49 protein-coding genes and 3 pseudogenes (2 of these 52 cut by a window edge) are annotated in these 57,671 nt (G+C 69.2%); 22 read left to right on the top strand and 30 right to left on the bottom strand.

What is annotated here, in order from left to right; translation table 11 throughout:
- Positions 1–456: the 3' portion of a hypothetical protein gene (locus tag J2X34_RS03440; protein WP_254622651.1), read on the top strand. It extends 162 nt beyond the left edge of the window; only the last 456 of its 618 coding nucleotides appear in the window; its start codon lies beyond the left edge, outside the window; its stop codon occupies positions 454–456.
- Positions 457–489: 33 nt separating this feature from the next.
- On the opposite strand, the gene J2X34_RS03435 is transcribed toward J2X34_RS03440, so the two are convergent.
- From J2X34_RS03435 to J2X34_RS03425, 3 genes are all read right to left on the bottom strand, one after another.
- A complete protein-coding gene (locus J2X34_RS03435; RefSeq protein ID WP_114723317.1) occupies positions 490–2,517 on the bottom strand; it encodes an APC family permease in 2,028 nt (675 codons plus the stop codon).
- An 85-nt stretch (positions 2,518–2,602) separates the two neighbouring features.
- The gene (locus tag J2X34_RS03430; protein WP_429516124.1) at positions 2,603–3,562 is read right to left on the bottom strand and encodes a cation diffusion facilitator family transporter; all 960 of its coding nucleotides are present in this window, start codon (positions 3,560–3,562) and stop codon (positions 2,603–2,605) included.
- A gap of 33 nt (positions 3,563–3,595) precedes the next feature.
- Positions 3,596–4,288, bottom strand: coding sequence for an IclR family transcriptional regulator (locus J2X34_RS03425; RefSeq protein WP_114723319.1), 693 nt, complete (start codon positions 4,286–4,288; stop codon positions 3,596–3,598).
- Between the two features lie 100 nt (positions 4,289–4,388).
- On the opposite strand from J2X34_RS03425, the gene J2X34_RS03420 reads away from it, so the two are divergent.
- The 6 genes from J2X34_RS03420 (at position 4,389) to J2X34_RS03395 (ending at position 10,431) form a co-directional block, all read left to right on the top strand.
- Positions 4,389–5,633 (top strand): styrene monooxygenase/indole monooxygenase family protein, encoded by a 1,245-nt coding sequence (locus J2X34_RS03420; RefSeq protein WP_429516123.1) that lies wholly within the window; start codon positions 4,389–4,391, stop codon positions 5,631–5,633.
- 65 nt (positions 5,634–5,698) lie between these two features.
- Positions 5,699–6,613 carry a helix-turn-helix domain-containing protein gene (locus J2X34_RS03415; RefSeq protein WP_258558071.1) on the top strand — a complete coding sequence of 305 codons (915 nt, stop codon included), beginning with the start codon at positions 5,699–5,701 and terminating at the stop codon, positions 6,611–6,613.
- A gap of 161 nt (positions 6,614–6,774) precedes the next feature.
- Positions 6,775–8,013, top strand: coding sequence for a styrene monooxygenase/indole monooxygenase family protein (locus tag J2X34_RS03410; protein WP_429516122.1), 1,239 nt, complete (start codon positions 6,775–6,777; stop codon positions 8,011–8,013).
- A gap of 26 nt (positions 8,014–8,039) precedes the next feature.
- Positions 8,040–8,336, top strand: a complete 297-nt coding sequence (locus tag J2X34_RS03405; protein WP_309473104.1) for an EthD family reductase — start codon at positions 8,040–8,042, stop codon at positions 8,334–8,336.
- A gap of 13 nt (positions 8,337–8,349) precedes the next feature.
- Positions 8,350–8,871, top strand: a complete 522-nt coding sequence (locus J2X34_RS03400; RefSeq protein ID WP_258558072.1) for a flavin reductase family protein — start codon at positions 8,350–8,352, stop codon at positions 8,869–8,871.
- Positions 8,872–8,982: 111 nt separating this feature from the next.
- On the top strand, positions 8,983–10,431 hold the full coding sequence (locus tag J2X34_RS03395; RefSeq protein ID WP_429516121.1) for an aldehyde dehydrogenase family protein: 1,449 nt from the start codon (positions 8,983–8,985) through the stop codon (positions 10,429–10,431).
- Between the two features lie 73 nt (positions 10,432–10,504).
- Here J2X34_RS03395 and J2X34_RS03390 read toward each other — a convergent pair whose 3' ends face one another.
- The 3 genes from J2X34_RS03390 to J2X34_RS03380 all read right to left on the bottom strand — a co-directional run bounded on the left by J2X34_RS03390 (position 10,505) and on the right by J2X34_RS03380 (position 13,772).
- Positions 10,505–11,953: an aldehyde dehydrogenase gene (locus J2X34_RS03390; protein ID WP_114723325.1), complete on the bottom strand. Its 1,449-nt coding sequence runs from the start codon at positions 11,951–11,953 to the stop codon at positions 10,505–10,507.
- Between the two features lie 86 nt (positions 11,954–12,039).
- Positions 12,040–12,927, bottom strand: coding sequence for an ROK family protein (locus tag J2X34_RS03385; RefSeq protein ID WP_114723326.1), 888 nt, complete (start codon positions 12,925–12,927; stop codon positions 12,040–12,042).
- 89 nt (positions 12,928–13,016) lie between these two features.
- Complete coding sequence (locus J2X34_RS03380; protein ID WP_429516184.1) at positions 13,017–13,772, bottom strand: methyltransferase domain-containing protein; 756 nt, start codon at positions 13,770–13,772, stop codon at positions 13,017–13,019.
- Positions 13,773–13,952: 180 nt separating this feature from the next.
- On the opposite strand from J2X34_RS03380, the gene J2X34_RS03375 reads away from it, so the two are divergent.
- Positions 13,953–15,206 carry a glycosyltransferase family 4 protein gene (locus J2X34_RS03375; RefSeq protein ID WP_429516120.1) on the top strand — a complete coding sequence of 418 codons (1,254 nt, stop codon included), beginning with the start codon at positions 13,953–13,955 and terminating at the stop codon, positions 15,204–15,206.
- Here the strand turns inward: J2X34_RS03375 and J2X34_RS03370 are convergent.
- The gene (locus J2X34_RS03370; protein WP_429516119.1) at positions 15,108–16,877 is read right to left on the bottom strand and encodes a hypothetical protein; all 1,770 of its coding nucleotides are present in this window, start codon (positions 16,875–16,877) and stop codon (positions 15,108–15,110) included. The genes J2X34_RS03375 and J2X34_RS03370 overlap by 99 nt on opposite strands.
- A 32-nt stretch (positions 16,878–16,909) precedes the next feature.
- On the opposite strand from J2X34_RS03370, the gene J2X34_RS03365 reads away from it, so the two are divergent.
- Together J2X34_RS03365 and J2X34_RS03360 are read left to right on the top strand one after the other, a co-directional pair.
- Complete coding sequence (locus J2X34_RS03365) at positions 16,910–18,112, top strand: polysaccharide biosynthesis protein (protein WP_429516118.1); 1,203 nt, start codon at positions 16,910–16,912, stop codon at positions 18,110–18,112.
- An 83-nt stretch (positions 18,113–18,195) separates the two neighbouring features.
- Positions 18,196–19,209, top strand: coding sequence for an alcohol dehydrogenase catalytic domain-containing protein (locus J2X34_RS03360; protein WP_114723368.1), 1,014 nt, complete (start codon positions 18,196–18,198; stop codon positions 19,207–19,209).
- 86 nt (positions 19,210–19,295) lie between these two features.
- Here J2X34_RS03360 and J2X34_RS03355 read toward each other — a convergent pair whose 3' ends face one another.
- Positions 19,296–20,444 carry a DUF3068 domain-containing protein gene (locus J2X34_RS03355; RefSeq protein WP_114723331.1) on the bottom strand — a complete coding sequence of 383 codons (1,149 nt, stop codon included), beginning with the start codon at positions 20,442–20,444 and terminating at the stop codon, positions 19,296–19,298.
- Positions 20,445–20,660: 216 nt separating this feature from the next.
- On the opposite strand from J2X34_RS03355, the pseudogene J2X34_RS03350 reads away from it, so the two are divergent.
- A pseudogene (locus J2X34_RS03350) lies at positions 20,661–21,659 on the top strand (acyltransferase family protein); the annotation flags it as partial.
- Between the two features lie 71 nt (positions 21,660–21,730).
- On the opposite strand, the gene J2X34_RS03345 reads toward J2X34_RS03350, so the two are convergent.
- From J2X34_RS03345 to J2X34_RS03330, 4 genes are all read right to left on the bottom strand, one after another.
- A complete protein-coding gene (locus J2X34_RS03345) occupies positions 21,731–26,116 on the bottom strand; it encodes an alpha-(1->3)-arabinofuranosyltransferase domain-containing protein (protein ID WP_429516117.1) in 4,386 nt (1,461 codons plus the stop codon).
- Positions 26,097–26,270: a DUF2613 domain-containing protein gene (locus tag J2X34_RS03340; RefSeq protein WP_114723333.1), complete on the bottom strand. Its 174-nt coding sequence runs from the start codon at positions 26,268–26,270 to the stop codon at positions 26,097–26,099. The genes J2X34_RS03345 and J2X34_RS03340 overlap by 20 nt, the downstream gene beginning before the upstream one ends.
- Positions 26,271–26,412: 142 nt before the next feature.
- Positions 26,413–27,510 (bottom strand): isochorismate synthase, encoded by a 1,098-nt coding sequence (locus J2X34_RS03335; protein ID WP_429516116.1) that lies wholly within the window; start codon positions 27,508–27,510, stop codon positions 26,413–26,415.
- Positions 27,511–27,565: 55 nt separating this feature from the next.
- On the bottom strand, positions 27,566–28,033 hold the full coding sequence (locus J2X34_RS03330) for a universal stress protein (protein ID WP_114723335.1): 468 nt from the start codon (positions 28,031–28,033) through the stop codon (positions 27,566–27,568).
- A gap of 131 nt (positions 28,034–28,164) precedes the next feature.
- Here J2X34_RS03330 and J2X34_RS03325 point away from each other — a divergent pair, with 131 nt between their 5' ends.
- Positions 28,165–29,352: a glycoside hydrolase family 3 N-terminal domain-containing protein gene (locus J2X34_RS03325; protein WP_114723369.1), complete on the top strand. Its 1,188-nt coding sequence runs from the start codon at positions 28,165–28,167 to the stop codon at positions 29,350–29,352.
- 94 nt (positions 29,353–29,446) lie between these two features.
- A complete protein-coding gene (locus J2X34_RS03320) occupies positions 29,447–30,040 on the top strand; it encodes a TetR/AcrR family transcriptional regulator (RefSeq protein WP_114723336.1) in 594 nt (197 codons plus the stop codon).
- Between the two features lie 64 nt (positions 30,041–30,104).
- On the opposite strand, the gene J2X34_RS03315 is transcribed toward J2X34_RS03320, so the two are convergent.
- From J2X34_RS03315 to J2X34_RS03305, 3 genes are all read right to left on the bottom strand, one after another.
- Positions 30,105–30,260 carry a DUF6131 family protein gene (locus J2X34_RS03315; RefSeq protein ID WP_174913263.1) on the bottom strand — a complete coding sequence of 52 codons (156 nt, stop codon included), beginning with the start codon at positions 30,258–30,260 and terminating at the stop codon, positions 30,105–30,107.
- A gap of 62 nt (positions 30,261–30,322) precedes the next feature.
- Positions 30,323–30,622: a WhiB family transcriptional regulator gene (locus tag J2X34_RS03310; protein ID WP_114723337.1), complete on the bottom strand. Its 300-nt coding sequence runs from the start codon at positions 30,620–30,622 to the stop codon at positions 30,323–30,325.
- Between the two features lie 105 nt (positions 30,623–30,727).
- A complete protein-coding gene (locus J2X34_RS03305; protein WP_174913260.1) occupies positions 30,728–30,871 on the bottom strand; it encodes a hypothetical protein in 144 nt (47 codons plus the stop codon).
- 459 nt (positions 30,872–31,330) lie between these two features.
- Here J2X34_RS03305 and J2X34_RS03300 point away from each other — a divergent pair, with 459 nt between their 5' ends.
- Positions 31,331–31,657, top strand: coding sequence for a MerR family transcriptional regulator (locus J2X34_RS03300; protein WP_114723338.1), 327 nt, complete (start codon positions 31,331–31,333; stop codon positions 31,655–31,657).
- Positions 31,658–31,732: 75 nt separating this feature from the next.
- On the opposite strand, the gene J2X34_RS03295 is transcribed toward J2X34_RS03300, so the two are convergent.
- The gene (locus tag J2X34_RS03295) at positions 31,733–32,605 is read right to left on the bottom strand and encodes a MaoC/PaaZ C-terminal domain-containing protein (RefSeq protein WP_429516115.1); all 873 of its coding nucleotides are present in this window, start codon (positions 32,603–32,605) and stop codon (positions 31,733–31,735) included.
- A complete protein-coding gene (locus J2X34_RS03290) occupies positions 32,605–33,951 on the bottom strand; it encodes a 3-oxoacyl-ACP reductase (protein ID WP_429516114.1) in 1,347 nt (448 codons plus the stop codon). The genes J2X34_RS03295 and J2X34_RS03290 overlap by 1 nt, the downstream gene beginning before the upstream one ends.
- A 174-nt stretch (positions 33,952–34,125) precedes the next feature.
- Here J2X34_RS03290 and J2X34_RS03285 point away from each other — a divergent pair, with 174 nt between their 5' ends.
- Positions 34,126–35,463 (top strand): acetyl-CoA C-acetyltransferase, encoded by a 1,338-nt coding sequence (locus J2X34_RS03285; RefSeq protein ID WP_174913256.1) that lies wholly within the window; start codon positions 34,126–34,128, stop codon positions 35,461–35,463.
- Positions 35,464–35,751: 288 nt separating this feature from the next.
- Positions 35,752–37,833, top strand: coding sequence for a VanW family protein (locus tag J2X34_RS03280; RefSeq protein ID WP_429516113.1), 2,082 nt, complete (start codon positions 35,752–35,754; stop codon positions 37,831–37,833).
- Between the two features lie 76 nt (positions 37,834–37,909).
- Here J2X34_RS03280 and J2X34_RS03275 read toward each other — a convergent pair.
- The 6 genes and pseudogenes from J2X34_RS03275 to J2X34_RS03250 all read right to left on the bottom strand — a co-directional run bounded on the left by J2X34_RS03275 (position 37,910) and on the right by J2X34_RS03250 (position 45,003).
- Positions 37,910–39,803: pseudogene (locus J2X34_RS03275) on the bottom strand (YhgE/Pip family protein).
- Between the two features lie 2 nt (positions 39,804–39,805).
- The gene (locus J2X34_RS03270) at positions 39,806–40,522 is read right to left on the bottom strand and encodes a hypothetical protein (RefSeq protein WP_429516183.1); all 717 of its coding nucleotides are present in this window, start codon (positions 40,520–40,522) and stop codon (positions 39,806–39,808) included.
- A gap of 159 nt (positions 40,523–40,681) precedes the next feature.
- Entirely contained in the window at positions 40,682–42,517 is a 1,836-nt protein-coding gene (locus J2X34_RS03265; protein ID WP_174913251.1) for an acyl-CoA dehydrogenase, read from the bottom strand.
- A gap of 107 nt (positions 42,518–42,624) precedes the next feature.
- Positions 42,625–43,230, bottom strand: coding sequence for a class I SAM-dependent methyltransferase (locus J2X34_RS03260; RefSeq protein WP_429516112.1), 606 nt, complete (start codon positions 43,228–43,230; stop codon positions 42,625–42,627).
- Positions 43,231–43,362: 132 nt separating this feature from the next.
- Positions 43,363–43,797 carry a nuclear transport factor 2 family protein gene (locus tag J2X34_RS03255; protein ID WP_114723346.1) on the bottom strand — a complete coding sequence of 145 codons (435 nt, stop codon included), beginning with the start codon at positions 43,795–43,797 and terminating at the stop codon, positions 43,363–43,365.
- Positions 43,798–43,872: 75 nt separating this feature from the next.
- On the bottom strand, positions 43,873–45,003 hold the full coding sequence (locus J2X34_RS03250) for a DUF4185 domain-containing protein (RefSeq protein WP_114723347.1): 1,131 nt from the start codon (positions 45,001–45,003) through the stop codon (positions 43,873–43,875).
- A 414-nt stretch (positions 45,004–45,417) separates the two neighbouring features.
- Here J2X34_RS03250 and J2X34_RS03245 point away from each other — a divergent pair, with 414 nt between their 5' ends.
- Positions 45,418–46,434 carry a beta-ketoacyl-ACP synthase III gene (locus J2X34_RS03245; RefSeq protein WP_114723348.1) on the top strand — a complete coding sequence of 339 codons (1,017 nt, stop codon included), beginning with the start codon at positions 45,418–45,420 and terminating at the stop codon, positions 46,432–46,434.
- A 74-nt stretch (positions 46,435–46,508) separates the two neighbouring features.
- Here the strand turns inward: J2X34_RS03245 and J2X34_RS03240 are convergent, their stop codons facing one another.
- Positions 46,509–47,453 (bottom strand): aldo/keto reductase, encoded by a 945-nt coding sequence (locus J2X34_RS03240; protein ID WP_429516111.1) that lies wholly within the window; start codon positions 47,451–47,453, stop codon positions 46,509–46,511.
- A gap of 239 nt (positions 47,454–47,692) precedes the next feature.
- Between J2X34_RS03240 and J2X34_RS03235 the strand changes: the two genes are divergently transcribed.
- Both J2X34_RS03235 and J2X34_RS03230 read left to right on the top strand, forming a co-directional pair.
- Positions 47,693–48,472: an HNH endonuclease family protein gene (locus tag J2X34_RS03235; RefSeq protein ID WP_254622650.1), complete on the top strand. Its 780-nt coding sequence runs from the start codon at positions 47,693–47,695 to the stop codon at positions 48,470–48,472.
- A 20-nt stretch (positions 48,473–48,492) separates the two neighbouring features.
- A complete protein-coding gene (locus J2X34_RS03230) occupies positions 48,493–48,732 on the top strand; it encodes a hypothetical protein (protein WP_254622649.1) in 240 nt (79 codons plus the stop codon).
- A gap of 19 nt (positions 48,733–48,751) precedes the next feature.
- Here the strand turns inward: J2X34_RS03230 and J2X34_RS03225 are convergent.
- The 4 genes and pseudogenes from J2X34_RS03225 to J2X34_RS03210 all read right to left on the bottom strand — a co-directional run bounded on the left by J2X34_RS03225 (position 48,752) and on the right by J2X34_RS03210 (position 53,715).
- Positions 48,752–50,166: pseudogene (locus J2X34_RS03225) on the bottom strand (WS/DGAT/MGAT family O-acyltransferase).
- A 305-nt stretch (positions 50,167–50,471) separates the two neighbouring features.
- A complete protein-coding gene (locus J2X34_RS03220) occupies positions 50,472–50,648 on the bottom strand; it encodes a hypothetical protein (protein WP_174913240.1) in 177 nt (58 codons plus the stop codon).
- Positions 50,649–50,705: 57 nt separating this feature from the next.
- The gene (locus tag J2X34_RS03215; RefSeq protein WP_114723351.1) at positions 50,706–51,011 is read right to left on the bottom strand and encodes a hypothetical protein; all 306 of its coding nucleotides are present in this window, start codon (positions 51,009–51,011) and stop codon (positions 50,706–50,708) included.
- Between the two features lie 307 nt (positions 51,012–51,318).
- The gene (locus J2X34_RS03210; RefSeq protein WP_429516110.1) at positions 51,319–53,715 is read right to left on the bottom strand and encodes a glycoside hydrolase family 5 protein; all 2,397 of its coding nucleotides are present in this window, start codon (positions 53,713–53,715) and stop codon (positions 51,319–51,321) included.
- Positions 53,716–53,891: 176 nt separating this feature from the next.
- Between J2X34_RS03210 and J2X34_RS03205 the strand changes: the two genes are divergently transcribed.
- Positions 53,892–54,305, top strand: a complete 414-nt coding sequence (locus J2X34_RS03205) for an ankyrin repeat domain-containing protein (RefSeq protein WP_429516109.1) — start codon at positions 53,892–53,894, stop codon at positions 54,303–54,305.
- A gap of 24 nt (positions 54,306–54,329) precedes the next feature.
- Positions 54,330–54,614: a hypothetical protein gene (locus J2X34_RS03200; RefSeq protein WP_429516108.1), complete on the top strand. Its 285-nt coding sequence runs from the start codon at positions 54,330–54,332 to the stop codon at positions 54,612–54,614.
- Positions 54,615–54,633: 19 nt separating this feature from the next.
- Here J2X34_RS03200 and helR read toward each other — a convergent pair whose 3' ends face one another.
- A complete protein-coding gene (gene helR, locus J2X34_RS03195) occupies positions 54,634–56,865 on the bottom strand; it encodes an RNA polymerase recycling motor ATPase HelR (protein ID WP_429516107.1) in 2,232 nt (743 codons plus the stop codon).
- 289 nt (positions 56,866–57,154) lie between these two features.
- Between helR and J2X34_RS03190 the strand changes: the two genes are divergently transcribed.
- The gene (locus J2X34_RS03190) at positions 57,155–57,559 is read left to right on the top strand and encodes a DUF4259 domain-containing protein (RefSeq protein ID WP_174913230.1); all 405 of its coding nucleotides are present in this window, start codon (positions 57,155–57,157) and stop codon (positions 57,557–57,559) included.
- A 110-nt stretch (positions 57,560–57,669) separates the two neighbouring features.
- Here the strand turns inward: J2X34_RS03190 and J2X34_RS03185 are convergent, their stop codons facing one another.
- On the bottom strand, positions 57,670–57,671 hold a 2-nt sliver of the coding sequence (locus J2X34_RS03185) for an MBL fold metallo-hydrolase (protein WP_429516182.1). 739 nt of this gene lie beyond the right edge of the window; only 2 of the gene's 741 nt are visible here; its start codon lies beyond the right edge, outside the window; the stop codon is cut by the window's right edge — 2 of its three bases fall inside, at positions 57,670–57,671.

Here is a 57,671-nt window from a genome sequence, read left to right as displayed (position 1 = left end):
GAACTCACGCTGACCAACCCGAAGAAGGCGGAGGGCGCGTTCAACGAGTCCAGCTGCACCTCGGCGTTGCTCGACGGCCAGCAGGGTCTCGAGGCCTTCGTCGCGTACAACAACAAGGACTTCGGCAAGCTCGTCCAGATCATGGCGTCGCCCGGGCTGCGTCTCGGCCCCGCGGCGAGCAACAACCTCCTCAACCCCGGACCGAATGCGAATACCAAGACCTTGCAGGTCGACAACGGTGTCTACATTTACCTCGGCACCTGCGGCGGGTGGGGTTCGGTCCTGAACCCGACCAACGTCGGTGTCTCCATGGTGCCGGTGATCGTTCCGGACGGCATCGGCAGCCTGTCGCCGGCGCTGTCCTTCGGTAGCACGGCGCTCGAGGCCGGCATCGACATCGCGAGCCTGCTGCCGCTGATCGGCTCGATCGGCGGAGCTGCCGGCGCGGCTAGCTAGGGCTGGTCGTCCGACGAATCCTGAAGGTGCCCGTCATTCGCCGACAGCGGGTGACGGGCCTCTTCCGCTTGTGCGGGTAGGTGGCGGGGGCGGTGCCCGGAGGACTCCGGTGCGGTTGGAGGCGTCGAACGGGACGATGATCGCGACGGCGTGGGGGACGTCGCTGATGGCCTTGGCGATGTGTTCGGCGGTGCGGTCGTGGAGCACTCGGCCGAGGATCGAGCCGTAGATGCGGCGTGGCAGGAGCACGCTGATCTCGGTGCGGGGCGCGGTGGCGCGGGCGATCATCTCGAGGACCCCGTGGTAGAGACGCCGGTCCGGACATTCGATGAGCTCGAGTGGCACCACGAGATCGCTGTGCTCCCACTGCCGTTTGAGGTTCGCGGCGCGGGCGCTGTCGAGGACGAAGTGCACGGCCCGCAGTTCGCTGGGCCGCAGGCTGCGTCCATATCGCAGCGCTTCGATGGTGGCGAGGTCGAGGGCGTCGACCAGCACGATGACGATGTGATGCGAGTACACGGCCTCGGTGTCGGTCTCGGCGTCGCCGAGTTCGCGCAGTTCGGCGGCCTCGTTGCGGTACTCGCGGTTGAGCCGGATCAGCAGCAGCACCATGATCGGGAACACGATCACGACCACCCACGCACCCTCGGTGAACTTTGCGATCGCGAAGATCGCGACCACGATCAGGGACGTGACGCCGGCGGCCAGGTTGATCGCCAGGCCGCGGCGCCAGCCCGGAGCGCGGGTCTTCTGGTGGTGCCGGGCCATGCCGAGACCGGCCATGGTGAATCCGGTGAACACCCCGATCGCGTAGAACGGGACGAGCGCGTTGACCTTGGCGTCGGTCGCGATCAGGAGGACGATCGCGACCGCGGTGAGCACGATGATCGCGTTGGAGAACACCAGGCGGTGGCCGCGGCGCCGCAACTGCCGCGGCAGGAAGGCGTCGTCGGCGACGAAGCTGGCGAGGAACGGGAAGCCGTTGAAGCTGGTGTTCGCACCGGTGAACAGGATCAGCGCGGTCGCGATCTGCACCACCACGAACAGGACGTCGCCGAGCATGCCCGAGCCGAAGACGATCCGTGCCTCCTGGCTGATCACCGACGGATATCCGGCTGCGTACGGCGTGGCGTGGGTGAGATAGGCGAGCAGCGAGACACCCGAGACGAGGAACGCCAGGATGCACGCCATGATCACCAGCGCACGCCGGGCGTTGGGGCCCTCCGGTTTCTGGAAGGCGCTGACGCCGTTGCTGATCGCCTCCAATCCGGTCAGCGACGTGCCGCCGTTCGCGAACGCGCGCAGGATCACCAGGACCGTGGCCCCCATGACCAGGCCGTCGGCGTGGTGCACCTCGACGGCGCCGTCCAGGGTGGTGGGGTCGATCCGGTCGAGGTTGCCGGTCAGGGCCTGGATTACCCCGACCACGATGACGATCCCGATCGACATCGCGAAGAAGTACATCGGGAACGCGAACGCACGCCCCGCCTCCTTGAGGCCGCGTAGGTTGCCGTACGCGAGCAGCAGCACCGCGCCGACGGTGATCTCGAGGCTGTACGGGCCCAGCGCCGGGACCGCCGACACCACCGCCACTGTGCCCGCGGCGGACTGCACCGCGACGGTCACGACGTAGTCGATGAGCAGCGCGACCGCCGCGATCTGGGCCGTCTTGGGGCCGAAATTGTCCCGCGCGACGACGTACGAGCCGCCGGCGCGGGTGTAGAGCATGACCACCTGCCGGTACGACAGCGTCAGCAGGATCAGGATGACGAGGATGACGCCGGTGATCGGCAGCAGGAGCGTGAACGCGGCCAGCGCTGCGTACGGCAGCAACTCGATGAGTACCTGCTCCGGGCCGTACGCGGACGACGAGATGCAGTCCGGCGACAACACACCCAGCGCGGTGGTCTTGGACAGCCGCTCCTGATGCAGTCGGGCGGTGGTCAGCGGCGGACCGAGGAGGCGACACTTGATCCGGTAACCGAGCCTCTCGGGCAAGACGGGCTCGAACGTTCCGCTCGCCCCGGCGTCCCGAGGGGCCGAACTGGCGGGCGGGTCCATGGGTTCTCCAGGGTGCTCCAGGTCCGTATCGGCCGACGCTCCTTCAGTTCTACTCGCCTGGGATCGCGGATGGGGCCGCAGACGATCACACCGACAGGCTCGGCTCCTCCGACGTCGAGAGTGTGAGCACGGCCTTCCGGACAGCGGCGGTCTCGGTCGTGATCCGGTTCTCGAGGTCGCGCAGGGTGTGCGCGACGCGGGACTCGGCGTAGTCGCCGATGAGGTCGACGCTGGCCACCAGGTACACCTGGTGCGGTCCGAGGAACTCCATCCGCAGGTACGTCACGCGCTCCACCTCCGGGTAGCTCAGCAGCTTCGCGACCGCCTGGCCGCGCAGTTCCGGGGTGCCGGGCTCGCCGACGAGGAACCGGCGGTTGCGGTCGAGCAGGACCAGCGCGATGACGCCGAGCAGCACGCCGACCGCGATGGACCCGATCGCGTCCGGGATCGGCGATCCGGTCAACTGGTGCGCGAGGACGCCCGCGAACGCGATGACCAGGCCGATCAGCGCGGCCGCGTCCTCCGCGAACACCGCCCGGACCGTCGGATCCGACGTCAGCAGCGCGTGCTCGAGGATGTCGCGGTGGGCGTCGTGCGCCTCGCCCCGCAACTGCCTGAACGCCTGCCGGAACGAGATGGCCTCGAGCACGAACGCGATCCCCAGCACCGCGTACGCGACGCCGAAGTCCGACGCCGGCGCCGGATTCACCAGTTCCTGGATGCCGTGGGTGATCGAGACTCCCGCGCCGACCGCGAACAGGCCGAGCGCGGCGAACAGCGACCAGATGTATGCCTCCCGGCCGAAGCCCAGGGGGTGTGCGTGGTCGGGGTCCTTGCGGGCGCGGCGGTCGGCGACCAGCAGCAGGATCTCGTTACCGGTGTCGGCCCACGAGTGCGTCGCCTCGGCGACCATCGACGCCGATCCGGTGAGCACCGCTGCCACCGACTTCGCCACTGCGATCAACGCATTCGCCACGAATGCAATGACGACGGTGAGGGTGCTCTCCCCGCCCGAGTCCGCATGCGAGGTCGGTGAGGTCGCCATCGCCTCAGGCTAGGCGCGATCCACGGCCTGCGCTTATCGGTCGCCCTTGATTCCTAGTTGCCCGAGTTGATCGGCGGCCGCGATCAGAGCGGTCAGCGCGGATCCCCGGTCCACCGTTCCCGGGACGAAGACGACGCACAGGCTTCCCACACCGCCCTGCTCGAATTCGACCGGGACCGCGAGCATGCCCACCCCGGGCAGCACTTCTCCGACGGTCCTGGTGTAGCCGGTCTCCCGGGCGAGGCCCACTTCGGGCCGTTCATCCGGTGTCGGCGGGAGGGCCGCGAGGATGGCCAGTCCGGCCGCACCCTGATCCAACGGATGACGCATACCGTCGCGCAGGCTCACCGTGGCCGGGCGGTCTGATGCTGCCGACATCAGCACGAGGGCGTCGGTGTCGCGCCTGACCGCGAGATAGGCACTCGCTGGGACGGCGCGGGTGATCTGTCTCAGCGCCCTCTCCGCCAACGCGGTCAGGCCCCGATTCGACGCGGCACCGATGACGAGCGGGGTCAACCCGAGCTCGTACCGGCCGCTGTCGTCGCGCTGCAGATAGCCCCTGGCCTCGAGCGTCGTCAGCAGCCGGTACGCGATCGAGCGATGCAGCCCCAGCGAGGACGCCACATCACCCGCGGTACACGGCGCATTGTCTGCGACCCACTCCAGGACCGCGAGGCCGCGCTCGAGCGTCTGAGACGTGACACCCGACTTGTCGGTCTTTCCCACTCGGCCCCCTCCGGGCGATGTTGTGCGTCGCGTCACAGGGAGCGTACGATCGCACTCGATATTCGGGTTGGTGACTCGATATTAGAGCATGAGGTGATTGATGGGCATCGGCATCGTGGGTGGCGGTATCGCCGCGCTTCATCTGGCGTTGGCGCTGCAGAAGGAGCAGATCGATGCCGTCGTCTACACCGCTCGGGGCCACGGCGATCTGCCCGACGGGCCCCTGCTCAACACGGTTGTCCATCACAATCCGACCATCGCCAGGGACGAGTTCCTGGGAACGGATCGCTGGCCTGCCGATCGCTATGGCTACCGCCGGCACTTCCATCGCATCGGAGGAAGCGCCCCGGTCGAGTTCACGGGGGTCTTCAGGCGGCCCTCGTCGGCCGTCGACCACCGCCTGTACCTTCCGGCCCTGGCCGAGACTTTCCTTGATCGAGGAGGGCAGATCCGCACCGCCGCCGTCGGCGCACGAGACCTCTCCCGTCTCGCCTCGCAGCACGAACTGGTGGTTATCGCGTCGGGGAGGGGGCCACTGAGCGGGCTGTTCGATCGTCGAGCATCCCTGTCTCCAATTCATGCGCCGCAGCGCCGCATCTGCGCGGGCCTGTACACCGGCATCGATCGACGTATCGAGGACGGAGTCGGGATCAGCCTCGCGCCCGACGTCGGTGAGTTGCTCGAGATCCCGATAATCACCCGACACGGTCGCGTCACCGCGCTGTTGTTCGAGAACCTCCCGGACACCGAGGCCGCCGCGCTCTCGGATATCCGTCCGACAGAGGATGGCGGTTGTCGATTCGCCCGCGCGGTACTGGATCTGCTCCGCGACCAGCACCCGATGACGTTCGAGCGTGTCGACGAATCAGACTTCGGATTGACCGATCCCCGGGACCTCCTGCAGGGCGGGGTCATTCCGGCATTTCGCGAGGACTACTTCGAAATCGAAGACGGCGTCTTCGCCTTGGCGTTGGGTGATGCGCACGTCGTCGTCGATCCGATCATGGGGCTGGGGGCGAACATTGCCGCCTACAGCGCCGGCGTCGTCGCCGACTGCATCATCGACAGCGGCGGCATCTTCGACGAGCTGTTCTGTGACCAGGTGGCCCGTGCGCGTGCAGAGGTGCTGATCGGCGCTTCGCAGTGGACCAATCTTATGTTGCAGCAGCACCCGCGTGTCTCGGATGTGATGCGGGCTGCAGCTCGAAAGCCGATGTTGGCCAACGTCTTCACCGACAACTTCGACCATCCGGAGCGTCAGTGGAGGATCCTGGCAACGGACCGCCGCGCGGAACGCTTCATCGCCGCCGGGCCCGAGCCCGAGCCCGCACCGCCCGCCACCTGAAGGGACGAACCGCATTGTCCGGCTTATCCGCTTCCAATGCAGGATGCACCCTCGGAACCGACGGGGTGGCACCCGAACTGCGGGTCGATTGTTGGCGGGAGCTGGTTTCCCAGCTCTATGTTCCTCTCAGCGCCGACACGACGTCGCCCGACTTCGGCGGCAACGTGCGGATGAGCACGCTCGGCGCGACCGTGGTCTCGCGCGTCACTGCCGGACCGCACACCGTGCACCGCAGCAAGGCGATGATCGCCGCGAGCGAGCGGGGGTACTACAAGCTCGGCCTGCAGCTCGAGGGGGACGCCGTCCTCTCCCAGGGTGATCGGCAGGTGGTCCTGCGTCCCGGCGACTTCGCCCTGTACGACACTGACAAGCCCTACTCGATGGCCTTCACCACGTCGACCGATATGGCGGTCTTCATGTTCCCGCGCGAGCGCCTGAGGGTGTCGCGTGCGGCGATGGATGCGATCCTGGCCCGCGGAGTCCGACGTGACGACGACCTCGGAGCACTCGTCGGTCCGCTGCTGTCCCGGCTGATCCGCCAGACGTTCCGCGACGACAGCGCCCCCTCTGCGCTTCCGATGGCCGACGCGGTGGTGGATCTTCTGTCGGCGTTACTGAACGACCAGTTCGGTGAACGCGAATGCCGCGGAGCCGACGCGCTGCTGATGGAGGCCAAGTGCTTCATCGACCAGAACCTCTCGGATCCGGATCTCTGTACCGATGCCGTCGCGGCGGCAGTTCACGTGTCCACCCGCTACCTCCAGAAGATCTTCTCCGCAGACGGTCAGTCGGTCGCGAAGTGGATTCGAGAACGTCGACTCGAAGAGTGTCGACGCGACCTGATCTCGGACAGGGACGTTTTCTCGGTCAGTGCCGTCGGCGCCCGCTGGGGACTTCCTGACGGTGCGCACTTCAGCCGAGTCTTCAAGGGACACTTCGGTGTCAGCCCCAGCGAACTGTACCGGTCCTCCGGGCGATAGCCGACCCGGCGGTGGTCCGAATGCCGCTCTGACGGTGTGCGCGAATCGTCAAAGACTGTTCCCTGCAAGCCATGACGACTCCCCGCTCTCACTGCGATCGTATGAACAGTAGGAGTTCGAATTCTCCTGCAGGACACCAGCTCGCAGAGGAGCACTCACGTATGCCGAACATCGGAATCATCGGCGCGGGTATCGGAGGCCTCCAATTGGGACTCCAGCTGCGCCAGCACGACATCCCGGTAACGATCTACACCGACAAGACCGCCAAGCAGATTGCGTCCGGACGCCTGCTCAACAGTGTGGCGCACCACGGACCGACGCTCGAGCGTGAACGTATGCTCGGCGTTCACTACTGGCCCGTCGAGATGTACGGGTACTCGTGCCACCACCACTACATCGGCGGTGATCAGCCCCTGTCGTTCAGCGGCGACTTCACCAATTGGTCGAGTGCGATCGACTACCGGCTCTACATTCCCCGACTCACCGAGGAATTCGAGAACCGTGGCGGCAAGATCGAGGTCCGCATGCTGCAGGCCGAGGACGTCGAACCCATCGCCGACCGGCACGACCTGATCGTCGTCGCGGCGGGTCGTGGAGCATTCGCGTCGATGTTCCCGCGGAGGCTGGAATACAGCCCGTACGACACCCCGCAGCGACTACTCAGCGTTGGACTGTATCGAGGCATCGCGCAGTCGGAGCCGCGTGGTGTGACGATCAGCTCCTCGCCCGGCCATGGCGACCTGCTCGAGATCCCGATGTTCACCGAGGAGGGCTTCCTCACCGCGCTGCTGTTCGAGAACGTCCCCGGTGGCGACCTCGAAGTCCTGTCGAAGATGTCGTACGAGGACGATCCGACGACGTTCGACAAGACCGTCCTCGAAGCGCTCGCAAAGCATCACCCGACGACGTTCGAGCGCGTCGACCCGGCACAGTTCGGAGTGAACCGATCGATCGACCTGCTCCAGGGCGCGCTGGTGCCGACGGTCCGCGCCGACTACGCGCGACTCCCCGGCGGCAAGTTCGCGCTCGCGATCGGCGATGTCCACAGCGTCGTCGACCCGCTGCTGGGGCAAGGTGCCAACTCGGCGTCCCACTCCTCCTGGATCGCCGGCGAGGAGATCATCGAGGATCTCGGATTCGACGAGATTTTCTGCCGGCGCGTCGCATCGCGCCGGGCGGACGTCGTCCTCGGTGCCGCGCAGTGGACGAACCTGATGCTGGCGCCGCCGGCCGACCATATCCAGCGGTTGTTCGCGGCGATGAGCGCCGACAAGGCCATCGCAGACGAATTCACGCACAACTTCGACCACCCCGATCGCCAGTGGCAGATCCTCGCCACCGCCGACCGCACGGACCGATTCCTGGCACGGCACGGAATCGCTTCCACGAGAACAGCGTAGAGAGGCCACGAAGCATGCATCGACTAATGGTTCTGTATCCGCAGCCGCAGGATCCGCACCACTTCCGCGCGTACTATGTCGACAACCATCTTCCCCTTGCCGCGGAACTACCGGGCCTGCGCGGCATGCGTTACAGCCTGGACGTCGCCGGAGTCGGGGATCCCAGCCCGTATTTCGCGGTGTGGGAGGGAGAGTTCGACTCACGCGAAGCGATGGAGCGGGCGCTCGGTTCGCCGGTGGGCCGTCGCGTAGCCGAGGACACGGGCAATTATGCCACCGGTGGGGCGCACCTGCTCCATTTCGCGGTCGAGGCGACCCGGTGACTCGGAGCACATCGTGAGATCCTCCGCGAACCTCGGACCGGGCACCACCCCGAACCCGCGTGCATTCCGAGACGCCATGGGGCGCTTCGCTACCGGAGTCACCGTCATCACCGCCAGGACGGAGGGCGGCGTCCACGGCATGACGGCCAACGGCTTCATGTCGGTGTCCCTGACGCCCGCGCTCGTCCTGGTCTCGCTCGGAGATTGCTCGATGGCAAGGCATCTCGAGGCGGGGGACCGTTACGGGGTGACACTGCTCGCCGCGAATCAGGAAGCGACGTCACGACATTTCGGTGGCCGCAATCAGTCGGGCCTCGAAATCGAGTTCGCCGAGTACGGAGCACATGTCTTCGTTCCTGGTGGGCTCGCCGAGATCGGCTGCCGCATCGTCGATCGGCACCGTGCGGGTGACCACACCCTCTTCATCGGGGAAGTGGAACACCTCGAGTACCGCGACGGTGCACCACTGCTGTTCTATACGGGCGGCTACCGGGGGCTGAACGTCGGCCTCAGCGACGACCTGTTCTTCTGCTGACATTGCTCGACGCAGCGGGGTGCTCATGCCGGGGCGGAGGCACCCCGCCCGCGCGCGACCGAGCTCCCGGAGCGAGCCGTTGATCGATTCCCATTGCTATCAAGGAGATTCATGACTACACGTGAACGGCTGCTGATCGGCGGCCGATGGGTCGACGCCGATTCCGGCCGCGAGTTCGAAACGCGCGATCCGGCAACCGGCGAGGTAGTGGGCGTCGTCGCCGACGCAGGGACGAGCGATGTGGATTCGGCGGTGAGCGCGGCCCGCGAGGCGTTCGCCGATCCGGCCTGGCGGAACATGACTCCGGCCGAACGAGGGCGGCTGCTGTGGCGGATCGCGGATCTGATCGAGCGCGACGCCGACGCGCTCGCGGAGCTCGAGACTCGCGATCAGGGGCAGCCACTCGGTGTCGCGAAGACCGTCAGCCTGACCATGGCGGCCGACGTGTTCCGGTACTACGCGGGCTGGTGCACCAAGATCGAGGGCCACACGTCCGCGGTGTCGATTCCGGGCACCATGCACTACACCCGCCGTGAACCGATTGGCGTGTGTGCGCTGATCACCCCGTGGAACTTCCCGCTCATGATCGCCGCGTGGAAGCTCGCGCCGGCCCTCGCATGCGGGAACACCGTAATTCTCAAGCCGGCCGAGCAGACTCCGATGACCACCGTGGCGCTGGCCCGCATCTGCGTCGAGGCCGGTGTCCCACCCGGCGTCGTGAACTGCCTGACGGGTGGTCCCGAGGCCGGTGCAGCCCTCAGTGCGCATTCCGGGGTCGACAAGGTCTCCTTCACAGGGTCGACGGAGGTCGGTCGCAAGATCGTCGTGGCGGCGTCGTCGAACTTCAAGCGCGTGACCCTCGAGCTGGGCGGCAAGGCGCCGAGCGTGATCGCCCGGGATGCAGACATCGACGCGGCGGTCGCCGGCAATCTGCAAGGGGCGCTGCTCAACAGCGGACAGGTCTGCGCCGCCTACACCCGCTTCTTCGTCGACTCCAAGCGGGTCGACGAGTTCGCGGAGAAGATCGGGGCAGCCGCCGCGGCGCTGCCCGTCGGCCCCGGCATGTCACCCGAGACCGTCATCGGGCCACTGACGTCTCCCGAGCACACTGCTCATGTCGATCGGCTGGTCCGGTCGGGTATCGCCGAGGGGGCACAGCTCGTCACCGGTGGGACGCGACTGCAGGGTGATCTCTCCGCCGGAAACTTCTACAGCCCCACCGTGTTCACCGGCGTCACGGACGAGATGACGATCGCGCGCGAAGAAATCTTCGGACCTGTCCTGTCGATCCTGCCGTACGACGATCAGGACGAGCTCGCCGCACGCGCGAACGACACCGACTACGGGCTCGCGGCCTGCATCTGGACGAAGGACCTGACGACCGCCCACAACCTGGCCGCGTCGATCCACGCGGGAAGCGTGTTCGTCAACATGCTGCCGTTCCTCGATCCGGCCGCCCCGTGGGGAGGATTCGGTGCCAGCGGTTGGGGCCGTGAGATGAGCTCCAACGCAATCGACGAGTTCACCGAGACGAAGGGCGTGTGGATCAACCTGGCGTAGCGCCCACACGCGTCAGGCGCGGCCCGAGATGTTCTCGGACCGCGCCTGACGGATGTCGATCGTGCCTCTATGCCTATCCGGTGTAGCCGGGGGGCATCAGGACGGACTTGAGCTCGCAGTAGGCCTCGAGGCCCTCCGGTCCGTTCTCGCGGCCGATGCCGGAGTTCTTGAAGCCGCCGAACGGGCATCCGGGATCGAACGCGTACCAGTTGATGGCGTACGTGCCGGTGCGGATCTGCTTGGCGATCTCGATGCCCTTCTCGATGTCGGTGGTGTACACCGAACCGGCCAGGCCGTACTCCGAGTCGTTGGCGATCTTGACGGCCTCGTCGACCGTGTCGTAGGGGATCACCGACAGAACCGGTCCGAAGATCTCCTCGCGGGCGATCGTCATCGAGTTGTCGACGTCGGCGAAGATCGTCGGCTCCACGAACCAGCCCGTGTCCAGGTGGGCCGGGGCGCCGCCGCCGAGCACGACGCGCGCACCCTCGGCCTTGCCCTTCTCGATGTAGCCGAGGACCTTGTCGCGCTGCTTCTCGGTGATGAGCGGGCCCAGCGTCGCGCCCTCGTCGGCCGGACGACCGACCGGCATGAACCCGGCGGTCTGGACCATGGCCTCGATGATCTCGTCGTAGCGCGAGCGCGGCGCGAGGATGCGCGTCTGGCCGACGCACGCCTGGCCGGAGTTCATGAGGCCGGACATCACCAGCATCGGGACGGTCGCCGCGACGTCCATGTCCTCGAGCAGGATCGCGGCCGACTTGCCACCCAGCTCGAGCGAACAACGCTTGAGCTGCTCGGCGGCGATCGCGCCGATCTTGCGGCCGACGGCGGTGCTGCCGGTGAAGGTGACCTTGTCGACGTCGGGGTGCGAGACCAGGTACTCGCCGGTCTCCGCGCCGCCCGGCACGATCGACAGCACGCCTTCGGGCAGGCCGGCCTCGGTGAAGATGTCGGCGACCATGTTGGCGTTGAGCGGAGTCTCCGGCGCCGGCTTGAGCACCACGGTGCAACCCGCGAGCAGGGCCGGAGCCAGCTTGTTGATCGCGAGGAACAGCGGCACGTTCCATGCGATGACCGCGCCGACGACGCCGACCGGCTCGCGGTAGATCTTGCTCTGGCCGAACGGCCCGGTGCGGACCTCTTCCCAGGGGAACTCGGTGGCGAGCCCGGCGTAGTAGTTGAGGGTCGCGAGCGACATGGTCTTCTGCATCACCTCGACGCCCGATGCCGGCGCGCCCATCTCGTCGGAGATGGTGGAGATCAGCTCCGCACTGCGCTCCTCGATGAGCTTGGCGACCTTGGCGAGGATCTCGCCACGCTGGGCCGGTGTGGTCTCGGCCCACGGGCCCGCTTCGAGGGCCGCGCGTGCTGCGCCGACGGCGGCGTCGATGTCTGCCGGAGCGGCGACGGGGACACTGCCCACGCGCGCTTCGGTAGCGGGGGAAAACACCTCCAACCGCTGGTCGGTGGCCGGCGCGACCCATCGTCCGCCGATGAAGAGTTTGTCGTAGTCGGTCATCAGTCCATTCCTCGCTCTTGTGGAGTGCCCTGGGTCACACTAGAACACGTTACAGCCAACTGGAATAGGCGAGGTCCGATCGCAGGTCAGACGCCGTCCGTTGCAAGCAGCCCGGCGCCGGTGAGGGTGCCGAGTACACCGAGATCGGCGGGCGCCAGCCGAAGGTCGCGCAGGAAGGACAACCGTGCGTGCCGCGCCGCCGCCGCGATCATGGGATCCCACAACGCGGGGCCCGCCTGCGCGAAACCGCCGCCGACGACGACGAGGCCGATGTCGAGCAACGCTGCCGCCGACGCCAACACCTGTCCCAGCGCGGTGCCGGCCCGTTCGAGGGCGTCGGCCGCGGTGGGTTCTCCCAGCGCTGCGTCGACGGCCAGATCGGCAGCCGTGGCGCCGTCCCACCCGTTGGTCCGTGCCCACCGCAGCGCGGCCGGAGCGCTCGCGACGGTCTCGAGGCAGCCGAATGCCCCGCATCCGCACTGTTCGGCGCCGCCCGGCACCACCATGTGTCCGACGTGGCCCGCGTTGCCGGTGCGTCCGCCCACGATCCGGCCGCCGCGGATCACGCCGCCGCCCACCCCGGTCGAGACGACGACGCCCAGCAGATCGGGAGTGCCTCGGCCCGCGCCCAGTCGGTGCTCGGCCAGAGCGGCGGCGGCCCCGTCCAGCGCGAGACGCACGGTTGCGGACCGGAACAGGGTCCGGACGGCGTCGACGATCGGAAAGCCGTCCCGCCACTCGGCGATGTTGACCGGCGCGACCGTGCCCGCGGTGGTGTCGACCGGCCCCGCTGACGCAATGCCGACCGACGTGATCGGTTCGCCGCCGGCCGCTCGCTCGAGCAGCGCGCCGCACGCGTCCCACACCCCGGACTGCGGCGTCGGGACGGTCACCCGATGATCGGGCGAGCCGTCGGGCAGCACCCGCGCCGCCGCCATCTTGGTGCCGCCGACATCGAGCGCGAGTGCGGTCATGATCCCGAGCGTAGTTCCCTGTGCGGCTCGTCCTGCCGATTCCGGTTCTCCCCGTCGGAGCGCCCGCACCTCGTACGGCGACCGGAGGGTCAGCGCTTGCGGACCACGAGAACCAGGTTGCTCACCAGCAGTTCGCGCAGCACCGGGATCTTCACCATCCACCACGCCCAGCGCGGGTGGTAGCGGGGGAACGCGTCCAGGACGTCGCCGCCGGTCTGGTCCTTCGCCCACCTCAACCCGTCCGCGGCACCGATGTCGAACAGCGAGATGCCGTAACGGTTCTTGGGTTCCTTGCCCTGTTTGCGCTTGTAGCGCCGGGCCGCGTATTCGCCGCCGAGGTAGTGCCACGGGCCGGTCTCGTGCCCGCCGAACGGGCCCCACCACAGCGTGTACGACAGCACCATCAGCCCGCCGGGGCGCGTCACCCGCAGCATCTCCTCGGCCATCACCCACGGCTGCGACACGTGTTCGGCGACGTTCGACGAGAAGCACACGTCCACCGATCCGGTGCGGATCGGCAGCGCCAGCCCCGAGCCGCGGATCGAGTCGCCGACCGTCAGGCCCGCCGCGTGCATCTCCGACGGATCGGGCTCCACCGGAATGTAGCGGGCACCGGCCTGCCCGAACGCGTCCGCGAAGTAGCCGGGGCCGCCGCCCACGTCGAGCACCGTCGTGCCGGTCAGGTCCGCGTCGGTGAGGCCGCGATAGAGATCGCCGATCAGTTCGACGGAGTCGCGGGCGAGGGCGCCGTAGAACAGGTCCGGGTCGGTCTGCTCGTACCGGAAGTCGCTGAGCAGCCCGACCGACCGCTTCAGGGTTGCGCGGCGGGCGAAATGCCGGGTCACTCGAGGTGCGCGGGTGGGGACGAGACGGCGTGCGCGGGCGGGAGTCACGGGAGGAACCTTATCGATCGGACATACCGCGCTCCCGTTCGCCGGATTCCACTGCTTGACGGTAGGGCGGGCCGCGTCCAGCCGATAAGGTGTGTCGCAGGCAACGGTCCGAGCCAGTAAGGGGGCACGCACGTGCGAGAGGTTCTCCTGCTGTGCTGGCGCGACACCGGGCATCCCCAGGGCGGTGGCAGCGAGCGGTACCTCGAGGAGGTCGGCGCGGGCCTCGCTCGACGCGGCATCAAGGTCACGTTGCGGACCGCGGGCTACCCGGGTGCCCCGCGCGAGGAGATCGTCGACGGTGTCCGGATCAGTCGTGGCGGCGAGCGGCTGACGGTGTACCCCCGGGCGCTCGGCGCGATCGTCGCCGGCCGTCTCGGTCTCGGACCGCTCGCCGGACTGCGCCCCGACGCGGTGCTCGACACCCAGAACGGCATCCCCTTCTTCTCGAAGGCCGTGTCCGGCGCGCCGGTGACCGTGCTGGTGCACCACTGCCACCGCGAGCAGTGGCCGGTCGCCGGTCGACTCATGGGGCGCGTCGGCTGGTGGATCGAGTCGCGGCTGTCGCCGCGCGTGCACCGGGAGAGCCAGTACCTGACGGTGTCGTTGCCGTCGGCCGACGAGCTCACCGACCTCGGCGTCGAGCGCGAGCGGATCGCGGTGGTCCGCAACGGCGCCGACGCGATCCCGGCCGGCGTCGAGCCGGGGAGCGGACACACCCGCACCGCGCATCCGAGTGTGTGCGTGCTGTCGCGGCTCGTGCCGCACAAGCAGATCGAGGACGCGCTCGCCGCCGTCGCGACGCTGCGCCGGACCATTCCCGCGCTGCACCTCGACGTCGTCGGCGGCGGCTGGTGGGAGCAGAACCTGCGCGAACGGGCCCACGAGCTGGGTATCGCCGACGCCGTCACGTTCCACGGACACGTGCCCGAGGACCGCAAGCACGCACTGCTCGCGCGCTCGTGGGTGCACGTGATGCCGTCCCGCAAGGAGGGCTGGGGACTCGCAGTGATCGAGGCCGCCCAGCACGGTGTCCCCACGGTCGGCTACCGCAGCTCCAAGGGACTTACCGACTCGATCATCGACGGCGTCACCGGTCTGCTCGTGGGCGGCGACTCCGACGACGCTGTGTCGGATCGGGCGGCCGCGGTGCCCGCGCTGGCGACCGCCGTCGAATCGCTGCTGCTCGACGCCGAACTGCGCGCCGAGCTGGGCGACAAGGCCCGGCTGCGGGCGTCCGAGTTCTCGTGGGCACAGACCGCGTCCGGGGTGTACGCGGTACTGGCCGCGTCAGCCGCCGGGCGGCACGTGTCGGGGCTCATCGCCGGCTCCGAAACCGGCACGGTTGCGCCGCCGCGACTCCAGGAAGCCGAGACCGCCGCCCACTAGCAGCGCCGCCCACAGCAGGTGCGCGCCCGTGGACACCGCCCGCGCGGACCCGGTCGCACCGACCGTGATCTCGCCGGGAACCCGGTACAACGCGAGTTCGTCGTCCTCCCAAGTCTTTTCGAGATCGTCGAGGGTGTGCTGCGAGTCGCCGAGGGGGCCCGGGGTGGTGCGTTCGACCAGCACCCAACGCACCTGCTCCTCGACGAGTTCCTTCGGCGACGCCCCCGTCAGCAGCAACTGTTCGACGCGCGAGGCCCGCGCGCCCTCACCGCCGACCGCCGACGCCTGCCCCACCACCAGCTGTCCGGTCTGCAGCACGTCCGCCGGCAGCATCCGCGGCGCGGGATCGAGCACCGGGGCGTCGCCGCTGTAGGGGAACTTCCGGAACATCCCGGCCGGCAGCACCGCGACATCGCCCGGCTCCGGTGACGCCTCGAGGGTCTCGACCACCCGCTGCCACGACGCCGGATACTGCACCGGCTGCAGCGCGCCTCCGACACCCCACACCAGGTCGGGCAGCGCGAGCACGACCGCGGCGATCGCGGTGACCGGGACCGCACCGGGCAGCGGCGCCCGGGTGTTCAGCGTCCGCACCCCGGCCGCCGCGGCCAGTGCGTACAGCGGCGCGGCGAGCGCCACCCACTTCTGGGTGTCGCGCAGCAGCCCCGTCCCCGGCACGTGCACCACCGCCCACTCGCCGACGGCCAGCCCCCAGCCCGTCGCGCCGAGCGCGGGCAGCAGCACCGCGGCGGCGGCGAGGACCGCGAGCGCGACGATCACCGGATGGCGCCGACGCCGCCACAGCGCGGGCAGCCCGCAGCCCACGACCGCGAGCAGCAGTAGCGTCCCGACCAGCGCCCACAGGGACGTGCGCGAGCCCGGGACGGCGGTGGAGTTCCAGATTCCGCCCAGCCCCGCGACACTGCCGAGGGTGCCGAGGCCCGGCTCGGCGCGGGACGCGAACGCCGCCACCCCAGCCGGGTCGGACGTCCCGCCGCTGCCGGAACCGGCCGTCGCGATCAGCCACGGCGCCGACACCGCGACGAACAGGACCCCCGTCCGCAGCAGCCGCAGTGGCGCGCGTCCGCTGCCGCCGGGCGCCGCGAGGGCGGCGAGCGCCACGACCACCGCGAGCAGCGCGCCGGTCGGCGTCAGGCCCGCCGCGGCGAGGCACAGCGTCAGCGACCACCAGCCGCCCGGGCGTCCGCGCCGGATCGCGACGGCGGCGCACACGACCCACGGCAACGCGGCGTATCCGGTGAGCAGGCTCCAATGTCCTTGCAGCAGACGCTCGGCCACGTACGGGTTCCACAGCGTCACCGTCGACGCCACCAGCTGCGGGCCCAGGCCTGACCCCGGAAGCAGCACCGCCACCATCCGGGCGGCACCCCAGCCGGCGAGCCACAGCGCCGCGCACAGGATCGCCTTGACCACGACACCGCCGTCGACGACGGAACTGAGCACCGCGATCAGCCAGTCCTGCGGGACGGCGCGCGCCGCGGCGTCGGTCAGGCCCAGCGCCGAATCGGTGAGGTACGACCGCGGTGTGCTCACCGCGTCGCGGAGCAGCAGGTAGCCGGGGCCGAGCAGCGGTCCGAGGATCAGCCCGGTCAGCGCCAGGCTGTAGAGGCTCGGCGCGGCGCGTGTGAGCGTCGTCCGCCGTGCCGTCATGAGCGGCACCTTACGTGGTGCATCATGAGCGGATGCCACGCCAATCCCTCACCGGCTCCACTGTCGCCGGGATGACGATGGTGACGGCCGGTTCGATGACGGCGAACCTCGCCGCCTACGTGCTGCAGCTGCTGGCCCTGCGCTGGCTGGGGCCGTCCGCGTACGGAGAATTCGCGAGTCTGCTCGCCGCCCAGTTGGTGCTGGCGGTGCCCGCCCTGGCGTTGCAGAGCGTCGTGGCCCGGGAGCTGGTGCACGGCAAGGGCCACACCGAGCTGCGGGCCCTCGGATACCGCTGCGCGGCCATCGTCGCGGCGATCGCCCTGCTCCTCGTACCCGGCATCTCGTGGGCGCTCGACACGAGCCTGACCGCCACGCTGTGGGCTCTCGTCGCGGCCCCGCTGCTGGTGCTGCTGGCGACCGAACAGGGCCTACTGCAGGGCGCCGGCCGCTTCGCCGACCTCAGCGTCGTGCTGGCCGGCGCCGGTGTCGCGAAGGTGGTGCCCGCGGTCGCGGTGCTGGCGATCGGCGGGGGACCGGGGCCGATGCTGCTCGCCGGGGCGGTCGGGACCGCCGTGATGGTCGTCGTCGCGCGACTGCTCGAGCGGCGACGGGGCGAGCGCGTGGTCGGCGGCGCCGGCGTCGGGGTCGGCACGGTGCTCCGCGCGTCGCAGGTGCAGCTCGCGATGATCGCGCTGTCGTCGGTGGACCTGCTGATCGCACGCGTCGTGCTTCCCGAGGCCGAAGCCGGCATCTACGCGGCGGGCGCGGTCGCGACCAAGGCCGCGTTCTGGCTGCCGCAGGCAATCGGGGTGGTGCTGTACCCGCGGATGGCGAATCCGGTTCACTCGGCAAGCGCGGTGCGGTCCGCGCTGGCCGTGCTCACCGGGCTCGGGGCGCTCCTGGTGATCGGCGCCGCCGTGGTCGCGCCGATAGCGACGATGCTGTTCGGCGACGACTACGCGCCGGTCCAGGGAATCCTGTGGATGTTCGCGCTGAACGGTGCGGCGCTCGCGGTGCTGCAGGGCGCGTTGCTGTCCGCGATCGCGGGGGAGCGCACGCATCTCGCGATCGTCGCGTGGGTGGGCCTGGCGGTCGAGGCAGTGCTGATGTTCACCGTCGCCGACACCGTCCGTCAGTTCGTCGTCGTCGCGGCCTCCGTGGCGACGCTGACGGCCTGCACGGCGGCCGTGCTCGCGTTGCGGAGCGCCCGCAGCGACGACGTCCCGGCGCAATGACCCCTTGCCTCGGGCCGTACCGGAGAGTTTGACTGGAAGGTGGCCCCGATAGTCCGGGACAACCACACATCGTGAGGACGCAGATGCCTACTCATCGAGCAGTGCACGTCCAGTCCGCCGGTGAACCGTTGACACTCGTCGACGTCGAGACCAAGTCTCCCGAACGCGATCATGTACGCATCGCGGTCGCCGCCTGCGGAATCTGCGGTACCGACCACGGATTCGTCGAGGGCGGATTCCCCGGGATGTCCTGGCCGCTCACACCCGGCCACGAGATCGCCGGGACGATCGCCGAACTCGGTGCCGGCGTCGACAACTACAGCGTCGGGGACCGGGTCGCGGTCGGCTGGTTCGGCGGTTGCTGCAACCGGTGCGTCCCGTGCCGGCAGGGGCACCTGGTCTATTGCGAGAACCTGCAGGTGCCGAGCTGGCAGTATCCCGGCGGCTACGCCGAGTCCGTGACAGCGCCGGCGAATGCGCTCGCCCGGATTCCGGACGAACTGTCCTTCGCGGAAGCGGCACCGATGAGTTGTGCGGGTGTCACCACGTACGACGCGCTGCGGAAGTCCAAGGCGATGCCCGGCGACCGGGTCGCCGTCCTGGGGGTCGGCGGCCTCGGCCACCTCGGTGTGCAGTTCGCCCGGGCGATGGGCTTCGAAACGATCGCAATCGCCCGTGGCGCCGGTAAAGGCGACGACGCCCGAGCGCTCGGCGCCCACCATTACGTGGACTCCACCGCCGGCGACGTCAGCGAGGCCCTGCGGGCACTCGGCGGCATGACGGTGGTGCTCGCGACCGCGGCGAACTCGCAGGCGATGGCCGACACGGTCGGCGGGCTGCGTCCGCAGGGCGAACTGGTCGTGATCGGCGTCCCGTCGGAGCCGCTGCCGATCAGCCCGGTACAGCTGGTCCTGCCCGGCATCAGCGTCAACGGTCACGCGTCCGGTACCGCCCGCGACGTCGAGGAGACGATGCGGTTCGCGGTCCTGTCGGGGGTGCGTGCCCGAATCGAGGAACGCCCCCTGGCGGATGCCGCCGACGCCTATTCCGCCACGGTCGCAGGACGCGCGCGCTATCGCATGGTCCTCACCATGTGACCGCTTGCGAGACAGGAACCCTGGGACGAACGAACCCCCGCGCGGTGATCCGCGCGGGGGTTCGCTACTTCGTCAGGAAGCGCCGGTCACTGCTGGCGCGGCGGCTCGGTGAAACCGCCCTTGTCCATGTTGACCGTGGGGAATTCCTCGGTCTTGTCCGACGTCCAGTCGTGGTCGCCGTTGGGCGCCTGGCCGGATCCGGTGGGCGGGTTCGCAGGACCACCGGCGGTGGCGCCCTTGTTGCCGCGTCCGCCGCGCAGGCCGAGCACGATGCCGGCGATCAGCGCGATGGCGCCGAGGATGCCGGCGACGATCGGCAGGGTGCGGCCGAACAGCGACAGCTTGTCCTGCCCGTCCTTGGCCTGGCCGATCTGGTACTCGATGGTGTTCTCGTCGAACGGCAGCGTCACCTTGAGCACGGTGACCTCGGGCTTGGCCTTGTCGCGGGCGTAGTACTGGTACAGCTTCTCCTGGCCCTTGATGACGACGCCGGTGACCGGATCGACCCAGATATCGCGCTCGTTCTGGTACCAGCGGACCATCGTGACCGGCTGCTGGTCGCCGGGGACGCCCCAGGTGGCGGCGGGCAGCGTCAACTTGTTGGTGGGCGCCGGCACCACCTTGGACAGATCGACGGGCTCGATCTTCTGGTTGTAGTGGTACACCTTCATTCCGTTGATCTCGGTTTCCTCAACGAAATTGATGTCCTGCGTGCTCCGCGAGTTCAGGTCGAAGTACGGGTAGCTCTTCTTCTCCGCATCGAACGGCCACTTGTACTGCAGACCCGTGTGCGACACCTCTTCGGCCGGCTCGTTCGACGCGGTCTGGATGGTGCCGACGGGCGGCTCGACCGGCATCGAGCTGACGCGGTCCGCGGTGACGCGGTCGACGGTCGCGGTCAGCAGACCGCTGTCGCCCTGCTTGTCGGTGCGGATCACCGACTGGCCGGCCTGCAGCGAGATGACGTCCGCGTCGGACGGCTGCTCGGTGATGACGTAGCGCTGCGCGACGATCGGCACGTTCGTGTTGACCTCGGCCTTGCCCGCGAGCAGGGCCTTGGAGTCGAGCACGTCACCGTTGCCGGTGGCGACGGTGGTGACCTCGAGGTCGAGCGGCGTCTTCTTGAGCTTGTCGACGGTGTACGCGGGAATGAGGACTGCCACGGCCAGCAGGAAGGTCCCGAGGCCTACCAGAATGCACGCAAGTATCCGGCTCGGGCCTGAACGCTCGGCCATGCTGTCTCCTAACTCAATGTTCGGAATTGAGATACCCCCACCGGCAGCGTGCCCGCTGCACGGGTCGCACGGTGCCTTCGAACCTGACACCACGTGAGCTCAGACACTAACAGTCCCGTTGTCCCATTTGCGTCAGCGCACCGATTTCGGTCGCGTTCCCGTCGCTCCTGGTGTGCTCTTTCGGATTCGTGGGCGGTCCGGGCACACTGAACGACGATGAACAGCTCCCACCTCGACATCCCGGCCCCAGTCGGCAATCCGCGGGCTTTCCTTCCCGCGCTCGAGGGCATGCGCGGAGCCGCGGCGCTCGGCGTGCTGGTGACGCACGTGGCGTTCCAGACCGGCGCGGTCGGCGATCCCGTCGTCGGCCGGATCTGGGGGCGGTTCGATCTGGCGGTCGCGGTGTTCTTCGCGCTGTCGGGTTTTCTGCTGTGGCGTCCGCACGCCGCCGCGGCCCGCGGACTCGGGACCCCGCCGACCATCGTCAAGTACTGGATCTCCCGCGCGACACGCATCCTGCCCGCGTACTGGGTGCTGGTGTGTCTGGTCCTGCTGTTCCTGCCGGCGGCCGGCGGCGGCTGGAAGGTGTGGGTCGCGAATCTCGCGCTGATCCAGGTGTTCGTGCCGCTCACGCTCACCGAGGGCATGACGCAGCTGTGGAGCCTGTCGGTGGAGGTGGCGTTCTACCTGATCCTGCCGATCGTCGCGCTGGCCCTGGTGCGGCTGCGCGGCCCGGCGGCCCGCTTCCGGGTGCCGGTCCTGCTCGCGACCGCGACGGTGAGCCTGGTGTGGGCGTTCCTGCCGATCCCTGCCCCGGACGGTATCCACCACGACAACTGGCTGCCCGGCTACATCCCGTGGTTCGCCGCCGGGATGCTGCTGGCCGAGCTCGCGATGGTGAGCGGGACGTGGGTGCACCGCCTGTCGCAGCACCGGGTCGCGATGGCGGCGATCGCAGCGGTCGCGTTCGGGGTGTCGACGACGTGGCTGGCCGGACCCGAGGGCCTGGTGCGGCCGGAACCCTGGCAGTACGCCACCAAGATCGCGCTGGGTGCGGTGATGAGTTTCGCGCTGCTCGCGCCGCTCGTCCTGGGCGGGCACCGCCACCGGATCCTGGCGAGTCCGGCGGCACTGGCGGTGGGACGCTGGTCCTACGGCCTGTTCATCTGGCATCTCGCGGTGCTGTCGATCGTGTTCCCGATGTTCGGCATCGCACCGTTCAACGGCAACTTCGTGTTCGTCCTCGTCGTCACGACGGTTTTGAGCATCGCGGTCGCGTCGGCCAGTTACGCGTTGGTGGAGGAGCCGTCCCGCCGGGCGGTCCACCGCTGGGAGAGGCGGCGCCACATCGGTGAGCGCGACAGCGGCAACGCGGAGACGCCCACGCAGACCACCCCGATCAGCGCGAACAGCTGAATCAGGAAGGAGTGCCCGACGTAGCCGTCGGCGGCCCGCCACGGCCCGGTCGAGAGCAGGACGGCGGCGAGCACCGAGGAGACACCCGCGACGCCGACGAGTACCCGCGCCGCGAACGACGGTCCACGCCACCGTGACAGTCCCAGCGCGGCGGCCGCGACGAGGACGGTGACCAGGGTTCCCACCGGCCCGGCGACGACGGTCGCGACGGCCACCACCCCGAGGGAAGCGGCGACGACGCTCCGCCACGGTCGCGGCGCGGGTCCGAGGTCGCGGGTGCGCCGCCGCGGGACCAGGGCCAGGAGCAGCAGCGGGATCAGCAGCGCGAGGCCGAACGCGATCCCGGCGCGGTACCAGCGATCGGTCGGGAACTCGAGCGTCACGACGCCGTCCGTGCCGGCGGGCACGATCCAGCCCTGCTGCCACCCGCTCACGATCACCGGTTGCAGTTCGGTGCCGTCGGGTGCGGTGGCGATCCAGCCGCTGTTGGTGCTCTCGGGCACCACCAGCAGTTGGTCGGTGTCGGCGGCGGCGACGTCGAGTTCGCGCAGGTTCTCGGTCCACCGGCCCACGGTCGGCGAGGCGGGCGCGGCGGCGGGCGCGGCCGGGGCCGCGTCGAGGCGCAGGCTGTCGACGGTGAACGCCGGTCCGGGCGCGACCACCACGTCCTGACGGCCGGCGGGCAGCGCGGCTGGTAAGGCCGGGGCGCACGGGGTCGCGGTCACCGGCAGTCCCGCCGCCAACTGTTCGGCGGTCGCGGTGACCGAGGTCCGCACCAGGGTGCCGCCGATCGAGATGGTCGGCCCGACATCGCAACCCACCGTGACGGTGCGGTCGGCCGCCGCGGTCGCGGTCCCCGCGACCGGGCGGCCGTCCTCGCCGAGCGCGGCCACCTCGGACAGCCCGGCCGGCTGCAGTTGCAGGAAGCCGAGCGCGGTCCGGTCGAGCACCTCGTGCCAGCGCACGAGGGTCAGCACGATCGTGTCGGTGACGTGCGGTTCGAGGGAGATCGTCTGCGGCGCGGACGGGTCCTCGTCGTTGTCGAGGTCGCGGGTCTGCGGTCCGTCCCCGAGGTTGACCGCGACCCGGCTGGGGGACGCCGGCAGGTTGCCGGGGCTGGGCGTCACCGTCAGCCCGGTGACGAGGGTCGGCTGCGGCAGCCGGATCGTCAGGGTCGGCAACCCGCCCTTGCCCTTGGCCCTGGCAGCGGTCTCCGAGGGGGCCGTCCAGGACGTCGCGACGTCGCCGTCCACCGCGGCGCCCGCCGTGCCGCGCAACTCGACACCGTCGGACGGTCCGTGCGCGGACACCGCACCGGGGTCGGCGACGAGCGCCTCGAGTGCGGCGCCGGGACGCGGCCGCAGCGTCAGTTCGGGCGTGACGGCGGCGGCCTCGGGCACCGACAGGGTCCGGGTGAACGTGCCCGGTTCCTCCGGGGGCAGGACCAGGGATCCGCTGCAGTGCACCCGGTCCGGGCCCTCGGCGCAGCCCGACCGTCCGGGAAGTTCCTGGCCCAGATCCCAGCCGCGCACCGCGGCGCCGTCGGGCGTCGGGGGCAGCACCGTGCGGTGCACGATCGGGACGGGCACCGGGGTGCCGCTCGAATAGTCGTCGACGGTGAGATCGCTGATGCCGAACTGGAAGCCGGGCGAGCCGTCCTCGGTGTGGGTGGCCAGGATCCGCAGCCACGGCGTGGTGCCGGACGGCAGCGACACGTCGACCGGCTTGCCGGGCTTGTCGACCTTCACCGACGTCGAGCCGTTCGGCGTCTCGATCCGCAGCCACTTGACGGGTGGTCCGAACGCCGCCGGACTGGTCGTCAGGTGCAGCATGCCGCGGGTGATCGGGGTGTCGAAGTCCAGTCGCAGCCACTGGCCGCGCGCGGTCTCGAGTCCGTTGCTGAGCCACGCGGTGGCCGGGTCGCCGTCGACGGTGGCGGCCGGACCGCTGCCCGGCGCGGTGCCGCCCAGCTGGGTGGCGTCGGACGCCGCGCTCGACACGGTGATCGTCGCGCCGGACCACTCGCCGTGCACCAGCGGCGCGTCCGGGACGGGATAGTCCGGGACGGCGTTGTAGGTGCGACGCGGGTCGTCGGGGCCGCGCAGCGCGGAGTTGTGGTTGTCGACCTGCCCGAAGTCCGTCTCGCGGTCGGTGGGGGTGTCGGTGACGGTGACCGATCCGTCGTCGATCCCGGCGCGCGTGGCGTCGGTGGCGAGCAGCGCCGGCCCGGTGACGGTGCCGTTCTCGGCGAGCCGCAGCAGTGACTCGGGGCCGCCCTGCACGACGGGTACCCGGTCCAGGTCGACGGTGTACGGGCCGGCGGGCGGTGTCGGGGCGCCAGGCGCGGTGACCCGGTAGATCTCGATCGCCGGGTACCCGGGACGCAGGTCGCCGTCGACGACCACGTCCTCGGCGGTCTCGGGGGCGATGTCGTCGCCGAACTGCGCGACCTTCTCGAAGCCGGGCGAGCCGTCGACCGTCTGGTGCACCAGCAGCGGCCGGGCGGAGCGCGACGTCTCGGGATCGAGGTCGTTGCGGACCACGACGTACCGGATGCCCTGGGCGAGCAGGGTGTCGGCGAGTCCGTCGGACGGGCGGCCGTCGGAGATGAGGCGCTGCACCGAGTCGAGGGCGCGGATCGCGCCGGGCGGGACCAGCGGGACGGCGTCACGGACCGCCCACGGCGTCGACGCGAGGGGCTGCAGTGGTTCGTCGCGGGTCAGTCCCCACACCTGGGAGCCGAACGGGGCGCCGGGCACCACGAGCGCGCGTTCGGCGTCCGCGCCGGAACCGTCGCCGCCGCTGCCCGCGGCGTTGTCCTCGAGCCACTGCGCGGCGTCGTGCCAGTACGACGGCACCTCGTCGTATGCGCCGCGCGGGGCCAGCCGGCCGGACCACGCCAGCGACGTCGTGAGGGTGAGTGCGACCAGCAGCAGGCTGGTCAGGGCCACGATCGGTTCGCGTTCGGGGTGCGCGAACGCGCTGCGCCAGCGTCGTAGCGGCACCGACCCGGGCAGCGGGACCTTGGCCAGCAGATGCGCGAGGCCGAGGACGAGCGGCAGCCGGACCAGCGGCTCGAGCTTGTGGACGTTGCGCAGCGGGGCGCCGGTGCCGTCGAGGAAGGCGCGGACCTGCTCGGCGATCGGGGAGCCGAGTTCGCCGACGTAGCCGGCGCCGAGTCCGGCGATGCCGACGAGCAGGATCAGCGTCAGCCGGCCCTTCGCGGGCATGGACCGCATGCACAGCCCGGCCAGCCCGGCGGCCGCGATCAGGCCGGTCGCGACGACGGCGACGGGCTGGGTGACCAGGACGGTGCCGGCGACGCGTTCGGGGGAGACGAACGGGGTCCAGCTGTCGGTGCCGCGCAGCACCTCGGTGAGCGACGTCCATTGGGTCGTGACGCCCGACGACTCGATGTAGTCGAGGAACGGCGGGCTCACCCGGCCGAGCAGCAGCAGCGGGACGATCCACCACAGTGTCGCCAGCAGCAGGCACGGAATCCACCATGCGGTGAACACCCACCAGCGGCGGTTGGGGCGGTGCGCGATCCACCACAGCCCGGCGATCAGGCACGCGGCCGCGGTCGCGACGGCGTTGACGGCGCCCATCAGCGCGACCGCGAGCGCCGACTGCGCGGCGAGCCGGCCCAGGCTGCGCGATCCCGGCCCGGCCGGCCTGGTCGCGAGTATCACCGGCAGCAGCACCCACGGGGCCAGCATCATCGGTAGCGACTCCGACGAGATCGACCCGATCGTCGTCAGCACGCGCGGCGACAGCGCGAAGGCCACGGCCGCGATGATGCGGGAACTGCGGCTGCCGATGCCGAGGGCCTCGGCGACCCGGATGACACCCCAGAAGCCGGCGACGATCAGCAGCGCCCACCAGAACCGCTGGGTGATCCACGGTGGAATGTGCAGCAGTTCCCCGAACGCGAAGAAGGCGCCGTGCGGGAAGAAGTAGCCGTAGGCCTGGTTCTGCACCTGCCCCAGCGGCGCCTGGCTGTTCCACTGGTGGGCGGCGCGGGCGAGGAACCCGATGGGGTTCTCGGTGAGGTCGTACTTGGTGTCGGCGACGGTCAGGCCCGGCGACTGCAGCAGGCACATGATCAACGCGACGAACCCGGCGCCGATCAGCCAGCGCCGGGTCAGGGGTTCAGTCGAGGGTTCGACGGAAAGCCCCCCGTCGGCGGAACCGCCGGACGAGGGGGAGGTGCGGGAACGCGCGATACCAGCGGGTTCAGCGGCTGCCGTACTCAACCTGGTTCAGCAGAGACGAGTTGGCGTTACCGGAACGGTCGATGTCGGGGAGCGTGTTGTCCTCGACGGCTGCGGTGATGCCGAGGATGGCGCCGGCGCCGACGACAGCACCGATCACAGCGCTGGCAATGCCGGGGACAAGGAACTTCGCCATCTCTGATCTCCCATGATCAAGCCGCCGGGTACGCGGGGTCCTACTCGTGCGTACGTGATGTCCGGGTCAAGGTATCACCCGTGACGTCGTGGACGGCTCCATTCCCGGCCCGTGGCGGCGGTCGGCTCGGTGTCGGGCCAGCTCACGCCGGTTCGCGAGCATCGACACCCAGGGCGCCGAGCAGCGTGCCGAGCTTGGTGGTGGTCTCGTCGAGCTCGGTCTCGGGGTCCGAGGCCGCGACGATCCCGCCCCCCGCCCACGCGAGTGCCGTGGTCCCGTCGGCGTCGATCTCGGCGCACCGGATCGCCACTATCCAGTCGCCGTCGCCGGCCCCGTCGCACCAGCCGACCGCGCCGCCGTAGAAGCGGCGGTCTCCTTCGAGTTCGCGGATCGCGTCGAGTGCGCGGGCGGTGGGTGTGCCGCACACCGCGGGGGTCGGGTGCAGGAGGGTGGCGAGCTCGAGCGAGCCGACGGACGGGTCCCGCAGTTCACCGCGGATGGGGCTGGCCAGGTGCCACAGTTCGCCGGTCCGGGTGAGCTCGGGCGCGACCGGCACGTCCAGGTCCACGCACAGCGGACCGAGGATGTCGCGGATCCATTCGACGACGAACGCGTGCTCGGCCAGATTCTTCGACGACGCCAGCAGTTCCGCCCCCTCGGCACGGTCGGCGTCCGGGTCGGCGTGGCGCGGTGCCGACCCGGCCAGCGGTCGGCACGTGACGGTGCGGCCGCGTCGGCTCAGCAGGATCTCGGGGCTCGCGCCGACGAGCGTGTGCCCGACATAGCCGGGGCCGGCGGCAGTGAGATCGAGGGCGAAGCCGTTGGCCGCCGCGTGCCGGGTGACCATGCGCGCGGCCAGCGTCTCCGGTGAGATCGGCTCGTCGGCCGCCAGCTGCACGGCCCGGGCGGCGACCACCTTGTCGAGCTCGCCGCGGCGCAGCCGCTCGATCAGCCCGCGAACCCGCTCGACATGTACTGCAGCACTGGGTATCTCGCGTTCGATCCGAACCCGGGGCAGAGGCGGGGTGGTCTCCGGGTGCCACGGGCCGGGCGTCCACGACACGGTCTCGGGGGCCGTGAGGGCGGCGCGTGCGGCCGGATCGAACGGCAGCGCGCCGACGACCACATCGGTGCGGGCGGACGCGAGTGCGTCCGCCGCCGCGTCGGTGTTGTCGAATCGTTCCCGTGTCCCGGTGGTGCGAAGAGTGCGGTCGGGGCGCGAGAGGAGAAAGCCGTCCATGGTGAAGCCGACGATAGTCGGGCCGCCGGGCCCGACGCCGTCTAGGTTCGCGGCCTCACTTTCCGGGCGGCACGATCAGCACGGGCCGGTGGCTGTGCCGCAGCACGTGGTCGGCGACGCTGCTCTGCAGCAGCGAGCGCAGTCCGGTGGTGCCCCGGGTGCCGGTGACGATGATGTCGGCGTTCAGTTCGTCGGCGCACTCGACGATGGTGGCCCAGATCGCGGTTGCCGACTCGCAGCACCGGCCCTCGGCGTTGAGGCCGACGGCGAGCGCCAGGTCGACGCCCTCCTCGTTGGTGGCCTTCGCGTCGGTGAGCGCGACATCCTCGGATGCCTCGTCCGGGACCCACTCGGGTTGCATCACGCCGGACAGCCCGGACATGCGGGCGGCCTGACGGACCATCGGCTCCCAGGCGGTGGCGACCACGGCGCGGTTCGCGGCAAGGAAGCGGCCGGCGTACTCGATCGCCCGCTTGGCGTTGTCGGAGCCGTCGTAAGCAATGAGCATGAGATCTGCAGGCACTGTGACCTCCTGAAATCGGGGTCGACCGCCGTTGGCGGCCTTCGGCTTCCGTTCTTCGAGATTACCTTGCCATTACCCCCGCCGCTCGGCTCGAAAAACGGTCGGAATGGATGTGGACTACCGTCGGATCCATGCGAATCCGACATGCCCTGGCCCTCGCTCTGTGCGCCGGACTGGCCGTCGGCTGTTCGTCCGGCGACGGTGGCGACACCTCCACCACCACGGCGCAGTCCTCGCAGTCCGCGTCCAGTCAGCCCACGTCGCAGACCAAGCCGTCCGGTCCGTCGCTGCCGGGGTTCGGAGGGTCCGCGGTCTGCGGTCCCGCCTTCCTGGATTCGCTCACGCAGCGGCAGAAGCTCGCGCAGTTGCTCACTGTCGGGGTCACCGGCACCGCGGACGCGCTCGACATCGTCAAGTCGGAGGGGATCGGCGGCATCTTCATCGGCAGCTGGACGGACGAGTCGATGCTCGCGAACGGCGAGGTCCCGCAGGTCGAGGACGCCAGCGCGATCCCACTGATGGTGACGATCGACGAGGAAGGTGGCCGGGTGTCCCGCGTGGACGAACTGTTCGGGCCGGACCCGTCGGCGCGCGAGGTCGCGCAGACGATGACGACGGACCAGACGTACCAGATGGCGCTCGAGCGGGGACGCGAGCTGAAGAGCCTCGGTATCACCGTGAACTTCGCGCCGGACGTCGACGTCAGCAGTCAGCCGGCCGACTCGGTGATCGGGGACCGGTCGTTCTCGGACGATCCGGAGGTGGTGACGCGATACGCGGAGGCGTACGCGCGGGGCATGCGTGAGGCCGGAATTCTGCCGGTGCTCAAGCACTTCCCCGGACACGGTTCGGCATCGGGCGATTCGCACACCGGTGCCGTCACCACGCCGCCGCTGGACCAGTTGCAGACTTCCGACCTGGTGCCGTACCGCAACCTGGTGGATACCGAGGTCGGCGTCATGCTCGGACACCTGAGCGTTCCGGGTTTGACGACCAACGGACTTCCGGCGAGCCTGAGCCCGGAGGCGGTCTCGCTGCTGCGCGAGGGCACCGGCTACGACGCACCCCCGTTCACCGGGCCCATCTTCACCGACGATCTGAGCGGAATGAAGGCCATCACCGACCGCTACGACATCGCTCAGGCCGTGGAGCAGGCGTTGAAGTCCGGCGTGACGGTCGCGCTGTGGCTCACGACCGACGACGTCCCGCGGGTCCTGGATCATCTGGAACAGGCGGTGTCGTCCGGGCGTCTGCCCGCAGCTCAGGTCGATTCCTCGGTGCTCACGTTGGCGCGCGCCAAGGGTGCCGTGACCTGCTGAGCCGGATCTGGGTCACAATGGAGCCTCCTGTCGTGACCGTTGATCTTCTTACCATCGAGTAAGATGGCACTTCTTACCCGTGGTTGGAGGAATTATGGCTGGTGGCACCAAGCGGCTGCCCAGGGCCGTCCGTGAGCAGCAGATGCTCGACGCTGCCGTCGAGGTCTTCTCCGACAACGGGTTCCACGACGCGTCGATGGACTCGATCGCGGCCAAGGCGAGCATCTCCAAGCCGATGCTGTACCTGTACTACGGGTCCAAGGACGAACTGTTCGCGGCGTGTATTCACCGTGAGGGGCTGCGTTTCGTCGAGGCCATCTCACCGGCGGGCGATCCCAATCTGCCGCCGCGCGAACAACTGCGCGCCGCGCTGACGGGCTTCCTCGGCTTCGTCGACGACAACCGCAGTTCCTGGATGGTGCTGTATCGGCAGGCGATCGGTCAGCAGGCGTTCGCGTCGCAGGTCGGCAGCAGCCGCGACCGGTTGATCGAGTTGACCGCCAAGCTGCTCGAGTCCAGCACCAAGGATCCGGAGCCGGGAACCGACTTCTCGATCATGGCGGTCGCGCTGGTCGGCGCGGGCGAGGCGGTCGCGGACCGCGTCGCCGGTGGCGAGATCAAGGTCGCCGCGGCCGTCGAGTTGCTCGAGAACCTCGCGTGGCGCGGTCTGGCCGGCAAGAAGAAGTAGTCACAGACCTTGCGAACGGGCCCCGGGCGGAGTTTCCGCCCGGGGCCCGTCGCTCTGTCAGGTGTCAGTACCAGTGTTTGCGTCCGCCGACGGCGCGACCTGCCGCGCCGAGGATGAGCAGCACGGCGCCGACGATCAGTGCGATGACACCGAGGGTCCACAGGATCGGGATCTTGATCAGCAGGCCGAGGACGAGCAGGATGATGCCGAGGGTGATCATGTTTCGCCCCTTTCGTTTTCGATAGACATTCCGTTCGCGATGGGCGGCGGTGTGGCGAGTGGTCAGGCGGCCCCACGTTGCGGTGCGCGTCGTTCCCGGAGAAGCATCGCGCGCTCGGATTCGCCGACGCCGCCCCACACTCCGAAGGGTTCCGGCACCGCGAGGGAGTGCTCGAAGCACTTGGCCACGACCGGGCACGCCGCGCAGATCGCCTTGGCGCGGCGCTCACGCATCATGCGGGCGTTGCCGCGTTCGCCGGTCGGCGGGAAGAAGACCGCTTCGTTCATGCCCTGGCAGTTGCCGTGCTGCTGCCATTCCCAGGTGTCGGCCAGGGGTGCGAGGTTCGGTCGGATTCCGGTCATCGAATGCTCCTCGAGAATGTTCGTCGGCTGCCGATCGCGTCTGTGCGCGGCTCGGGGCCTCGTGAAGGCGCGCGCCGGTCGGGCGCTGCGCGGGTGTGCGGCCTGTCAGGCGGCGCTGAGCCTGTTGTCGGCGGACGGTGTGACCGGGTCGCCGCCGTACATCTGCTCCAAGCGGCGCTTGATTTCTTCGGTGCTGAGCGACCATGTCGCGGACTTTCGGCCTGCAAAGGTCGGGCGATGCGCACTCACGTGTGGTCATCCTTTCTTCTCTGATACGGCCCACCCGTAGTCGACGAAACCTCTCGGTTCGCCGCTCGGGCTCGGAAGACCGGTGGGGTGGAGTGCGCCTGCCTGCCTCGTTCGGCGTGGGCTGACTTCTCCGTCTCACTCTTCTTCGCTTGCATCTGGAAGCTTTGACTCCCTAACCGTACAACAAAATCTATGTCTGCCAAATCAGATATGTTGAATCTGCCGGAGGATCGGATCTCCCGTGCAGGTGAGAGGGGAGATTCTCGAGATGTAAGAAGTCGAGGATCGGGCGCGCCGACGACCCGTGTGGAGGGTGTGAAGGAATCTGACTCTGCTGCCGCACATTCGGTATGGTCCCGGTGATACCGTGGGGCCTGAGCAACCGCTCGCAGAGGCCGTTCGAGAGTCCGTACGGGGCACCTGTGGGCGTGAATCCCACGCGACCAACCTCGACGCGATATGAAGGCCACGATGACGCAACAGTCTCCGCCCCGCTCGACCCGCGGAGTCTACGGAATTTCGGTGACTTCGGAGTTGACCGGAATCGGTCCGCAGACTCTGCGGTTGTACGAGCGTCGCGGGCTCATCACGCCGTCACGTACCGGCGGTGGCACGCGTCGCTACAGCGAAGAGGACATCTACCGGCTATCGCGGGTGTCCGAACTGGTCGACGCCGGCGTCAATCTGACGGGGATCCGGCAGATCCTCGAACTGGAGGCCTCCAACGCCGAACTCGTCGCCGAGAATGCGCGTCTGCGAGGCGAATTGGACGGTCGGCAGGCCTGACCCCCGAGAGACGCGGACGCCCGGGTGTAGGCGAGGCATCTCGACTACACCCGGGCGTGGGTGGGCGTACCGGTCCTACCGCAGGGTCGCGCTGAGGTGCGGGTAGCCCTTCTTCGGATTCTTCAGTGCCAGTTCCCAGCCGTCGGGCGTCCGGTCGGCGTACAGGTTCACCGTGGCCGGCAGCACGATCGGCTTGCCGAAGCGCACGCTGTACGTCACCCGTTCGGGGAGGCGGCCCTCGAGCAGCTGCAGCGCGGCCGCGGCGCTCCACATGCCGTGCGCGATGGTGCCCGGGAAGCCGAATGCCTTGGCGCCCAGTGCGGATACATGGATCGGGTTCCGGTCACCGGACACCGCCGCGTACCGGCTGATGATCCGCTGGTCCACCCGCAACGTGCGGGTGGGCGGGGGCGGCACCTCGCTCGGGTGTTCGGGCTTCGGCTCCTTGGGTGCGCCGGTGGGGTGCATCTTCAGGAACGTACTGACCTGGCGCCACACCAGTTCCCGGCCCACCGAGACCTCGCTGACGAAATTCACCTGTGTGCCCTTGGGGTGCGCCCGCAAATTCTCGGCACGCACCTTCAGGTCCAGCGGCTCGCTCATCGAGATCGGGCGCAGTTGCTCGATCACGTTGTCGGTGTGGACGGAACCGATTGCAGGGAAGGGGAAATCGCGCGAGGTGAGCAGCCGCATGACGCTCGGGAAGACGAGTGTGAACGGGTACGTGATCGGCAGCGTGTCGCCGAACCGCAGCCCACACACCTTGGCGTATGCGGCAAGGTTCGCGCTGTCCACCCGCAGACCCTGCAGGGCGAGGGTCTCCTTCGGCAGGCTGCGCTTGCCGGAGGGCTTGGTGAAGGGCAGCGCGCCCAGTGCCGCTCGTGCGTAGTTGTCGAGGGTGCCGGGCTGTTCGCGCAGCTGCACGAGTGTTCCCTTGCGGCCGGTCATCACGCGCCCAGCAGCGACTGGCCGCACACGCGCACGACCTGGCCGGTCACGGCGCCCGACGCGGGGCTGGCGAAGTACGACACCAGTTCCGCCACGTCCACGGTCTGGCCGCCCTGCAGCAGCGAGCTCATCCGGCGTCCGGCCTCGCGGGTCGCGAACGGGATCGCGGCGGTCATCGCGGTCTCGATGAAGCCGGGGGCGACGGCGTTGATGGTGATCTTCTTCTCGGCCAGCACCGGCGCGGTGGCCTGGACCAGGCCGATGACGCCGGCCTTCGAGGTGCCGTAGTTGGTCTGGCCGCGGTTGCCGGCGATGCCGGCGATCGAGGACACGTCCACCACGCGGCCGCCCTCGCGGAGCACACCCTTGGCGACCAGGGTGTCGGTGATCTTCTGCGGGGCAAGGAGGTTGACGCCGATCACGCTGTTCCAGCGGGACTCGTCCATGTTCGCGAGCGTCTTGTCTCGGGTGATGCCGGCGTTGTGGACGATGATGTCCGCGCCGCCGTGACGTTCCATCAGGTGCTCGGCGAGCTTGTCGGCTGCGTCGGCGGCCGTGACGTCGAGTGCGAGGGACGTGCCGCCCACCTTGTTGGCCGTCTCGGACAGTGCCTGGCCGGCGGCCGGGATGTCGGCGCACACGACCTGCGCGCCGTCGCGGGCGAGGACCTCGGCGATGGTGGCGCCGATGCCACGCGCGGCGCCGGTCACGACGGCGACCTTGCCCTCGAGCGGGCGGTCCCAGCTCGCGGGGGCGACCGCGTCCTCGGCGCCGACCCGGATCACCTGGCCGTCGACGAACGCCGACTTGGCCGAGAGTAGGAAGCGGAGGGTGGACTCGAGGCCGGACAGGCCGGTGGCGGCGTCGGGGGAGACGTAGACCAACTGGGCGGTGGCGCCGCGCTTGATCTCCTTGCCGACGCTGCGGGTGAAGCCCTCGAGCGCACGCTGGGCGATCTGCTCGTCGACGCCCGATGCAAGCTCCGGCGTCGTACCGAGCACGACGACGCGGGCCGACGGCGCGAGGTTGCGGATGACGGGCTGGAAGAACTCGAACAGCTGCACCAGCTCGGTTACCTGGCCGATGCCGGTCGCGTCGAACACCAGCGCGCCGTAGCGGTCGTCGTGCGGCTGCGCGGCCGGGTAGTCCGACAGCAGCGCGCGGATCGGCTCCACCAGACGCCCCTCGCCGCCGATCAGGACCGGGCCCGCCAGGGGCGGCTCGCCGGCCTTGTAGCGACGCAGCTTCTCCGGCCGCGGCAACCCGGCCTGCTTGGCGATGAACGCGCCCGGCGCGGACGAGAGGAACTGTGAGTAGAGGTCGGGAGCGCCCTTGCTGGCTGCCACGGTCCACCTTCTTTGTCGCAATCGGGCACCCGTGCATCCGGGTGCGGTGTCGACATTGAACTTACTCTGGAGTAAGTTCAATGTCGAGTGCAGAACCCACCGCCGAGGCGGATCGACCACGCGGATCTCGAGCAGATTTCCAGTGGGATCCTCCCCACCTACATGGAGACCGACGTGACCAGCAGAGCCCGTAATCGCAGCGCCAAGCCGGCGTCCGCACCGCAGTCCGGTGGTCGGCAGCTTCGCCCCGTCGCCATCGTCGGCGGCAACCGCATTCCCTTCGCGCGCTCGGATCGGGCGTACGCGCATGCGTCCAACCAGGACATGTTCACCGCGACGCTGGACGGGCTGGTCAGCCGCTTCGGGCTGCAGGGCGAGCAGCTGGGCATGGTCGTCGGTGGCGCGGTCCTCAAGCACAGCCGCGACTTCAACCTCATGCGCGAGTGCGTGCTCGGCAGCGCGCTGAGCCCCTACACCCCGGCGTACGACCTGCAGCAGGCGTGCGGCACCGGGCTGCAGTCGATCATCGCGGTCGGTGACGCCATTGCGGCCGGCCGGATCGAGGCCGGTGTCGGCGGCGGTGTGGACACCACGTCCGATGCGCCGATCGGTGTCAACAACGAACTGCGCGAGTTCCTGCTCTCGATGAACCGCGCGCGCTCCACCGCGGACCGGGTCAAGCTGCTCGGCCAGGTGCGCCCGTCGATGCTGGGCATCGAGATCCCGCGCAACGGCGAGCCGCGCACGGGGCTGTCGATGGGCGACCACGCCGCGATCACCGCGAAGGAGTTCGGTGTCCGCCGCGAGGACCAGGACGAGTTGGCGGCCGCGAGCCACAAGAACATGGCCGCCGCCTACGACCGCGGATTCTTCGACGACCTCGTCACCCCGTTCCTGGGCCTGACCCGCGACGACAACCTGCGTCCCGACTCCAATGTCGACAAGCTCGCGACGCTCAAGCCGGTGTTCGGTACCAAGCTGGGCGACGCGACCATGACGGCGGGCAACTCCACCCCGCTCACCGACGGCGCCTCCGCGGTGTTGTTGTCCACCGACGAGTGGGCCGCCGAGCGGAACCTGCCGGTGCTGGCGCACCTGGTGGACTCCGAGACCGCCGCCGTCGACTACATCCACGGCGCCGACGGGTTGCTGATGGCGCCGACCTATGCGATCCCGCGCCTGCTGGCCCGAAACGGTCTCACGCTGCAGGATTTCGACTTCTACGAGATCCACGAGGCGTTCGCGTCGGTCGTGCTGGCGACGCTGCAGGCGTTCGAATCCGACGAGTACTGCAAGGAGCGCCTGGGCTTGGACGGAGCCCTGGGCAGCATCGACCGGTCCAAGCTCAACGTCAACGGATCGTCGCTTGCGGCGGGTCACCCGTTCGCGGCCACTGGCGGTCGGATCGTGGCGTCGCTCGCGAAGATGCTGGCGGAGAAGGGGTCGGGCCGCGGCCTGATCTCCATCTGCGCGGCCGGCGGTCAGGGCGTCACCGCCATCGTCGAGGTCTGATCGACCGGTCGGGGCAGAAAATCCGACTGACCCGAACCGAGGATGTAACGCGGTCCGCAGGGGAGCGATAATCCAATCGGCCCCGTGTTATTGCCTGACCCCCGACCTGGCAATCACACGGGGCCGCTCTACGCTCTCCGCCCCTTCGGGCGGATGGAATGATGCGAGCAGCGGCTGCTGACCGGGATTCCCGAGCGGTTGCCCGGAGTCCCGAGGACTAGGCTGCACGGGTAGAAACACGCAACGCGACGGCCCGGCACGGTGTCGATTCGGCAGGAGGGCCCATTGATGAGTGACGAGCGCGACGGCAACAACGGTTCCGAAAACCACATGGACGGTCCGGAGCCGGACGAGAATCCCACCGAGATCATGCCGGCGGTGCCGTCGGAATCCGATGATCCGACACCGGACGACTCGTCGGAACCCACGCCGGATGTGCCGTCCGAGTCCACGCCGGATGTGCCGTCCGAGTCGACACCGGACGCCTCTCTCGAGCCCGCACCGGATGTCTCGTCCGAGGCCCCCACCGAGGTCTTCGCCGTCACCCCTGCCGATCCCGAGCCGACGCCGGAGCCCGCGCCCGCTCCCGAGCCTGCTTCGGAGTCGGAGACCACGCCCGAGTCGGAGTCGCAGGGGCGGCCGCGCTGGGTGAAGTATGCCGCGGTCGCCGGCGGCGTCGTGGCAGTGGCGGCCATCGCGTATGCCGTGGACTTTGTGGTCTCCGCCGACCGGGTGCCGCGCGGCGTCACCGTCGCCGGCGTGGAGATCGGCGGCGAGAGCATGTCGTCGGCCGAGGCGACGCTGCGCGCCGAACTCGGCCCGCGAGTGGACAGCCCGGTGCCGGTGCTCGCCGGGACCACGGAGAGCACGATCGTGCCGGCGCAGGCCGGTATCGGCGTGGACTGGGCCGCCACCCTCGACCGTGTCGGGGACCAGCCGGTCAACCCGTTCACCCGCGTCGCGTCCCTGTTCACCAACCGTGAGGTCGGGCTCGTCTCGACGGTCGACGAGAACGCGCTCGACGGCGCGATCGCCGGCGTGCAGAAGGAAGCGGATCGGGCGCCCCGAGAGGGCAACGTCGTGTTCGAGGGCGCGACCCCGGTCCCGGTCGCACCGTTGCCGGGGCAGAGCCTGCGGACGGACGACGCCGCCGACACGTTCGTCGAGGACTGGGCCTTCGGCACCACCGTCGACCTGCCGGTCGACGTCGTGGACGTGACGGTGACGCAGGCCGGCGTCGACGCCGCGCTGCGCGACGTCGCGGCGCCCGCGGCCGCGGCGAACGTCGTGGTCACCGGGCGTGACGGCGCGGTCGCGACGCTGCCACGGGACCAGGTCGGCAAGGTTCTCACTTTCGTTCCGGACGGCGGTGGTGGTCTGTCCCCGCAGTACAACGTCGAGGCGGCCACCGGAATCCTCGCGCCGCAGCTCGCGAGCACCGACGTCAAGCCCAAGGACGCGCAGATCAGTCTCGCGAGCGGCTCGCCGCAGGTGATCCCGTCGGTGACCGGCGACATGGTGCAGTGGCCCAAGACCCTCGAACCGCTGCCGGCGCTGCTCACCGCACCCGGTGAGCGAACCACTCCCGCGATCTACGAGCCCGTCGAGCCGGCTCTGACCACCGAGGGCGCGAATGCGCTCGGCATCCGCGAGGTGATCGGCGAGTACACCACCGGCGGGTTCGAGTACGCGTCCGGTGTCAACATCCGGCTCGCGGCCAGTCAGATCAACGGCGCGCTCGTCAAGCCGGGAGAAACCTTCTCGTTCGATGCCCAGACCGGTCCCCGCGGTGCGGCGCAGGGCTATGTCGACTCGGGCATCATCAACAACGGCCGCCCGGACAAGGCGGTCGGCGGCGGCATCAGTCAGCTCGCGACCACCCTCTACAACGCCACGTACTTCGCGGGCATGGAGGACGTCGAACACACCGAGCACAGCTACTACATCTCCCGCTACCCGGCGGCGCGCGAGGCGACGGTGTTCGAGGGCGCGATCGACCTCAAGTTCCGCAACCCGTACAAGACGGGCGTGATGATCCAGACCATCGGGACCAACTCGAACATCACGGTGCGCATCTGGGGCACCAAGACGGTCGACGTCGAATCCGTGACCGGCGGACGGACGAGTCAGACGTCGCCGAACACGATCAGCCTCCCGGCCGGCCCGCACTGCGTGGCGTCCGGCGGCGCACCGGGATTCACCACGAGCGACACCCGGATCATCACCGACGCCAAGACCGGTGCGGAGATCTCGCGCAGCACCCGGACGGTCAAGTACGACCCGGTCCCGATCGTGAAGTGCGTGTCGAACGAGCCGGCGCCGAAGCCCTCGGAGGAAGGCGCGCCGCCGGCGCCCACCCCCGGCGGGTAGGCCCCGAGTCCGTAGCTGAAGGGACCGTTCATACGCTGTCGGCGTGTGAACGGTCCCTTCAGCACATGAGGGTGTCTCACACCTCGATCGGCGGGTGCAGCCGCATCAGCGTCCAGGCACGGTCGCGCCGCACCGACAGCGCACTGGCGACCAGCGATGCCAACAGCAGCCCGAGGAGCACCGCGATCGACACCCACAGCCGGGAGTCGATGCCGCCGACGGTGAGCTGTCGTAACCCGTTGACGGCGTATGTCATCGGGTCGAACGGGTGCAGGACCTGGAACGGTTTCGCGGTGGTTTCCACGGGGTAGATGCCGCCCGACGACACCAGTTGCAGCATCAGGAACGCCAGGGTGACGACGCGTCCGACGGCGGGGCCGAAGATCGCGTTGAACGCCTGGATCAGCGCCATGTAGGTGAGGCCGACCAGTCCCAGGAACGCGATGGTGCCGAACACGTAGACCGGCACCAGTCCTACACCGAAGTGCACCACGACGTACATCACCAGCACCTGTGCGATCGCGATCAGCGCGGCCGGCCAGTACGACGCCAGCACCACCCGCATCGCGCCGAGCCCGGTCGAGATCGGGCGAGTCTGTACCGGCCGCAACAGCATCCACGTGATGATGCCGCCCACGAACAACGCCAGCGGCAGGAAGAACGGCGCGAACCCGGTGCCGAAGGTCTTGGCCCGGTTCTCGTGGTGCTGGTCCAGCGCCACCGGGGCCGACAGGGTCTGCGCGACGGCGCTGCGCTGCTGTGGATCCCAGGCGGGGACCTGCTCGCTGCCCTGTTTCAGCTGGGACGCGAGTTCGCCCGATCCGTCCTTCAGCTGAGTCGTACCGGCGGCGAGCTGCCCGGCACCCTGCGCGAGAGTCTCGCCGCCGCCGGACAACTGGGCAAGACCGACGTCGAGGGTGCGGGCGCCCGACGCAGCCTGTTGCCCGCCGGACTGCAGCTGCGTCAGGCCGTCCCGCAGCTGGCCGGCGCCGCCGACGGCCTGGGACATCCCCGACCGGTAGGGGCTCGACGGGTCGCCGAGCTGGAACGCGAGCTGCTGTGCCCCGTCCTCGAGCTGCGCGAGCTGCCCGCGCAGGGCCGGGTCCAGCGCCGGTCCGAGAGTGCCGGTCACCTGGGCGACCAGTTGCGTCACACCGGCGCTGAGCTGTCCGGCGCCGCTCCCGAGTTGGGCTGTGGCGCCCGACAACTGGTCCAGTCCCCCGGACAGTGCGGTCGCGCCGCCGGACGCGGTGTCGGATGCCCGCCGAGAGCTGCGCCGTGCCGTCGGCGAGGGCCGTCGTCCCGGAGTGAGCGGTGGTGAGACCGTCGGCCAGCGTGCGGGAGCCGACCGCGAGTTGCTGCGCGCCACCGTCAGCCGCCTGCGCACCGGCCGCCAACTGCCCGGCACCGTCCGCGGCCTGGCGGAGTCCGTCGCCCGCCGCGCCGAGGCCGACGAGTGCCTGATCCACGGACTGTTCACCGATCTGCGCGCCCACGACGTTCAGGATCTGTTGGGCGGCGTTCTGCCCGATGACCGTGCCGAGGTAGTTGTTGGCGTCGTTGTAGGTGAAGATCAGCCGGGCCTTCTGCGGATCGGGTCCGGTGGGGGACGCCACGGATCGGCTGAAGTCGCCGGGCAGCGTCACCGAGAAGTAGTAGCGCCCGTCCGCGACGCCGGTGGACGCCTCGTACGCGCTCACCTCGTGGAAGTCGAGGTCGCCGGAGTCCATCAGCCCCTGCGCCACCTGGTCTCCGGCGTTGAGGGGTTTGCCGTCCACGACGGTGCCGTGATCGCTGTTGACCAGCGCCACCGGAATCTTGCCCGTCTCGCTGAACGGATCCCAGAACGCCCACAGGTACAGCGCGCCGTACAGCAGCGGCATCAGCACGATCGTCACGAGGGCGACCCGCGGCATCAGCCCGCGCGAGAACCGCTTGAGTTCGGTACCGAGCGACATCCCTGCCAGCATGGCTATTCCTCGCTTCCGGGGATCGAGCCGTTCCCGGTCGCGGCCGTGTCGGCCAGCGGGTGGAACTCGTGGGCGGGCGAGCCGGGTGGCAGGGGATTGACCGCGGACGCGATCACCGTCTGCCGGGCGCCCAGGACCGCGAGCCGGTCGACCAGCACGGCGCGTTCGGTCTCGTCCCGCACCTGTTCGAGATCGTCGATCAGCAGCACCGGGGGAACCTGGGTGTCGGCGACGGCGATCCGCAACAGCATCGCGTCCAGTTCGTCGAGATCACTGACGTAGTCGGTGAGCCGCGGCAGCGGCCGATCCCCGAACACCGGTGCGCACACCTGCTCGAGCTCGCGCCGGCTCGCCCGGCGGATCAGCCGGTACCACGTTGCGTCCCAGCGGATCTGCTCGGTGATCAGATCGCGCACGGTCACCGATTCGGAGATGGTGTCGATGCCGGCGAATCCGGCGATCGCGGACACCGCCCGGATCGCGGCCGGCCGGGTGCGCCCGAGCACGGTGAGGCGCCCGGCCGACGGTTTCATCCGCCCGCCGAGGGTGAGCAGCAGGGACGTGCGGCCCGACCCCGCGAAACCCTGGATCACTGCCAGCCCCCCGAACGGAATCCTCAGGTCCACGGGACCGAAGACGGGCCCCAGGGCGCCGTGGCGGGTCAGTCCCTCGGCGAGCACTGCCGGTGGCGGAGCGGGCGGCGAGTACGGGTCGTCCATGCTGGTCACTGCTGGTCACCAACCTCGGGTTCGGTGGCAGGGCATCAACATCAACAGCCAAACACACCTGCGCCGCCCGCGCCCGGGCACCGACGAAAGAACCCCCGCACACGTGGTGTGCGGGGGTTCCTTCGTCGATCAGGACATCAGATCAGGGAATCAGAACGCGGCCTCGTCCAGTTCCATGATGTCGTTGTCGAGGTGCGACAGGATGTTGCGCGTCGCGGTCAGCTCGGGCAGCACGTTCTTCGCGAAGAACGACGCGGTCGCGACCTTGCCCTCGTAGAACGGCTTGTCCTTGTCGGAGGCGCCCTCGTCGAGTGCCTTGATCGCGATCTCGGACTGACGCAGCAACTGCCAGCCGACCAGCAGGTCGCCGACCGCCATCAGGAACCGCACCGAGCCGAGACCCACCTTGTACAGCTCGGTGGGCTGCTCCTGGGCGCCCATGAGGTGCCCGGTGAGGACCGCGGCCATGCCCTGCACGTCCTCGAGGGCGGTCGAGAGCAGCGCCCGCTCGGCCTTGAGCCGGCCGTTGCCCGCCTCGCTGTCGATGAACTTCTTGATCTCGCCGGCGACGTGGGCGAGGGCGACGCCGCGGTCACGCGCGATCTTGCGGAAGAAGAAGTCCTGCGCCTGGATGGCGGTGGTGCCCTCGTACAGCGAGTCGATCTTCGAGTCGCGGATGTACTGCTCGATCGGGTAGTCCTGCAGGAAGCCGGAGCCGCCGAGGGTCTGCAGGCTCTCGGTCAGGTACTGGTAGGCCCGCTCGGAACCGACGCCCTTGACGATCGGCAGCAGCAGATCGTTGACGCGGAACGCGGTCTCCTTGTCGGCGCCGGAGACCAGCGCGGCGACCGCGTCGTCCTGGTGCGCGGCGGTGTAGAGGTACACCGCGCGCAGGCCCTCGGCGTACGCCTTCTGCATCGCGAGACTGCGGCGCACGTCCGGGTGGTGCGTGATGGTGACGCGGGGGGCGGTCTTGTCCGTCATCTGCGTCAGGTCGGAGCCCTGGACGCGCTCCTTGGCGTAGTCACGCGCGTTGAGGTAGCCGGTGGACAGGGTGGAGATGGCCTTGGTGCCCACCATCATTCGAGCGTGCTCGATGACGTCGAACATCTGGGCGATGCCGTTGTGGACCTCGCCGACGAGCCAGCCCTGCGCGGGAACGTCGTGGCCGCCGAACGTGAGCTCACACGTCGTGGACGCCTTGAGGCCCATCTTGTGCTCGACGTTGGTGACGAAGACACCGTTGCGGTCGCCGAGCTCGTTCTTCTCGAAGTCGAAGTGGAACTTCGGGACGAAGAACAGGCTCAGGCCCTTGGTGCCCGGTCCGGCGCCCTCGGGGCGCGCGAGCACCAGGTGGAAGATGTTCTCGAACAGGTCGTCCGAGGTGGCGGACGTGATGAAGCGCTTGACGCCCTCGATGTGCCAGGAGCCGTCGTCCTGCTTGATGGCCTTGGTGCGTCCGGCGCCCACATCGGAACCGGCGTCCGGCTCGGTCAGCACCATGGTGGCACCCCAGCCGCGCTCGACACAGGTTGCCGCCCACTGCTTCTGCTCGTCCGTGCCGTTGTGGAAGAGCACGTCCGCGAACGACGGGCCGGCCTGGTACATGAACGCGGCGGGCTGTGCGCCCAGCAGCATCTCGGCGATGGCCCACACCACCGTGCGCGGAACCGGAACGCCGCCGATCTCCTCGCTCAGGCCCATGCGGTACCACTCGGCGTCCCACATCGCCTTGAACGACTTCTTGAAGGACTCCGGCAGGGTAGCCTCGTGCTTCTCGGGGTCGAATACCGGCGGATTGCGGTCGGTGTCGGCGAAGGCCTCGGCGAGCGGGCCCTCCGCGAGGCGCGCGACCTCGGACAGCATCTCCTTGACGGTGTCGGCGTCGAGATCCCCCCACACGCCCTCACTCAGCGGCTTGTCAAGACCAAGTACCTCGAACAGGTTGAACTCGAGGTCGCGGACGTTGCTCTTGTAGTGGCCCATGTTTTGCTCTCCCTGAAGTGGCACTGCGTTGGTGCGGTCTTGCGTTCCGTGAGTACCGCCCAAGTAGCTACTCGTCGGTAACTTAGCCGATGTTACCCGCGATTAAGTTAGCTGCCAAGAGTGGGCCTGCGGGCGACGAGGAGCGCGTCGATCGCCGTCCCGCCCTCGATGTCGCGATAGCGCCGTTCGGCCACCGTGACGTCGAGGCGTCCTTCCAGATCATGCTTCAGATCTTCAGGGGTGTAAAGGATTTCGGGATCGGGCGGGCCGCCGACGCCCTGCGTGAGGTTGATTGCGTCGTGGCCGAGAATCATGAGGGTTCCGTCAGGTTTCAGCGATTCGATGACGCGACTCACAAGCGCGCGCCGCTGTGTCGGTTCGAGGTGGACGAAGATCATGAGGACCAGGTCATAGTCCGACACATCCGCTGTCGTGATGTCGCCGCAGACGTAATGCAGGCGCTGCTGCACCGAGCGCGGTGACTGCTTCGCGATCTCCCGGGCCTTCTCGATCGCGACCTTCGAATAGTCGACGCCGGTGGTCTCCCAGCCCCGCGTCGCGAGCCACAGCGCGTGCCGGCCCTCGCCGCACGCGAGGTCCAGGGCCCGACCGGCGGGCAGCGATGTCACGAACTCGACCACCACCGGATTCGGCGGCGTGCCCCACACCATGTCGGCCTGTGAATAGCGTTCGTCCCAGTCCTGTGCATTCATGGGGATGACGGTATCGCCCGGCGGGGCGGCCTCTCGGTGTCCTCGCGATCGTTCATCCCCCGTTCGCGATTTGCGCACTTATCGATCTCGCGGGGCCTCGAAATCAACGACAAGTGCGCAAAGCGCGGGGCGTCAGCCGACGGTGATGCGCCGGTGGGCCAGCTTCCAGCGGCCGTCCTCGAACCGGTGCGTGTCGTCGTATCGCCCGACACCCGCGAGTCGCGGCTCGCTCGTGGTGTCGCGGAAGAACAGCCAGTACGCCGTCGACGACGCCTCGACGTCCGAGTCCAGCGACACCGAGACGGTCGTGATCACGTGCCGACTCGACGTGCCCGGCCCCTGGACGCCGCCGGCCCGCCGTTCGCGCACACCCTCCTCGATCGACGCGACGCCCTCGCGGAGTTGCGCGACCATGCCCGTCACCGGGTTGGGCTGCGACTCCCATACGGCGTCGGCGGTGAAGCTGTCGAGGTAGTCCTCGACGGTGCCGTCGTCGGCGAGCTGCGCGATGCGGGCCAGGAGATCCTGGATCTCACCGCGGGGATCGGTGCTCGTCTGCTGCTCCACGTCGTCTCCTCGCTCACTGACACGGTCGATACCAAGTGTTTGCTTGGGACGGTAGCAGTGACGGGACGTTCGGCCTCACTTCTGCAGTGTCGTGTGCATGAGCAGGACATTGTAGTTGGAGTGCACGGTGGTGAGGAAGTAGAGGTCCGGCCCGGACGACCACGGGTGGATGTACGCCCCGTACATCGATCCCAGTTCGTTGCCGTCCACGAGGACCTCGGCGGGCCCCCACGGTCCGGTGGGCGCCGGTGCGCGGCGCATCACGACGGAGTTCCGGTTGTCGGTGGTGAGCAGCAGGTACTGCCCGAGGAACGCGTTGTACTGCACCGATATCTCGCCGACGCCGCCGAAGACGATGGGTGCGGCCACGTCGGGGTTCTTCGCCACCCACTTGCCGCCGTCCCAGTACTCGTAGGCGCCGAGGTCGCGGATCTGCTTCTCGGGGACTCGGGCGAGGTAGACCAGACCGCCGCGGCCGGCGGGCGTGCCGTACTGGTAGACGAAGCCGCCGTCCTCGACGAATGCGCCCATCTGGAAGTTGGCGTTTCCGCCCACGGGCGGTCGGCGGGTCTCGGGCGCCTCCACCCAGTTCTCGCCGTTGTCGGTGGAGAAAGCGAGTTCGGAGTAGTTGGTCTTCCACTTGCCCGGCTCGTCCCACTCCTTCACCGACATGAGGCTCATGTACTGGACCCCGTCGGCCGCGACCCCGGCGGTCGGGATGCGGCTGATCTCGACGAACGGGATCTTCGGGCTCGGCACCAGCTCCTTGGACTGGCCGAGGATGTCGCGCGGCGAGCTGTCGAAGGTCATTCCGTCGGCGAGATCGCGGTCGGAGCTGCGGACGAGGATGTTGCTGCGCCAGGACCACAGGCTGCCCGCGAGGAGATTCGGGATACCGAGCCCGGCCGTGTCGCCGAACGCGGTCAGCACCTGGCCGTCCCCGTTGTCCCACATGATGCCGAGGTCCGTGCCGAGCACGTTGTAGTCCTGGGTGCGGTTGGCGCTGAGCAGCCCGGTGGCCTGCGCCACGGCCTGGCTGCGCCCGTGGAGTATCGGCACCCCGGTCGTTCCGTTCAGCACCGGAATGGGATTCACCGTATTGGGATCGGCCGCGGCGGGGCCGGAGAATGCGACGAACGATGCGGTCGCGCAGATCGCGCACACGATGACGGATCGGAATCGGCTTCGTCTCACGGATGTTCCCATCTTTGGTGGAAATGGACCCCTGCCAGGCGGTATGGCCGCGATCTCGACTGCCTGGATGCTCCGATGAGCGCGTAATACGGTAGCAGGAAAGGCTATTCGAAGAATGGGGAATTCGGCATCGGTGTAAATGCTTCGATAGCGGTATCGAAATTGTCCGAATCGGAGATCCCGTCGGGTATCTCAGGATTGTCCGGCGCGGTGTGCGGGTGCGGCTCCCCGGGCCTCGCCCGCCCCTGGGATCCGGTGGACGGAAGACGCCGCAGGCCGGCGGCCGACGGCCGACGCGCGAATACAGGGACCCGAGTAACACAACCTGCGGGTGGGGCGAAGTACCGTGTCGTGGGAGACGGTGCCGCGTGGGCGTCGTCGCGTGGCGTTCTGCGTCGCGAGAATACGCAGTAGAGGAGACCAAACATGGGTGCGCAGATCTCGAACTCCACCGAGGTCCGGCAATCCGCCATCCTCGGTTTGGGTGTTTACCGCCCGCAGCGGGTCGTGAGCAACGAAGAGATCTGCGAACTGATCGACTCCACCGACGAGTGGATCCAGTCGCGTTCCGGGATCAAGAACCGACGATTCGCGAACGACGAGGAGAGCGTGCTCGCGATGGCGATCTCGTCCGGTCGCAAGGCTCTCGAAGCCGCCGGCCTCACCGGCGAGCAGATCGGCGCCGTCGTCGTCGCCACCTCGACCTACCCATCTCAGACGCCGCAGTGCGCCGCGATCGTCGCCGACGTCCTCGGGACGGGGGGTGCCGCGGCGTTCGACGTCACCGCCGGCTGCGCGGGCTTCTGCTACGCGCTGTCCATCGCGTCCGACATGGTCCGGATCGGCACCGCACAGTACGTCCTCGTCATCGGCGTCGAGCGGATGTCCGACAGCACCGAGCCCACCGATCGTTCGGTGCGTTTCATCTTCGGTGACGGTGCGGGCGCGGTCGTCGTGGGTCCGAGCGACGTCGCAGGCATCGGTCCCGTGGTGTGGGGCTCCGACGGCTCGCAGTCGCAGGCCATCCGCCAGGAGCCGGACTGGCTCTCGTTCGCCAACGATCCGTCGCAGCGTCCGTGGATCAAGATGGAGGGCACCGCGGTGTTCCGCTGGGCCGCCTTCGAGATGGGCAAGGTCGCCACGCAGGCACTCGAGCGGGCCGGGGTCGCGATGGAGGATCTGGGCGCGTTCATCCCGCACCAGGCGAACGGTCGCATCAACGAGGTCATCGCGCGCAGCATCAAGCTGCCCGAGTCGGTGCCGGTGTCCGACGACATCGCCGACACCGGCAACACGTCCGCGGCGTCGATTCCGCTGGCGATGGAGGAAGTGATCCGTACGGGCAAGGCGAAGCCGGGCGAGCTGGCGCTGCTGGTCGGCTTCGGTGCCGGTCTGTCGTACGCGGGTCAGGTCGTTACCCTGCCGCCGCTCGCGCAGGACTGACGCTCCACAACTGTCACGGTGGGCCCGCTCGATCGAATCGAGCGGGCCCACCGCGTTTTCGGGCGCGGTCCGAGTCAGCGCTGCGCGAGGAACCCGTCGATCAGTGCCAGTTCGTCCTCGTCGAGCGGACGACGCAGGTGCGAGGTGTTGCGGGCGACCTGGGCGGGGGTGGAGGAGCCGATCAGCACCGACGCGACCTGGGGCTTGGCGTCCAGCCACGCGACCGCGAGCTCGGACAGCTGACGGTCGAGCTTGCTCGCCAGCGTGAGGAGTTCCTCGACCCGTGTCAGCGCCGCATCGGTCGCGGTGGCCGCGAAGTACTCCGACTTGTCGAAGCGTGAGCCGGCCGGGAACTCCGTGTTCCGGCGGTACTTGCCGGTGAGCAGTCCGGCGGCCAGCGGGTAGTACGGGATCACGGCGAGGTCGAGTTCCTCGCAGGCCGGCACGACGTCGTTCTCGACCTTGCGCTCGAGAAGGTTCCACTCGATCTGGGCGGCGACGAAGCGGGTGAGGCCGCGTTCGCGGGAGGTCCCCACCGCGTCGGCGATCTGCTGTGCGGAGTTGTTGGAGCACGCGACGTGGCGGACCTTGCCGGCCCGGACCAACTCGTCGAGCGCACCGAGGGTGTCCTCGATCGGCACGGTCGGGTCGGGCATGTGCTGGTAGTAGAGGTCGATGTGGTCGACCCCGAGTCGGCGCAGGCTCGCATCGCAGGCGCGTCGGACGTACGCGGGGGAGGAGCCGCGGTCCTCGTCGCTCATCGGTCCGCCGAACTTGGTAGCGATGACGGCTCGGTCCCGACGGCCCGCCAGCGCTGCGCCGAGGATCTTCTCGGATTCGCCGGTGGAGTAGATGTCGGCGGTGTCGAAGAACGTGATGCCCTGCTCGAATGCGGCGTCGACGACGGCGTGGGATTGCGACGCATCGATACGCGATCCGAAGTTGTTGCAGCCCAACGACACCGTCGAGACGGCGAGGTCGGTTCCGGGGAGGTTCACGTACTGCATGTTTGTGGACATCGAACTCCTGACACTGGCACTCGGGCGGGGCGGTGAGCGGCCCGGTTCGGACAATACGCCCAGTTCACGGAAGCACGCGAGGGCGAATTCCGGTGTGTGGTAACAGGTGACAAGCCGATTTTTCGGGCCGTCTAGGATCTTCCCTGCGAACATATGTACGAGAGAAGAGGATCCGGGTCGCCCGTGAGTGCAGTGAGAATCGACAAGTCCTGTATGTCCGCACTCGCGGGGGTGGCCGAGTGAAGTTGTCTCGCGCCTCCCGCTCCGTGCGCCGAGCGCTCACCGTCGCTGCGTCAGTTTGTTTCGCCGTGATCATGGCGGTCGGCTACGTGCTGGTCGACGAGTGGTTGAAGGTCGACGGCCCGGAGTCGGGTCCGGCGAAGGACACGGTCGCCGTCGGCGAACTCGCCGAACTGCTCGCACAGGTGACGGTCGCACCCGAGTTGCCGATGGCCGGGTACAGCCGCGAGCAGTTCCCGCACTGGGACGTGAACCAGCCTGAACACGGGTTCGGTCCCGAGTACGCGCAGTACAGCCGGTGCACGACCCGGGACGTGATGATGTTGCGCGACGCGGAGGGGTCGGTGCGGCTCGATCCGAAGACCTGTGAGCTGTCGGTCGGTTCCGACGGCGGGTGGCGGGACGAGTACGGATTTCTCGATCGCAAGACCGGCGAACTCAAGCCGTACAAGTGGATGACCGAGTCCTCGGCCGTCGATGCGGAACACATCGTCGCGTTGGCGGAAGCGTGGCGGTCGGGCGCCGCGACGCGGGACGAAGACACCCGTCGCCGCATCGCCAACGACGCGATCAATCTTGCGGCATCCGATCCGTCGGCCAACAGGTCGAAGGGTGATCAGGACGCGGCGAACTACTTGCCGCCCGGGAAGTTCCGGTGCGCGTACGTCGATCGATACCTGCAGATCAAGGTAAAGTACGGGCTCGCCGTCGACACCGCCGAGCAGGCCGCCCTGCGCACCGCCGTTGATGATTGTGTCCGTCAAGGAGGGTCCGTATAAACGACATCGTCGAGATCCCCGTGAGCGCCGCCGTCATGACCGAGGAGGAAGGGACGGTGTCCGGTGCCCTCGATGTCATGGTCGACGCCCTGGGGCGGGGGCTCGTCCGCTACCGCGACACCGAAGCGTGGTTCACGATCGGCAACCTCGACGGCGAACCGCCGGCCAGGTGGGAGTCGGTCACCGATCTCGCGACCGCGATCGAAGCCGGTGTCGGGGCGCGCGACGCCGCCGGCAATGTGATTCCGTTCGAAGCGTGACGCACCGGCGCCGCGGGCGTCAGATGCCGACGGCGATCTCGAGGGCGGCCAGCTCGTGGTCGAGGTGTTCGAGGATCGGCTCGAGACGCGGCACCGCGCGGCGGCACCCGGTGAGGCCGAAGGCGATCGACTCCTCGGTGCTGGTGCAGGTGATGTTGAGTGCCTGGCCGTCGAGCGGGATCGACAGCGGGTACAGCGCGTCGAGGCGGGCACCGTTCCAGTACAGCGGCGCGTTGGGGCCGGGCACGTTGGAGATGACGATGTTGTAGGGCGGTCGGACGGGACCGTGGTGGCCCAACAGCATGTCCAGTGCCAGCGGTGCCGAGCCGAGCGCGCTCATCGCGACGATCTGTGCGGTGCTCATCCCACGCAGCGAGGCCTTGCCCTCCGTCATGGATCGGTGCACCCGCGCCAACCGGTCGCCGGCATCCGCGAGATCGGTGCCCAGGTTGCACATGAGGGTGCCGATCTCGTTGCCGCTCTTGTCGTTCGGATCGACAATCGACTCCGGCCTTTCCCGCGAGTCCCGCAGCGAGACCGGAACCATCGCGACCAGCGAAGCGTCGGGGAGCATGCCCCGCTCCGTCAGGTGGCTGCGGAGGGCGCCGGAGCACATGGCCAGCACCACGTCGTTGATCGTGGCATCGGCGTACTTCGCGACCAGACGCAGGCGGTCGAGTGACCAACTGCGCGCAGCGAATTGGCGGGCGCCGGTAATCGGCACGTTGAGGGCGGAGTGCGGCGCGGCGAACGAAACCGGCCCGCCCTGCTGCCGCAGCGCGCGGAGCACCGTCCCGGTCAGTGCGGGGACCAGACCGGTGGCCTCCCCGATGACGTCCACGGCGGCGCGGACGGCGGCGAGGGGGACATCGACGAGTCCGGTGTCGCGGGTGGGACGTTCGCTCCGGATGCGGGGCTCCCACGGGGCGGGCATGCCGCGCTTGTCGGCGTCGATGCTGAGCGAGCGGCGCAGCAACCGCATCGCGCCCACACCATCTGTGACACTGTGGTGGATCTTGGTGTAGACGGCGTAGCGGCCGTCGGCGAGGCCCTCGATCAGGTGCATCTCCCACAGCGGCCGGTTGCGGTCCAGCAGTGTTCCGTGCAGCCGTGCAGCCGTGCCACCAGCGCCGACAGTTCGCGCATCCCGCCGGGCCGCGCCAACGCGTCGTGCCGGATGTGGTGCCCGATGTCGAACTGCGTGTCGGTCTCCCAACTCCACTGTCCCAGTGACGAAACGGAGCGTCTGGCGCGCTGGCTCAGCAGCGGGGTGACCTCGTTCCGGGCGACGGCGGCGTCGAGCATCGCCCGGACGTCGTGGGACTCGGCGCCGTCGGGTGGCTGCAGCAGGACCAGTCCGCCGACGTGCATGGGATGCTCCCGCGATTCACCGAGCAGGAAGACGGAGTCGGCCGGTGGCATGGGGAGCGGCATCCAGGGCACCCTTCGGTAGGTGGTCTGCCCGCGAAACCCCGGGCACGGTGTGCTGCAGATCACGAGTCTGTCGTCAGTTGTACGGGATCGTCGAAGACTGCGCTACCTGTGCGAATGTCCAGGTGAATGCGTGTTTTTGGGCTATTGTCCGGTGTCGGAGTCGAATCGTCCGATTGATCCCGGATCCCGCGTCGGTAGACGTCGTCCTAGCCGGATTCCTGTGCCCGACCGCGACTCTCGGCACGGGCGAGATCGCGTGGGGATGACACCGAACATGCCGGGTGATCCGGCGACAGGGGAGAGGGTCAGTGCCGTGAATCGCGAGGACGTTCGATGTCCTCGGACACGAGGTCGGCAGGATTCCAGTCGAGGGTCGACCCGAGCTCCTCGCGGTCGGCACGACGGATCGACCGTCCGATCAGGACGGCCGCCCCGCAAGCGAGCACGATCCACGCGCCCAGTACGACCCACAGCCACAACATGTTTATTTTTGTAGCACCGGAGTCTGTGAAAAGACGAAGGTTGGGCTGAGAGTCAGCTCACGTCGGCGACAGGACCCCGGCTGCGATCCGGAAGCGGGTGCGCGCATCGTGAACGGTGAGGACCGGCACGTCCAGTGCTCGGACCTGCACGAGCAGTGCCGCCTGCGTCGCCGTGCAGATGCCGTCGAGAACGTCGTCGTCGACCACGGCGCAGTCGATGCTGCTGTCCACGGTGTCGGCGCGGCGGTGACCGAGAGCGCCTGCCAGCGTTCGCGCATCCTCGAGCGCGGCCGAACTTCCGATGAACACGACGTCACCCTTGGCGATCGCGGCGGTTGCCGGATCCGCGAGTTCGTTGTTCATGTGACTCCTTTGCGGCTCGAGGCGACGCGGCGCCGCACACCAGGTGAGGTGCTCGGCGGAGACTGTCCAGCAGATCCGAGGGTTCGTTGCCCTCGTGGTCCCCGGGTCCGGTAGCGGATCCGGGCCAGGACAGGGGTGCGTCGACATGCTTCGGCCGCGCAGGCGCGCGGCCGGGCCCTCGCATCATATGGCGCCGACCGCACTACGGTGCGGCGCAGCGACACTGCATCGGTCAAGGTGCCGAACGTCGAACCGCGGCGTTGAGGGTCGGCGGGCGCCGGGCCCCGTAGCCGAGTTCGGCAGTGCCTCAGGCACCGTCCGTATGGACCTCGTAGTCGCCGGTGGCGCATCCGGTCAGCAGCGTGCCCCGGCCGAGCGGCGTCATCGTGATGTCGTCGATCCCGAACGTGTCGACGACCGAGGCTCCGGTGCCGACCGCGTGGGGGAACCAGACCTCGAGCCGGCAGCTGCCGTCACCGGCGCGGCCGGTCAGCTCCAACCGATTCCCGTCCGCCGCGAGATGGGTGATCCGCCCGGGCGCGAATCGCGGGTAGGCGCGGGTGAGCTGGTCCAGCAGCGCGGTATTCCGCGGCGCGTCGGCCCCGGTGCTGCACAGGACCGGCATGAGTCCGTCGCCCAGTTCCTGGATGCCGTTCTGCGGGTCCCCGCACGACTGCTTCCACACCCAGTACGCACCGCCCTGGGCGTGCGCGTCCTGTTCCTTCGCGAAGCGGGTGGCGTTGTCGACGAGGCCGTCGCCCCAGTATCCGTACTCGCCGGTCCAGACCGGGACCCCGTACTTGTCTGCCACCCGCTCGGCGAGGGTGAAGCCCCGTTCGATGCTGACGATCGTCGGCAGGCCCAGCGAGGCGTCCATGGTGATCGACTCCGCGTACAGGTGCGGGGAGAAGACGATGTTGCGATCGTCGGTGAAGCCGGCCGGCGGGCCGCTGTCGAAGCCCAGGCCCGACCACAGGATGCTCGGCTCGAAGTAGACGATCTGCTCGGCGCCGGCTGCCCGGATGGCGTCGATGGTCCGGTCGTAGAAGCGGCCCAGCAGCAGCGACGAGGTCAGCGGCGCGGACTCGCCGAAGTTCGGCTCGTTCAGCAGGTCGTACCCGGCGACAGCCGGTTCGTCTTTGAACTTGCCCGCGAGCATCGCCCAGGCTTGGACCAGGTGCTCCTGCACGTCGTCGGTGTCGTAGTAGAAGTTGGTGAAGGCGCGGCCGCCGGCGGGCGAGATGTCGCGGCCGGTGAACTGGCAACGCGGCGCGCCGTCGGTGATCGTCGCCCACTCGGGCGCGCCGTCGTAGCCCCACATGGGCGAGGTGCCGGGTCGGCAGTCGACGTCGTCGGGGGACGGGGCGTTCGACCAGCCGTCCTGGTGCATGTCGAGCACGGTGTACAGGCCGTGCGCCTTGGCCTGGGCGACGGCCAGCTCGATCCGGTCGAGGTAGGCCTCGTCGTAGCGTCCGGGCTCGGGCTCGAGCGCCGACCAGGACAGTGCCAGGCGGACCACGTTGAACCCGTGGTCGGCGATCCCGGCGAAGTCTTCGTCGGTCAGCGGCAGGGTCGACGGGACCTCGGGCCGGGGCGCGTAGAAGTCGACGAGCTGGTTGACGTTGACTCCGCGGAGCAGCACCTCACGGCCGGCGGAGTCGGCGATAACCTCGCCCGAGACACGCAGGGGGAGAAGGGCCCCGGTGTCGGCGGCGTCGGCCGCCGCGGGCGAGGCAGTGGCGGTCGGTGCGGCGTCGGGCCGGGCGAGGAGCGGCACGGCGATCGCGACGGCGAGCAGCGCCACTGCGCCGATCAACGCTGCGGTGTGGGGGACCGGTGCCGGCTGCTCCCGACGGCGGTACGCCCAGAGCGCGGCGAGTCCGACGATCCAACCGGTGCAGGCGCCGTAGGAGACGCCGTCGGCGAACCGGATGTATCCGGACATCAACGGCCAGAGGTCGCCGGCGAATCCGTCATCGGAGAACAGCCCGACGATCGTCGCGGTGAGTGCCAGCAGGATGCCCGCGCCCATCGCCGCGAACCACCCGGCGAGGAAGGTTGCGGCGGGGCCGCCGGATATCCGGCGGCCGAGCACCCGATGGCAGGCAATCGTGCCGAGCACGAGAACGGCGACACCTCCGACGGTTGCGATCAGCCCGTTCATCGGATTCGGTGCCGGCATCCACCGGTCGTAGGGCGCTCCCGCCCACCACTGCCCGGCCAGCACGGGTGCCGCGGCCCCGAAGACGAGCGCCCCGACCCGGACCGGGGGCGCGTCGGCGGGGACCTCGGGGACAGCGCGGTTGCGTCCGGCCACCGCGACGACGCCGGCGACGATCAGTGCTGCCGGAAGCGCCTTGGCCGCGGCAAATCCCGCGCCCCACGCGGCGGTCCCGATGTCGTGCACCGCCACCGACGACATGGCGAACTTCGCCAACATCACCGCGAGCACGACACTCGACGCGGCGGCAGTGAACAGCCAGCGCGACCCGGCGGTCGAGCGCACCGCCCACCACGTGACACCGAGCAGCACCGGCAGATAGACGACGAACGGTGCGATCTGCCACGGGGCACGGATCGGCCACAGGTCGGCTCCGGTCCAGCCGACCAGGCTCAGCAGCCCGCTCGGATCCGCGGCGGCCTGGACGACGACCAGCAGGCCCAAGGTGAGAGTGGCAAGCCAGGCAAGGCGCTGAGGGGACACCGGTACTTCCGTTCGCTGAGGGGACGACGGGCAAGCCTAGATGCCGCCGCGCCCGCGCACTCCCGAAATTGGTCAAATGTCCAAGTCGTGGGCGCGGAACGGCCGGCCGTGGAGCGGTGCGGTTGCGCGCGAGACTGGGGCATCGATTCGCGTTGACGAGGGACGGGAGAGGAACAGTGGCAGAGCGTGACCGCGGAGGACGCGTACCGCTGCACTACGCGGCACTCGACGGCAACGACGACGCGGTGCGATCGCTGCTCGGTTCCGGCGAGGACGTGAACGTCCCGGACTACCAGGGCTTTACGCCGCTGCACTTCGCGGTTCAGGACGGCCGGTCGACGACTGCGCTGCTTCTCCTGGTTGCCGGTGCCGACATCGAGGCCGCGGCGGCCGACGGAGCGACCCCTCTGTTCGTCGCGGCCTCGTCTCCCGCCGAGAACGCTTCCGACCTGATTCGCCTTCTGCGGGATCGCGGTGCGAATGCCCATGCGGCGAAGCACAACGGCTCCACGCCCTCGGGTTACGTGCGCCGGATCGGAAATCGAGAGAAGAAGGCCGCGTTCGCAGACCTGTGGGAGTCGGACGCCTGACCGGGTGTTTGTAGGCTGCGCACCATGTCGAACGCATTCCTCACGCAGGTGGGCGCGGAGCTGACGATGCCGGCGCGGAGCACGGTCAGCGCGCATCCGGCCGGCTGGCTCGTCTCGTCGCCCGGAGGGCTGGAGGTATTCGACGCGACGTTCGGTCGGTCGCTGTTCTCGGCAGAATTCGAAGGGTGCGGTGTTTCGGCGGTGTCCGATGCCCTCGACTTCGCGGCGGTCAGTCTGCGAGACCGAACGCAGCTGCGCACGCCGGACGGATCGGGCGCGGTGCGTCTGTGGCAGGGTCCGGTGGTGTGAATCCGCCCGACGCCGGTCGCTACGCCGACGGTCGATTCCCGGCCCGGGCAGGTGTCCCGGTCTCGACGAGTCCGGTCAGGGTCTGCGGCAATGGGCCCTGGTGCAGCACGCCGAGGCGTTGGGTGGCGCGGGTGAGGGCGACGTAGAGCTCGGCCGCGCCGCGGGGGCCGTCGGCGAGGATCCGTTCCGGCTCCACCACCAGGACGGCGTCGAATTCCAGGCCCTTCGTCTCCGACGCCGCCACCGTGCCCGGCACCCCCGGCGGCCCGATCACGACGCTGGTCCCCTGGCGTCCGGCTTCGTCCCCCGCGAATTCCTGGATGGCAGCGGCCAGTTCGCCCTCGGTGATCCGTCTGGACCACGGTCGGACCCCGCACGCACGGACCGACTCCGGCGGCTGGACTCCGGGCGCGAACTCGGCGAGCAGCGCGGCGGCGACGGTCATGATCTCCGCCGGGGTGCGGTAGTTCACCGACAGTGACCGGTAGACCCAGCGGTCGGGCACGTACGGATCCAGCATCGTGGCCCACGAGGTCGCTCCGGCCGCCGACCGGCGCTGGGCGAGATCGCCCACCACGGTGAAGGATCGGCTCGGGCAGCGCCGCATCAGCACCCGCCAGTCCATTTCGGACAGTTCCTGGGCCTCGTCGACCACGACGTGCCGGTAGGTCCAGTCCCGGTCCGCGGCAGCACGTTCGACGAGTTCCCGAGTGTCGTGCTCGACGAACCGGTCTGCCAGGTCCTCGGCATAGAGCAAATCCGTTGCGAACAAATGGTCGTCGTCGTCCATGTGGTCCTCACGACCGACCATGAGGTCGAGCACGCCGGCCGCATACGACGCCTCGGCCGCGGCTGCGGCCCTCCGCTCCCGGTCGGCGGCCTGCTGGGCCGACGGGTCCGGGCCGAGCAGGTCGACGAGTTCGTCGAGCAGCGGCACGTCCGACACCGTCCAGGCGTCGCCGTCGGCGCGTCCCAGCGCCGGGTCGGCGCCGGCCGCGTGCAGCCGTTCGGGGGACGTGTACAGCTGTGCCAGTAGTTGTTCCGGCGTCAGGCTCGGCCAGAGTTCGTCGAGCGCGGCGGCGAACGCATCATGGTCGGCGAGCTCGGCGACCAGGTCGGCCCGCAACTCCTCCCACGCCTGCTCGTCCTTCCGGGTCAGCCAGCCCCGGCCGATCCGCGCAATCGCGCGTTCGGTCAGTACGTAGGTCACGACGTCGGCGAACACCGAGCGGGCCTCGTTGTGCGGACGCCCGCTCGCGCGCGCCTCCTCCCTGGCCCACTGTGCGGTCTCGGCGTCGATCCGCACTGTGACGTCGGACAGTTCGATCGGCAGGGGATCCTCGGGCAGTCGCTGCCGGTCGGCTACCGCGGCCGCGAGCACGTCCAGGATCTTCAGCGAGCCCTTGAGTCGCGTGGCCTCCGGTCCGTCCTCGGCGGTCACGCGCAGACCGGGCACGAAATCGCCCGTGGTCATGAAGACCACGTCGGACTCGCCCAGCGACGGCAGAACGCGGCCGATGTGGGTCAGGAACGCCGGGTTGGGTCCGACCACGAGCACGCCGTGGCGTTCGATCCGCTCTCGCTGCGAGTAGAGCAGGTACGCGACGCGGTGCAGCGCCACCACGGTCTTCCCGGTGCCCGGGCCGCCCTCGATCACCAGCACGCCGGGGTGGTCGAGCCGGATGATCCGGTCCTGCTCGGCCTGGATCGTCGCCACGATGTCGCGCATCCCGTCACCGCGCGGTGCGTTGACCGCCGCGAGCAGGGCGGAGTCTCCCCGTGCCGCGCCGTCGGCCCGCTCGTCACCGTCGGGGCGGCCGAGGACCTCGTCGGTGAAGCTGACCACTCGACGCCCCCGCGTGTGGAACTGGCGACGCCGACGCATGTTCTCCGGGCTCGCGGCGGTGGCGACGTAGAACGCGCGGGCTGCCGGTGCCCGCCAGTCGAGCAACAGCGGTTCGAACTCGTTCGTCTCGTCGAACAGGCCGATGCGGCCGATGTACGAACGATCTCCGGACACGGAGTCCAGTCGGCCGAAACACAACCCGTTGTCGGCCACGTCCAGCCGCTTCACTTCGGTGGCCAGCGCGCGCACCTCGGCCTCCCGATCCACGAGTGTCCCGTCGTGTCCCCGCAACGCCGCGCCGTACCTGCCCTTCACCCGCGCGCGTTCGGCGTCGAGCCGTGCGTAGAGCCCGGTCACGTAGCTCTGCTCGTGCTGCAGTTCGTCGTCGTACCCCTGATTCGACATGTGCATCCCGGTGCTTCCGTTTCCCTCAGTTCCAGACCTCGGCCAGCGATTCTGCGGCATGACCGGGGCCTTGCCGCAAGGCCCCCTGTGCGCTATAAGTTGAAAGTGGAAAGGAGCGGGCATCCCCCTTTCCGGCCTCCGAACTTCACTTCCTCCACCGTCACGCCGACCCATCGGGCTCGCCGCGATGGGCTACTCGGCGTTGGATGCCGCCGGTCGTGGACTGTCGGTGGTCGACCGTAGGGTCGGCACGACGGGCTGAGCAGCCCGCGGAACAGGAGGAGCGAACGTGGGGACGTGGGGTTCGGGACCGTTCGAGAACGACGGAGCGGGCGACCTGCTCGCGGCGATTCGGGCAGGCGAGTTCGACATCGACGACTACTGCCGGCACGTCGACGACGAGTACCTCGAGGCGGACGACGCGCAGGCGGCAATCGCGCTCGCAGAGGTCGTCGCGGTGGCCCACGGACTGCGGTCGGCGCCCTCGCAGCTCGAGGGGATCGACGCCGCCGCGTACACCGGGTCCCTGACGACGGAGCAGCGCGCGTGGATCCTCACGACGCTCGGACGCGCCATCGCCGACAGCGACACCTCGGAGCTCCACGAGTTGTGGGCCGAGAACGGCCCGGAGGATCTCGAGGAGTGGCGGGCGCCGATCCTGAGCAGATTGGAGAGCCTCCGGGCGTTGAACTGAGCGCGGATCCGCTGGTTCGCGATCATCGCGTCTCGACGAGCCACGGTGAGGACGTGATCGAGCAGATCCTTCGTCTCGACGGATTGCACGACACGCGACCGGGCGGTCGACT

The organism is Rhodococcus sp. BE178, assembly GCF_050433545.1.
In the GTDB taxonomy this organism is placed as follows: Bacteria; Actinomycetota; Actinomycetes; order Mycobacteriales; family Mycobacteriaceae; genus Prescottella.
This window is presented reverse-complemented; position numbering and strand designations above follow the sequence as displayed.

Bases quoted from the DNA above. Each gene is read 5' to 3' on its own strand.
- J2X34_RS03435 (WP_114723317.1), bottom strand. From the start codon at position 2,517: ATGGACCCGCCCGCCAGTTCGGCCCCTCGGGACGCCGGGGCGAGCGGA.
- J2X34_RS03430 (WP_429516124.1), bottom strand. From the start codon at position 3,562: ATGGCGACCTCACCGACCTCGCATGCGGACTCGGGCGGGGAGAGCACC.
- J2X34_RS03420 (WP_429516123.1), top strand. From the start codon at position 4,389: ATGGGCATCGGCATCGTGGGTGGCGGTATCGCCGCGCTTCATCTGGCG.
- J2X34_RS03410 (WP_429516122.1), top strand. From the start codon at position 6,775: ATGCCGAACATCGGAATCATCGGCGCGGGTATCGGAGGCCTCCAATTG.
- J2X34_RS03405 (WP_309473104.1), top strand. From the start codon at position 8,040: ATGGTTCTGTATCCGCAGCCGCAGGATCCGCACCACTTCCGCGCGTAC.
- J2X34_RS03395 (WP_429516121.1), top strand. From the start codon at position 8,983: ATGACTACACGTGAACGGCTGCTGATCGGCGGCCGATGGGTCGACGCC.
- J2X34_RS03390 (WP_114723325.1), bottom strand. From the start codon at position 11,953: ATGACCGACTACGACAAACTCTTCATCGGCGGACGATGGGTCGCGCCG.
- J2X34_RS03385 (WP_114723326.1), bottom strand. From the start codon at position 12,927: ATGACCGCACTCGCGCTCGATGTCGGCGGCACCAAGATGGCGGCGGCG.
- J2X34_RS03370 (WP_429516119.1), bottom strand. From the start codon at position 16,877: ATGACGGCACGGCGGACGACGCTCACACGCGCCGCGCCGAGCCTCTAC.
- J2X34_RS03365 (WP_429516118.1), top strand. From the start codon at position 16,910: ATGCCACGCCAATCCCTCACCGGCTCCACTGTCGCCGGGATGACGATG.
- J2X34_RS03360 (WP_114723368.1), top strand. From the start codon at position 18,196: ATGCCTACTCATCGAGCAGTGCACGTCCAGTCCGCCGGTGAACCGTTG.
- J2X34_RS03355 (WP_114723331.1), bottom strand. From the start codon at position 20,444: ATGGCCGAGCGTTCAGGCCCGAGCCGGATACTTGCGTGCATTCTGGTA.
- J2X34_RS03340 (WP_114723333.1), bottom strand. From the start codon at position 26,270: ATGGCGAAGTTCCTTGTCCCCGGCATTGCCAGCGCTGTGATCGGTGCT.
- J2X34_RS03335 (WP_429516116.1), bottom strand. From the start codon at position 27,510: ATGGACGGCTTTCTCCTCTCGCGCCCCGACCGCACTCTTCGCACCACC.
- J2X34_RS03325 (WP_114723369.1), top strand. From the start codon at position 28,165: ATGCGAATCCGACATGCCCTGGCCCTCGCTCTGTGCGCCGGACTGGCC.
- J2X34_RS03320 (WP_114723336.1), top strand. From the start codon at position 29,447: ATGGCTGGTGGCACCAAGCGGCTGCCCAGGGCCGTCCGTGAGCAGCAG.
- J2X34_RS03315 (WP_174913263.1), bottom strand. From the start codon at position 30,260: ATGATCACCCTCGGCATCATCCTGCTCGTCCTCGGCCTGCTGATCAAG.
- J2X34_RS03310 (WP_114723337.1), bottom strand. From the start codon at position 30,622: ATGACCGGAATCCGACCGAACCTCGCACCCCTGGCCGACACCTGGGAA.
- J2X34_RS03300 (WP_114723338.1), top strand. From the start codon at position 31,331: ATGAAGGCCACGATGACGCAACAGTCTCCGCCCCGCTCGACCCGCGGA.
- J2X34_RS03295 (WP_429516115.1), bottom strand. From the start codon at position 32,605: ATGACCGGCCGCAAGGGAACACTCGTGCAGCTGCGCGAACAGCCCGGC.
- J2X34_RS03280 (WP_429516113.1), top strand. From the start codon at position 35,752: ATGAGTGACGAGCGCGACGGCAACAACGGTTCCGAAAACCACATGGAC.
- J2X34_RS03270 (WP_429516183.1), bottom strand. From the start codon at position 40,522: ATGGACGACCCGTACTCGCCGCCCGCTCCGCCACCGGCAGTGCTCGCC.
- J2X34_RS03265 (WP_174913251.1), bottom strand. From the start codon at position 42,517: ATGGGCCACTACAAGAGCAACGTCCGCGACCTCGAGTTCAACCTGTTC.
- J2X34_RS03260 (WP_429516112.1), bottom strand. From the start codon at position 43,230: ATGAATGCACAGGACTGGGACGAACGCTATTCACAGGCCGACATGGTG.
- J2X34_RS03250 (WP_114723347.1), bottom strand. From the start codon at position 45,003: ATGGGAACATCCGTGAGACGAAGCCGATTCCGATCCGTCATCGTGTGC.
- J2X34_RS03245 (WP_114723348.1), top strand. From the start codon at position 45,418: ATGGGTGCGCAGATCTCGAACTCCACCGAGGTCCGGCAATCCGCCATC.
- J2X34_RS03240 (WP_429516111.1), bottom strand. From the start codon at position 47,453: ATGTCCACAAACATGCAGTACGTGAACCTCCCCGGAACCGACCTCGCC.
- J2X34_RS03220 (WP_174913240.1), bottom strand. From the start codon at position 50,648: ATGTTGTGGCTGTGGGTCGTACTGGGCGCGTGGATCGTGCTCGCTTGC.
- J2X34_RS03215 (WP_114723351.1), bottom strand. From the start codon at position 51,011: ATGAACAACGAACTCGCGGATCCGGCAACCGCCGCGATCGCCAAGGGT.
- J2X34_RS03200 (WP_429516108.1), top strand. From the start codon at position 54,330: ATGTCGAACGCATTCCTCACGCAGGTGGGCGCGGAGCTGACGATGCCG.
- helR (WP_429516107.1), bottom strand. From the start codon at position 56,865: ATGTCGAATCAGGGGTACGACGACGAACTGCAGCACGAGCAGAGCTAC.